Origin of the sequence: Haloarcula japonica DSM 6131, assembly GCF_000336635.1 — an archaeon.
In the GTDB taxonomy this organism is placed as follows: Archaea; Halobacteriota; Halobacteria; order Halobacteriales; family Haloarculaceae; genus Haloarcula; species Haloarcula japonica.
In genome coordinates, this window is sequence record NZ_AOLY01000048.1 from 1 (window position 1) to 57,671 (window position 57,671).

Genomic DNA, 57,671 nt, shown 5'->3' on the forward strand with positions numbered 1-57,671 from the left:
CAGCAACGCCGAAGCGGAAACAGCTGACGATTGGCTCAGGTCATTCAGCTTCGCATGGAATCAGCTAATCTGAACACGATGCAGTGACCCGACGAAAACACCTATGGGCTCCCGTTCTGTTATAAAGTAGCATGGTAACACACACTATCGACGGTGCTGACGGCGTCTCGTTGGCAGTTGAGGAGACTGGAAGCGGCCGGCCAGTCGTCCTGATCCACGGCTACTCTCAGAGTCGGCTCTCGTGGCGCAACCAGTTCGAGTCCAACCTGACGGAAGATTTCCGTCTGATCGCACCGGACAACCGTGGTCACGGGGAGTCAGACAAACCCCACGATGCCTACGCAGACTCGGATCTGTGGGCACGGGACCTCGACGCGGTGTTCGCGGAACTCGATGTCGATGACGCTGTCTTGGTGGGCTGGTCCTACGGCGGGCTGGAGGTTCTTGACTATCTCGATGCCTTTGGCACAGACCGGATCGCCGGGCTCAACCTCGTCGGTGGCGTCTCAGAGATCGGGACCGAGGCCGGCAACGCGCGCCTCGGACAGGCGTACCTCGATCTCATGGAGGGGTTCGTCTCGACCGACGTCATGGAGAGCGTCCGGACCTTACAGGAGTTCGTCGATCTCTGTGTCTACGACGACCTCTCGTCGGCCGACCGGGCCTACATGCTCGGATACAATGTCGTCGTGCCGCCTCGTGTCCGTGACAGTCTGCGGGACCGAACCGTGCGACACGATTCGTCGCTTGCCGCACTCGACATCCCAGTCCTGGTCACTCACGGTGAAGAGGACGCTGTCATGCTCCCCAAATCCGCACGAGAATACGAAGACCTCGCCGACGACGCGACACTCTCCATGTATCCGGAGACTGGCCATACGCCGTTCTGGGAATCGCCCGACCGGTATAATCGCGAGCTCCGGCAGTTCGCACGCGACCTGTAGGGCAGAATCTTTTTTTAATCTGGTCGGCGGGATGGTAGTGTATGCCATCGCTACCGATCACGAGAATCGAGACTGTCGGTGAGCGGACTGTCGCCATCGAAGTCGAGACACCGGCGGACTTCGAGGCCTATCCGGGGCAGTTCGTCCTCGTTCGGGCGACCGTCGACGGTGAGGAGGAGACAGGCTACTACACGATATCCTCGCCGGATGTCGCCGGGTCATTTGAAATGACCGTTGCGGTCGATCCCGACGGGACGCTCGGTCCCTGGCTCGTCGAGCGTACGCTCGGGGAGGAGATTACGGTCGAGGGGCCCTTCGGTGATATCCAGTATACCGGGGACAGCGACGCATTCGTGTTTGCACGCGGACCAGGTATTGGGCCAGCAGTCGGTATCGCTGAACGCGCCCGCCAGTTTGGCCACGACGTGACTATCGTCCACGGCGGACCCAACCCGCCCCACGGAAAACGGCTCGCTATGCTGGAAGACCGTGGCGCGACCGTCATTCGCTCAGAAGACCTCGGCTCGACTGTTGAGTCACTCGCTCTCGAATCGGCTATCACCTACGTGTTCGGCTTCCAGGAATTCGTCGACGAGACGAAGGAGGCACTGACCGCTGTCGGCGTCGACCTTGCCGCCGTCGAAATCGAGAGTTTCGGGCCAGCCTGACCACACCACACTTGCTCGTTCCCGACCTATCGTTTCGCTCGGAGTCCGCGGCAGAACGTGCCCCCACTGATGCAAACAACTTTACTCCCTGGGAGTAGATGTCAGTGCTATGCAAGACGTGTACGTCGTCGGAGCGGCGCAATCCGACTTCGGCGCATTCCCGGAGGAATCGTACCGCTCGCTGTTTGCGACAGCTCTCGAACACGCGCTCGACAGTGTGGACGGTCAGCTGGATCGAACTGATATCGATGAGGCGTTTCTCGGGACGCTCGGCGTCGGCGGCCGCCAATTAGGACTGAGTGCGCCCAGTGTCACCGAGTACGCAGGGCTCGACGGGACGTCCGCGACCCATATCGAGAACGCCTGTGCAGCTGGCGGCTCCGCCCTGCGCCAGGCGGTCCAGTCTATCCGTGCTGGCATGGCAGACGTCGCGCTCGCCGGCGGTGTCGAAATCATGACCGATATGAGCGGAGACCGGACCCGTTATTGGCTCGGCGTTTCCGGCGAAACCGAGTGGGAGCGAATGGCAGGGACGACTTTCGCGGGGGTTTACGCACAGATGGCCGACGCCCACATGGGGGAGTACGGGACGACGCGGGAGCAACTCTCCACCGTTGCGGTAAAGAACCACAGAAACGGTGCAAAAAACCCCCACGCGCACCTCCGATTCGAATGCTCACTTGAGGACGCCGTCAACGGGACCGTCGTTGCAGACCCCCTGAACCTCTATGACTGCTGCCCGACATCGGATGGCGCAGGTGCCGCCATACTCGCGAGCCGCGAGGTTGCCAAAGAGTTGACCGACGATCCGGTCCGAATCACCGGGAGTGGCCATGCCAGCAGCCGTGTCGGCCTGTTCCAGCGGCCGTCCTTGACAAGCATTCCGGCTTCGCAGGGGGCCGCCAAGGAGGCCTACGACGACGCTGGCATCAGCGCCGAAGACGTGGATTTCGCCGAGGTCCACGACTGTTTCTCTATCGCTGAGCTTCTCGCCTACGAGGACCTAGGTTTCTGTGCCCCCGGCGAGGCCGGTACGTACATCGAGAGCGGTGCGACAGAGCCCGACGGGGAGCGGCCGGTGAACCTCTCCGGCGGTCTCAAGTCCAAAGGCCACCCAATCGGTGCAACAGGCATCGGCCAGGCCGTCGAAGTTTTCAAACAGCTTCGGGGCGAGGCGGGGGATCGCCAGGCTGATGGGCTCGAACGCGGACTCACGCACAACGTGGGTGGTTCCGGTGGCGCTGTTGCCGTCCACGTCTACGAGGGGGGATGGGCATGACTGTTATCGAGGGTGTCGGCTCGTATCTGCCGACCTACCGCATCACGGCCCAGGAAATCGGCGAGGCTTGGGACGGTTTTCGAGCCCGTGGTATTCAGGAAAAACGTGTCCCCGGTGCCGACGAGGATGCGGTGACGATGGCTGTAGCGGCGTGTAAAGATGCGCTTGCCGACGCATCGGTCGGCCGTAACTCGCTGACGACGCTGAGCGTCGGAACGACGACGCCGCCCCGAGAAGAGGGTGACATCGGAACCACCATCGCCGAAATTCTCGGGCTGGAAAACGACATTGAGGTGTCGGTCCACACGCAGTCGACTCGCGCCGGAACGCGAGCACTACTGGCGGCGGTTCGGGCCGACGGACCGGCGTTAGCGGTGGCGGCAGACTGTCCACAGGGCGACCCAGACGACGCAATCGACCACGGGGCGGGCGCTGGCGCAGTCGCCGTAGTGACCGGGGACAGCGGTCCGACCGTCCGGCAGACAGCTACTTACACCCGTGAGTTCCCCGGGACCAGGTTCCGGCAACGGGGATCTGAGTCCGTCGAGACGTACGACGCGACTGCGTACGAACGCGAGGCGTACACGACGACCATTAACGGGGCACTGGAGTTACTCGACGACGTGCCCGCCGCGCTCGCACCGACCGCGCCGGACGGGAGTCTCCCAGGACGCGTCGGCAGATCGGCCGACGTCGATTCTGTCCATCATCTCGCTTCAGAGCTCGGGGACACCGGTGCAGCAAGCCCGCTGTTCGGCCTCCTGGCTGCGTGGGATGCAGGCGAGGAGACCGTGGCGGTGCTTGGCTACGGCGCAGGGTCGTCTGTCGACGCGATTGTGATCGAGGGAGCGCTCGATGTCGACTGGGCGCGCCCGGCGACGGATATCTCTTACCCGGAGTACCTCCGAAAACGTGGACACGTGCTGTCCAATGGAGGTGACCACTGATGGGGGCGTATCTGAGTGTCCCGGCGTGGTGGCGTAACCTCGACGGCCGGTACCGGCTAGTCGTCGGCGAATGTCAGGAGTGCGGTGGGTACACGTTCCCGGCTGAGGGGGCCTGCGTCGAGTGCAACGCCATCGACGCTCTGACTCCGACCGAACCTGAGGGCACCGGAACGGTGGTCGCACAGACAATCATTGAGAGCGGTGCGCCACCGGAGTTCACTACGCTCCTCGATGCCGAGGGTGCAATCGGGGTCGTTCTCGTGGAACTTGACGAGGGCGTCCGCGTCCCAGGTATGCTGACAGACTGTGATCCCCACGATATCGGACGCGGAGACCGTGTTACAGCGGTCGTGCGTCGTATCTACGAGCAGGAAGGCATCACCCGGTACGGCACGAAGTTCCGGCCAGATTGACGCATGATACCAGTCACCAAAAAGTATAAGAAACGCCTCGTCACACAACTGATTAGGATTCAATAGATCATGGTCGCCAATACACTCGTACGCATAGGTGCATTAGCAGTTGATGGGCTGAGCCTGGGCCTCCTGTACGCAATGCTCGGGCTTGGAATCACACTCGTCTTCGGCCTCGGTGGCATCCTGAATCTGGCGTTGGGCGTTTTCACCGTCATCGCCATCCTGCTTGTCGTGGAACTCACTGCAAGCGTTCCGGTCGTACTTGCGGCCGTGTTCGCGATTGCACTTACTGGTGGGTTGGGCATCGTTCTTGAACGGTCGGTCCTGCAACTGGTCTACCGTTCTGAGGGCGACGAACGTCTTCTGCTTGGTATCTTCACGACGCTTGGGCTCTCGATTGCCCTTCAAGGTGCGCTTTCGCTTCGCTACACTGGTGAGTTCGCTGTACCAGTCGAGATTCCCTCTGTCGAGGTCTTTGGCGCGTTTATCCGGGGGAGCTCACTCGTCATCATCGTTCTCTCGCTGGTCATTCTGCTCGCGATGTACCTCTTCTTCAGCAGAACCTACACCGGACTCGCCACACGAACCATCATGCAAGACGAGACGGGCGCGGTCTACTGCGGTATCGACACGAGCCGGATGCGGACGTTCGTCTTCGTGTTGAGCATCGTCATCGCCGCCTCCGCAGGCATTCTCTATGGGCTCTCCTTCGAGACGAACGTCGCCGGAGCATTCAACCTGACTATCACCGCAGTCATCGTTTCTATCGTCGGCGGCGTCACGAGTATACTCGGCGTCGTTGTTGCGGGGGTCGGTCTGGGTATTCTCACGACGTTCCTGAGTGCATATCTCGGTTCGTATATTTCGACGATTGCGCTGTTTGGGGCTGCGATTGTCACCCTGGTCCTCAAACCGGAGGGAATCCAATGAAGCGAGATCGGTATCACCTCCTGCTCGTCGCCGGAGTTCTCGCGGCTATTCCACCCGCTTTCTTCGCGCCAGGAGAGAGCTACCTCGCACGCGTTTTTATCCTGATGGTCCTCTATGCCATCCTCACCACGGCACTTAATCTCGTGTTCGGTCACACAGACCAGTTGCTTCTGTTCACTGGTGCCGTCGCGGCTATTGGGGCCTATACGACGGCATTGACGGCGCAGTGGCTCGGAATCTCACCGTGGTTTTCACTCCTCGCGGGTGGGCTGCTTGCGGGCGTCGTCGGCGTCACAGTGACCTACGTAGCAGCGATTCGAGAACTCACTGTTATTGTAATTTCTATTCTGACCCTTGCGCTGCAGTTCTCTATCATCGAACTGGTCAACAGCCTCCGAGACGTTACTGGCGGCGTCACGGGGCTGGCCTTCGACGGGCTCACGATTCCGCCGCTGGTGAACCTGCCGTGGTTCACCGAAGATATCGTCCTCTTTTATACGCTCGGTGTCGTGCTGCTCGGTATGCTGGCAGTTTACCAGTACTTGATGAACTCCCGTTATGGATTGGCCTTTGAGATGATTCGCCAGGACGAGACTGCAGCAAAATCGGTCGGACTGGACACGGTGAAGTACAAAGTCATCGCTGGCTTTGTCGCTACGTTCGCTATCGGGCTCGTTGGACCATTCTTTGCCCAGCTCTCAGGCTTCGTCTCTCCGGGCACGTACCAATTTAACAACATCGACGTTCTTATCCTCATCATGCTCATCGTCGGTGGCCTCCGGACAATGTACGGCCCGCTCGTCGGTTCAGCCATCATTATCCTGCTGAATGAGCAACTCCGAGCGTTTGCCGAGTTCCGCTCCATCTTGTTCGGCACCCTGCTGGTCGTCTTGTTCCTGTACTTCCGTGACGGGGTCGTCCCGTTTGTCGATGATTACCTCGACAAGTGGGATGTCAAACGACGCGCACAGGATCTCATGCCGGGATCGCGGGCTCCCGAGCGATAGCCCTCCACCTCCGGCAGACGCTCTTACGTGCCAATTTCATACTCCGGATACTATGGGAAACAACCGACTGGCTCCAGCGGATGGCAGCCAGGAGGCGTGTGGTGAGACGCCACGTACCATGTCTTGTGCGTTATTGATACGATAGATCTGGGCCACTTGTATGCGTTAGAGACACTGGCCGAATCCGTCTGATAAGGGATAGGCAGCTTGTTGCCGAGGACCTCCAGCGCATCGAATTCACCGATGTCGGAGAGTTTTCCCCGCTATCGCTGGCGCTGGACAGACTGACCGACTGGCACCTATTTTCTCGCCATCCCAGATTTCGAGGGTCGAAAATCCAACGTAGAACGCACGTATCTCTCCGGAGCTATCGCCGAAACTGTGCAGTTTCACCCGCTGAGGTAGCTTTCCTTGACGTGGTCGCTCTCGAGCAGGTCGGCCCCGCTGCCTTCGGTTGCGATGCGACCGTTCTCGAAGAGATAGGCTCGGTCCGAAAGATCCAATGCCCGGTCGACGTGTTGCTCGATCAGAATGACAGTTGTGTTCTCGCTGATCTCCTCGATCTTAGCGAACACGCGCTCGGCTAACTGTGGTGCAAGTGCTCCGGAAGGCTCGTCAAGCGCTAAAATATCCGGATGCGCCATAAGGCCGCGACCGATGGCAAGCATCTGCTGCTCGCCGCCGCTGAGGGTACCGGCCTTCTGATCCCGGCGCTCGTCGAGCACTGGGAACATGTCGATGACTTCCTCGAAGGTGGCCCGGAACTGATCGCGTTCGGTATAGGCTCCCATCTTGAGATTCTCGTAAACCGTGAGGTCATTGAAGAGGTTCCGCTTCTCGGAAACGTGGACGAACCCTTCCTCGACGATCTTGCTGGGGGACAGTGTTGTCGCGTCTCTCCCGAACAGTTCGATGCTGCCACTGGTTGGCCTGAGAACGCCCGACATCGACTTCAGAAGCGTCGTCTTGCCAGCGCCATTGGGCCCCACGATGGCGACGACAGAGTCGTTTTCCCGAATCTCAAGCGAGAGATCCCACAACACCTGCAGGTCGCCGTAGTGGACGCTGATGTCTTCTACTGTAATCATGTCAGGCCTCCGCCCCGCCGAGATACGCGTCCGCAACCTGGCGGTTCTGTTGGATCTGGCTCGGCGACCCCTCAGCGATCTTCTGCCCCTGGTTGAGAACGATTATCCGGTCAGTTGCGTTCATGATGGCGTCCATGACGTGTTCGATCCAAAACACAGAGATACCGAACTCGTCGCGCGTCCGCTGAAGATTCCGGGACAGTTCGTCGAGTTCCGTCGGCGTAAGTCCGCTCCCGATCTCGTCGACAAGGATTAGCTTCGGTTCTGATGCGAGCGCCCGGGCGAGTTCGAGTTGTTTCCGGTGGGCAATCGTGAGGCTGCTGGCGTCCTCGTTGCCCTTGTCCTCGAGCCCGAGGAACTCAAGGTATTCCCACACATTCTCGCGTTCTTCCTCCAGCGAACCCGAATTCTTCCTGCCGAACATCGCCCCTGCGAGAACGTTGTCCACCACAGTGGATTCATTGAACGTTCGCGCCGTCTGGAACGTCCGTGTGATCCCCTGGCGTGCGATTTCGTGGGGCGCCTTCCCGACGAGTTCCGTCCCATCGAACGTAATCGAGCCCTCCTCAGGTGTGTACACGCCGGCAATGGAGTTGAACAGGGTCGTCTTTCCGGCACCGTTGGGCCCGATAAGGCCGATTATCTCCCCGTCGTCTATACTGAGGTCTACCTTGTCGACAGCGGTGAGGCCGCCGAACCGTTTTGTCACTCCGCTAGCCGTTAACATAGGCTGCCATATCCTGCAGGCCAACATAAAACATAGGGTCTGTAGCTGGCTTTCTCGGGGAACGCTGGCTGTCGACGCACGACTCGCGGAGGTTCTGCTGTGCCGGGTAGGCCGTCCCGCACCCGTGAACCCGGAAGAATTAATTGGAAACCCGAAAATGGATACAGTGTGACATACGAGACCCCTCTCTCGCGAGAGACACGAACAGTCGTATCGCCGAGTAGCGTCGTCGTCGGTGCCGGTGCTGTCGAGCAAGTCGGTGAGTACGCTGCCCGTCACGGGACCACCGCGTTACTCGTTGCGACCGAACAGATATTCGAGTTCCACGGTGACAAGGTCATCGACGCACTCGACACCGCTGGCGTCGAGTCCGTTTCCTACACCGACGTCAGGCCAGACCCGACAGTTGAGAACATCGAGTCGGCCTACGAACTGTGGAAGCGCCACGACTGCGATGTTCTCGTCACGCTTGGTGGGGGATCATCCATTGACACAGGCAAGGGTGTCGGCATTCTCGCCAGCAACGACGGCGAGATTCGCGACTTCGGGGTTGACAGGGCAGGCTATGAGGGCGTGCCCGAGCCGACGCCACCGCTCATCGCCGTCAACACAACCGCTGGTACCGGAAGCGAGGCGACACGGTCGGTTGTCGTCAGCGACGAGTCCACGTCGACAAAGTTCCTAATCGTCTCGGAGAACGTCGTCCCCGACATCGCTATCGAGGATCCGGAGCTCACCGTCTCATTGCCCCGCAGCCACACCGCCTTCACCGGTATCGACGCCTTGACCCACGCCATCGAAGCCTACGTGTCGGTCAACGCCTACGACATCCCCGATAGCTCCGCTGAGGAGGCTATGGAACGCATCGCCCGCTCGCTGCCGGTCGCCTGGGCCAATGGCGACGACCTCGATGCCCGCGCCGATATGCTCGTCGGACAGCTCCAGGCTGGTCAGGCCTTCACTAACTCCTCTGTCGCACTCGTCCACGGGCTCGCGAGGCCGTTAGGCGCGCAACTTCACGTCCCACACGGCCTGGCGAACGCGCTCATCCTGCCCTACGTCGCCGAGTTCTCCGCGATGGCCGCGCCGGAGAAGTATGCCACGGTGGCTCGCATCCTCGGCGCTGCCGACGAGTCGGATACTACCCGTGAGGCTGCAGACAAAGCTGCTGAGGGGATTCTTCGGCTCTGTGACGACCTGGATCTCACCGGCTATCTTGACGATTTTGGTGAGGTCCCGTCCCGGGAGAGATACCTCTCGGTCGTTGACGAAATGACGCAGGATGCAATCGACTCCGGTTCGCCGGCCAACAACCCTCGAAAGCCTACCAGCGACGAGATTCGAGACCTTTACATCGATATCTACGACGACGCCCTCGCTCCCGACAGCCCTCGCCGCTCCTGAGATTCCAGGTCTAACTGGCTGATGGCTTCGACATGGAGCCTCGAAACCGTCGAATCCAAACTACTAATTGGAATGCTTTGGAACTGCAGGGTATGTCCGAACCACAGCAAAGTGGACAAAACCAGGTACAGAACTACATCGGCGGCCAATGGACGGACGCCACGGGAACGGACGGCATGGACGTCGTCAACCCTGCGACGGGTGAGACCCTCTCCTACGTCGGATTCAGTACTGACGGTGATGTCGACGAGGCAGTCCAGCACGGTCAGGCGGCCTTTAATACATGGAGCCAACGCCCCATCGAGGAACGCATCCAGCCACTGTTCGAACTGAAGCAACTGCTTGAGGAGCACCTCGACGCCCTTGCAGAGGTCCTCGTTGAGGAGCACGGGAAGACACTCGATGAAGCACGGGGGGAACTCCGCCGTGGCATCGAAAACGTCGAGACGGCCTGCGGGATGCCGACGCTGATGCAGGCTGGCCACGTTGAGAACGCTGCCCCAAACATCGACGAGACGGCCGTCCGGAAGCCCCTCGGCGTCTTTGCGGCCGTCACGCCGTTTAATTTCCCCGGGATGATTCCACTCTGGTTTCTGCCCTATGCTGTTGCCTCGGGTAACTCGTTTATCCTCAAGCCCAGCGAGCGGGACCCGCTCACGACGAAGTATATGTTCGAACTCATCGACGAGGCCGGATTTCCTGACGGCGTCGTCCAACTTGTCAACGGGAGCGTCGATACAGTCGACGCGCTCATCGAGCACGACGGCATCGAGGGCATCTCCTTCGTCGGAAGCACCCCCGTCGCGAAGACCATTTACCAGAAGGCCGCTGCGAACGGAAAGCGGGTCCAGGCACAGGGTGGGGCGAAAAACCACATCGTCGTCTCAGAGACTGCGGATCTGGAGTTTGCCGCCCGAAAGAGTGTTTCATCGGCACTCGCCTGTAGCGGTGAGCGGTGTCTTGCCAACGATGTCGTCTGCGTTGAGGAGAGTGTCTACGGGGAGTTCAGGGATCTCGTCGTCGACATCGCCGCCAGCCAAGTCGTCGGCTACGGCCTTGACGAGGAGACCGACGTAGGGGCGCTCATTACGCCCGAACACGAGGAGCGAGTCCGGAACTACGTAGAGACGGGCGTACAAGAGGGAGCAAACCTCGTCCTTGACGGCCGCGACGTGTCCGTCGAAGGGTCCGAGGACGGCAACTTCCTCGGGCCCTGTATCTTCACTGACGTCACACCAGACATGGTCATCGCGCAGGAGGAGATATTCGGACCGGTCCTCAGCCTCATGTCCGTCACCGACGTTGATCAAGGCATCGAGGTGCTGAACAGTTCAGACTTCGGCAACGCCGCAAGTCTGTTCACGGGTGAAGGTGCCGAGGCACGAGACTTCCGTCACAACGCGCAGGCGGGTAACCTGGCGATCAACGCGGGTACGGCGGCACCGATGGCCTTCTTCCACTTCGGTGGCCAGAAGGATTCCTTCTTCGGGGACCTCCATGCACAAGCCGAAGACGTCGTCCGCTTCTACACCGACGAAACGGTCTACATCGAGCGCTGGCCGGATGCTTGAGCGCCCCCGTGAAAAACGACCGTAGATCCCCTCGGGATCACGGCGGTATTTTTCGAGACTGTTCGGTCAAGCGGCTAACTCAGAGCCAGGGGTACTGGTCCGTGTCCTTCCCGGCGTAGTCGGGGTCCAGGTAAATGAACAGCCGCTGGATCTCGCCGTCGCGGACCTCGAAGACGTCACACCAGCGGCCGCCGCCAGGTGCGCCGTCCGGCTGCCATTCGATCCCCTCGGCTGTCTCACCAGTGCTCGTCCCCTCCACGACGACCGTGTCGCCGTCGATCACGTAATTGAACGTCTCGTAGTCATGGGACATCGACGATACGAGGGTGCCGACGTCACCGAACATCTCGCCTATTTCGTCATGCCCCGTCGCAATGCCCCATTTCGGATAGAACACACGCGCATCGTCGGCAAACAGTCCGAGAAAGTCCTCACCGCGATCAAGCCGCTGGAAGTATTCGAGAACGATACTCTTCCGTTCGATGGCTGGGTCTGGCATGTTACCCATACTCTATCTAGTACGGTTGTCTTTCTATAATACTTCCGCCGCGGCACTTCTGACGGCTGTGGAGGCCCCACGCGGGATGAGGAATGTTAACTTCTGGGGAAATATTAAGTAACTGGAATCTTCAATAGCCGGTATGGAACTGTTCGACTTCCATATTATGCCGTACCAGTGGGTAAACGACCATGCCTGGCCGTTCCCCAACGACAAATGGGACAAGGAGAAAGGATCCAAGCTGTACAAAGACTATCTCAATCAGTTGGAGTACAGTGACGAACTCGGTTTCGACGGTCTCGGTGTCAACGAACACCACTTCTCGGCCTATGGTCTGATGCCCTCGCCGAATATCATGGCCTCGAATCTCGCGGCTAGGACGGAGGATGCGACCATCGCCTTCTTCGCGAACGTCATCCCGACACGGGAGAACCCAGTACGACTTGCCGAGGAGATCGCGATGCTCGACAACATGACGGAGGGCCGCATCATCAGCGGGTTCGCTCGCGGTATCCCCACCGAATATGCCTCTTGGAGCGTCCCTATGGAGGAGTCGCGTGACCGCTTCGAGGAGGCCTGGAAGCTCATACTCAAGACGTGGACGGCGGACGAACCCTTCGACTGGGACGGTGAGTACTGGCAGTATGACAACGTCTACACGTGGCCCCGCCCGTACCAAGACCCGCATCCCGAACTCTGGATGCCCGCCGAAAGCGAGGAGTCGCTCCGCTGGGCCGCCGAGAAAGACGTCGGAATCGGTTCAGTCTTCAACTCTCCACAGGAGATGCGGGAAATCTTCGATGAGTACCGCGAGTACGCCAACGAGGAAGGCAACTCGGTCGGCGACGACAAGTTCACTGTCAGCCGGACGGTGTATGTCGCCGAGACCGACGAGAAGGCCACTGAAGAGGCGAGAGAAGCCCTGAAATACCACTACAAGAACATCACTGCGGGCGTTCACAAAGGCGCGACCGCATGGATGATGGGCGACGACGAGTACGACCCCGAAAAGGAGGAGACCTACATCGAGAACCTCCATCCCCACGGCGAACTTGCGTGGAACTTCGACTTCGACGAATTCTCGGACCGCGGCGAGGTCATCGTTGGAAGTCCCGAGACCGTCGCTGCCGAAATCGAACGGCAGTACGACGTCGTCGGTGGCTTTGGCCGATTTGCCGGCCAGTTCACCTTCGGCAACCTCAGCCACGAAAAGGCAATCAGGAACCGCGAACTCTTCGCGGACGAGGTCATGCCTGAACTCCGGCGCATGGGTCAGGTCACCGGCGGTACCGCCCAGACGGCCGGAGCAGACGACTAACTCTACCAACCGTCCTTAGATATTCGAGGCTTTGCTCCGCATTCTTTTTGAGATAGTATTAAACGATAGGCGCTCGGTCGTAATGACGTATGAGCCCAGCACTGCACCAGTCACTGCTAATGGTGACTGATCTCGACGCATCGAGTGAGTTCTACGAAACCGTTGTCGGAGTCGAACCAGACGAGATCAGCGACAGTAACATCGAATACGACACCGGCCAAGCCACGCTCGTCTTGGAGTCGGATTTCGATCCAGCAGTGCTAGACGCCTTTGGGCTTGAGGAGCCCGGTGACGACCGCGGTGACGGTGTGATCGTCGCAATCGAGGTCGATGGTCCTAACGAAGTTGATGCCGTCTGCCAGCGGGCGCACGACTCCGGGGAGACAGTCCGGATGGACCCGACCGACGTGGACTGGGGACGACGGATGGCGATTCTGGCTGATCCGGACGGGTACACAGTTGAGATTTCGGCTCCGCTCGATAACTGAGCGATACGACGACGCTGGTATCAAGTCATCTGCCCGAGACGCCACCGGTGCCAATACGTAGACGGTGGTGCGTGGGTAAGCTATATTATCGCCCGTTGAGATGAGAGAACAAGCGACATGATACAAGTAGACAAGCCTCTCCACACGCGAGTGTGGACAGCGCAGCATCCCCGGAGGTGCTGGTGATGAGCCTGACGGTTTCGGGCACGGTAACAAGTGGCTTCGGCCGGGGTAAGGAGTTCGTCACGATGGAGGGGTACGCGGATCAGTTTTCGGAGTTACTGGGATACGAGCCATATCCGGGCACACTGAATCTCGACCTCGATTCGGACATTGGTGACCAACTTACCACACTTGAATCCATTCGTGTGACCGAATGGGAGACCGATACCGGCACGTTTGGTGCAGTCGACTGCTATCCAGCCTCACTGGGCCCGGCTGATGACTCCCTTCGGTTACACGCCATCGTTCCCGACAAGACCGACCACGATACGTCCACAATCGAACTCATCTCACCGGTCCGATTACGCGACCGGTTGGACCTCGTAGATGACGAACCGCTCGAAGTCTCCATCTCTTCACCACGGTAAACGCAAGAGCTGGAAGCGACAGCGTTCAGTCGTGGTTAATTTTCACGGCTCCCTGCTCGTCCTCCGCTTGGACACTGTCGATGTCGAGTAACGCGTCTCGAAGACGGACATATGTCTCGTTGACCGCTTCTTCAACGATAGCGGTATTTGCCGTCAGCGGCATGAACGATGTATCGCTCTCCCAGCGCGGGATGATATGGAGGTGGAGGTGATCGTTTATCGATGCCCCACCCGCACTACCGATGTTACAACCAAGATTGAATCCGTCTGGCGAGAGTCCGTCAGTCACCGCCTGTACGGCCACCTGTGCCGTCTGCATACAATCGAGTACGGTGCGTTCGTCCAATGTCTGGAACTCACCAGTGTGTTCGTACGGAATCGTCATCACGTGTCCCGGATTGTAGGGTCTGTTGTTGAGCAACACGTACGACGAGTCACTCCGGGCGACGATGTTGTTCTCGCGGTCATCGTCTACCACCGGCAACCGGCAGAACGGACACTCCGGGCCATCGGGGTCGCCGGAGCGGTCTCTCGTGACCCATTCCATCCGCCATGGGGCGAATAAGGCGTCCATCGCTGTCATTTTTGGCTGAAACCATAATAAAACGTCTGGTGGTCGACCTGTTCTAAACGATCCTGCCTATTGCGAGAGCTGTTCATACGGCCTCTACTGGCCGATATCTATCGTGTTACAACGGAATCTAGGAGGAATATTTATTAGACATCCTACCGAACAGTTGCCTATGCAGAGCCGAAATGTGCTCTTTCGAGAGGAGAATATCTATGTGGAGTGACAGCATGCTCCCGGAGAGTCGAAGTTACAGGCAAAACAAGCCTGCCGGCGGGCTTGACAACGCGATAGCGGCGTTCCAGCAGGGTGAGCCGGTTCTCATTCACGATGCCTCCGACCGCGAGAACGAAGTTGATCTGGTCTACCCGGCCCACACCGTGACATCGTCCGACGTCGCTCGACTCCGGAACGACGCCGGTGGTCTCATCTGTGTCGCACTCTCGTACGATGTCGCAGAGGCGTTCGACCTCCCATTTGCGGCGGACGAACTGAGCCACCCGGCTGGATCCGAGACTGGTATCGAGTATGATGACAGGTCGTCGTTCTCGCTGACAGTTAATCACCGGGATACGTTCACCGGAATCGTCGACAACGACCGTGCACAGACAATTTCTGTGCTTGGTGAAGCAGCACGAAACCCTGATGATGTCGACTTCGCGTCCGAATTCGACATTCCAGGGCACGTCCATCTGCTCAAAGCCGCTCCGAATCTCCTTGACGACAGGCAGGGCCACACGGAACTAGGTATCGCCCTCGCCGAGATGGCGGACGTTCCCCCTGCTGCCGTCGTCTGTGAGATGCTTGACGACGAAACTGGTGGCGCGCTCTCCCGGACCAACGCCGCTGCATACGCCGGTGAGAACGACTTCGTCCTGCTTGACGAATCGACAATCATTGACGAAGTGATGAGAGAGTAACTCTCTCTTCTGGGGAGCGTGATACTCGACAATATGTTCAGGATATCTGGTCCGGACGCCACCGTTCACTGTACCGACATCTCAGGGCCAAGGATCCACTTCTCGAAAATGTGAGGGACGTCTGTGACGCAGTCACAGTTGACACACATCCAAATAGACAAGGACTGTGCTAGCCTTATTTACCGTTCTCATTTCCTTGGCTAACACTAGGTCACCTGCTGTGATCCCCTCAATTTGAATACCAGTGCGGGGTCAGAACTCCGGCGGTTCCTCGCCGGTTATCCGTTCGATAGCTGTGCGGAGTTTCTCGATATTTTCATCCGAGTCGGCCTCGAATGAGGCCCTATGCCTTGGAAGACTCGTCGCCCACCCGAGTTCTTGTTTCGTTTCGATATCGTACTGATTTTCTACGTACTGGTAGTATTCAAGTAGTTTCTCAGCCATTGTTATACATCAAGCAAGTCGCCATATGCCTCGCGGTACATGTCTGCCTCCTCCCCCCATTCGTCAGCAATTCGTGACTCCATTGTACAGTACTCATGACCCGCACCGATACATTGCTTTTCCACCGAAATAACGGGGGCATTCATCATCCCCGTCCCGTATCCTGCGGCGTATCCTATCTGTGACCAGCAGACTGGTTCAACGGACTCCTCGTAGAACATCCGGTGTTGGCTCCCCTCGTAGGAGTTGTACCAGTGTCCTTTCACGTGGAGTCGCCCGTCGTCGATATCAATCTCCACATGGGTTGTTTCAGCGCGACAGATGCCCTGATAGGTATGCAGGCGCGGTGCCATCTCGAGTAGATCGCGGTCAGTATCCCAGTCGTAGGCCACCTTCATCTCTAACGCATCGGAGAATCCCGCCCGGAATCCGAACCTGAGGAAAATCTCTCGCGCACGCTCAAATCCGATCTCTTCGATGATTTGATAGCGCAACAGCCCGAGGGCGTCCGCATGGAGGATAACCATGCGGTCACTCCCGTAGGTTGTTATCCCTCGCTCGAGGTCGAATTTGAGGTCGCGGACGAGGTCGAAGTCCGATGCTTTCATTCTTATACGGCAATACTTGCATTACGTATTAATGGTTTTTACCAGAGAAAGAACATGAACCTCGATCTCGTGTTGTCGTATACTTCTGGCTGACCCGGTTGCGGAGATACTATTATGTGGACACGTGCGTAATCCAAACTCGGTAGAATGGATGGTAACGCCTACAGCTTCGAGTATCAGCCGGGTGCGATCCATCATGGCCCGGGAGTAGTTGCAGAGTTCGGCTCCGAACTGGAGCGATATGGTGCCTCGCGTGCGCTCATTGTTACCGACGCGACGCTGGCTGACGTGCCTGCGATCATGGATCCGCTCCGTGATGGCATCGGTGATCGACTGCACGGGGTCTTCGATGACGTCACGCCTGAAAAGTACCTACGAGACGCTGCCGCCGGAGCCCGTCGCGTTCGTGAGGATGACATTGACGCACTGGTCCCGCTCGGCGGCGGCAGCAGCCTCGACATGGCCAAACAGATCAGCGTTCTCGCGGGACACGACCGACCGGTCGATGAGGTCACAGACGAAATTCTCGACCGCGGAGAGATGGTTCTCCCCGACGACGAGGTTGTTCTCACGGACATCTTCGCCGTTCCCACGACACTTCCGGGCGCTGACCTTTCTCAGGTTGCAGGCGTCAAACTCAGTCTGGATCCAGCAGGGAAATCTAAGGATGAGATTCCCAGTGCTGGTGTCTCCGATAGTAGGCTCATGCCGACTGCGGTCTTTCACGACCTCAACCTGTTTGCGACGACACCGAATCCGATCCTTGCACGGTCAGCGATGAACGGTTTCGATAAGGGCATCGAGATGATCTATACCCGACATCACAACCCCCTCACTGACGGTACTGCGATCCGCGGCGTCCGACTGCTCTATGAGAGCCTCCCCGCACTCGCTGACGATTCCACGAGTGAGGAGGACCTCTCACAGATCTTGCGGGGCATCGCAGCCGCTCAGTACGGCCTATCGACGCCAAACGCGTACCGGGCGTCTGTAATTCACTCGTTCGGCCACGCGATTGCCCGGAACTACAACGTTCAGCAGGGCGTAGCCCACGCTATCGCTGCACCCCACGTGCTTCGCTATCTATTCGAACAAGTGGACGGCCGACGTGACCTGCTCGCCGAGGCCTTCGACGTACGAGACGAGGCTGCGACCCCGGAGGAGACAGCTGATGCCATCGTCGACGCCGTTACCCAGACGCGTGATGCGCTTGATCTTCCGTCACAACTCCGCTCAATCGATGGAACCGAGAAGGCGCATTTCCCCTCCCTCGCAAAAGCGGTCATCGAAGATCCGTTCATGGATGCAGGGCCGGAACACCTTGACGCCGCACAGTCAGACCTCGAAGCCGTGTTTGAGCAGATGTGGTAAGGTAGCCCGACGACGCTGGACGTATATCTGACAGTTCGTTGTGCGGTGAGATCTTCCGGTGCCAACTTTCAAATCACTCTCGCCCTCATATCCGATATGACACAACAGCCCACCCGTCGACCAACTGACGAAGCTCACCTCACTGACGATGAATTCTCCCCGCCGCCGTCGCTTCTGAATCTCCCCTGGATAGACTGTCATAATCACGCACAGACGCTCTCGTGGGAGGACCGAGAGCGGTACTCGCTTACCGGCTGCCAGGGGATGGTCATGGTTGCGTCAGGATACCACTGGACGCCGTACAAACCCGTCGAAGCCGAGGACATCCGATTTCTCTGGGACGATGTAATCAACCGGCGACGGACGATAGAGCGGAATCACTTTTTCGAGGCCCGGCTCGCTTTCGGTGTCCACACCGGCGTTCCGATAGCCAACCCGGACGACCTCTTTGCGGCGATGGACGAATACTGTCGTACGGAGCCAGTGGTTGCTCTCGGCGAAACGGGTATTACTCCCGCACAGCACGTCCAGTCCTGGGGGCTTGATGAACAACGTACAGTCGTCGGGGCACAAATGGAACTGGCGGCCGACCACGACCTCCCTATTATCCTTCACACGCCGAACAAGCGCCCTGCCGACCAACCGACCTACCGGCCAGGCGTCGGTACTCCTGGCTATGAGAAGAACACAAACCTGACGCAAGACCCGGTACTCACGGGAGAGAATCCGTCACTCGAAGCGGTTCGCATGGATATCGATATTGCCGACCAGGTGGGCCTTCCCGAGGATCAAATCGTTGCCTCGCACGCCGACCCGAACAATGTCGACTTCCTATTGTCAGAGACGGAATGCTACGCCAGCTTCACGCTCGGATATCCGTGGTTGACTGGTGTCACTGCCGCCGATGTCGCCGATGCTATCGACCGATACGGACCCGACCGGATTCTCGTCGAGACTGATTGTGCGAATGTTCTCCGCACTGATGTCCGCTCGGTCAAACGGGCTATCCTCGAACTGTACCGCCTGGGCGTTGACGAGGACGATATCCGACAGGTTGTGTTAACGAACCCGTCCGCTGTGTTTGGATTTGATTACTGACGCTGCCCGCAATATTTTGTGTTGTCTCGAGGTTGGTTGCAACACCGGGACAGGTTATTATCTTGATTCGGTGCCAGAATTCTGCTGTTCACCGTTCTGATGATATCACTGGTTTCCCTCGCTCTTGCGTCCGGTCATCGTCTTGCTATCGAGTTCCAGTCGCTCAACGTCGTACACTGTCAGACTAACCGTCCCGTCCGCATCCGCGAAGTTGAGGTTCTCGCTGTCATCGCCAAACTGAATCAGAGAGACGAACAGGTAGCCGTACCAAACTCGCCCGTGATGAAACGGTTTCCTGGAACGCTACCCAGATCTTGCAAAGGTTTTACCCACTGGTAATGTGATAACCTATCACGGATGTGTACTAACCACACGCCCAACGTGAATGAGACACGAAAATCCACAATTTTTTCCGCTTCCGATGTTCAGACTATAAGATCACTGGATATGAACGCCGTACTGGGAGGACAAATATGAACCCAGACGGGAAAATTCTGGATGACATCAAGATTATCGACCTCTCGACGTTCGTCACTGGTGGGTTCTGTTCAGCGATGCTGGCTAATCAGGGGGCGGAGGTCCTCAAGGTTGAACAGCCTGGTTACGGCGATGCAGTCAGACATTCCGGTCCCCCGTTTATTAACGGCCAATCGCCGTACTACTGGACACTGAACTACGGGAAGAAGAGCCTCGAACTCGACCTAAAAAACCAGAAAGCGAAGGAGGCGCTGTATGACCTCATCGCAGAGGCCGATGTCTTTATTCAGAACTTCCGACCCGGGACTGCGGAGCGCCTTGATGTCGATTACGAGACTTTCTCCGAGTACAACGATGACCTCGTTTATCTCGCAATCTCCGCGTTTGGACAGACAGGACCCTGGAGTAAGCGGTCGGGATACGACCTGCTCATTCAGGGAATGGGTGGGATCATGGACGTGACTGGCGAAGAGGGCCGCCAGCCGGTCAAAGTCGGTTTACCGATGACGGACCTCATTACTGCCATGTGGGCTGCTTTCGGCACGATGACCGCACTCTACCGAAGGGAACAGACCGGCGAGGGCGAGTACATCGATCTCGGGATGCTCGAAGCGACACTCCCGTGGCTCACAAAACAGGCCGGCATGGTATTTGCCGGTGAGGAGACCCGGCGGATGGGAACTAAAGATCCAGTACTCGCTCCCTACCAGACATTCGAGACGAAGGACGGGTACCTCAACATCTGTATCCTCAATGAGAAGCTCTGGGGCGAGCTCTGCGAGGCACTCGACCGACCTGATCTCCCTGCCGACGACCGCTTCGAGATGAACAAAGACCGCGTCGAGCACGTCGACGAGTTAGAGGCGGAAATCGAGGACACTCTCGCCGAGAAGACTACGGATGAGTGGATCGAGATCATTGCGGAGGACGCTGGTGTCCCGGCTGGACCGGTTTACGATGTCGAAGAAGCTCTGGACAATCCACAGATAGATGCAAGGGGAACGATCACCGAAATTGAACATCCGGAACTCGGGGAAGTCCCAGTTATCGAACACCCGATCCAGTACCACAACGCAGATAGCGGGTTCGACTCCGCGCCGCCGCTGCTCGGTGAGCACAATCGTGAGGTCTTCCGCGAGCTCGGATATTCTGAGGCGGAGGTTGAAGCGCTCGCAAACGCCGGTGTTTTCGGCTCTGCGGACGACGAGGAGTAGATACCGCCTGTTTCTCTGGGATTAGGCCGACGATCTTCCGACAGGCGTAACGATTCTCGTTGATCGCCTGCAAACATCTGTCGAAACACGGACGGGCGATAATAAACGAACACATTCCTTCATATAAATATAAGGCCAACTATAACGAAGATACTTCTCGCACATCTTCCACTGATAGCCCCTAAGATATTACTAAAAGTAAGCAAATTATGTATGTCTATCTGTATATACAAAGATATAGAGATAATATGCTGTTGATTTGGGTTTATACAAACACAAGCGCGAGGATATAAGCTCCCTAAGCTGTTCCAGCACCGCCAAAGCAGAAATAGACAATGATTGGTTCAAGCCGTTCAGTTTTACATGGAATCAGTCCAGCTGAATGCGAGCCAAATGATAGTACGCACGTTTAATAGTCGCCAACCCTTTAATTCGGGTAGAAACAGTATGGGATGCAAGGTCGAGACACTGGCTGACCGGTATGACCTCACGGCCCCTGGATCAGGGAACCACTCTCTCGACGAGTATCTCGTGGCTCGCTGGACCGGCCGTGACGGACGATCAGCGGTCGGGTACAAATCGCTCACGGAGTGGTTCAACAAACGGGTTCTCAAAGAGCTATACGCCGAAGTAGATCGGGAAACACTGGGTGTCCATCTGGACCGTGAGTACGAACTCATAACCGGTGATGACGACGTAGCGTACGACGAGCTGGCAGCCGCGCTTGCTGCTGATGGACTCGACATCGAGCGCATCGAGAGCGAACTCATCTCTTGGAGCACGATGCGCCATCATCTCAAGGGGTGTCTCGAAGCGGACAAAGACACTAACGAGGCGAAGACCGACTGGGAGTCAAACACCGTCGAGGTTGCCCGACAGCGGACCGAAGAAAAGGCCCAGTCAGTTCTTTCTTCGCTGGCATCGAAGGAGCGACTCGCAGATGCTGAGTCCGCCGAAGTAGATGTTCAGGTAAAACTCGGCTGTTCGGATTGTTCCGTTCGGGTCCCGTTTGACGAGGCGGTCGAGCGTGGTTACGTCTGTGAACAGCACGTCTCAGATGAGGACGAGAAAGAGACCACCGTGGATAGCTGGAAGAACACTCTCTCATCAGTGATTACACCCTATGGTGCGGTCGAAGCGGTCCAGTGTCTGTTGCTCGAAGAACCATCCCTCCTAGAGACACTCCTGCTCCCAGTACTCTGAACATGACATGGGAACTCACAGTTGAGAATATCGCCGGGATTCGTAGCGCAAACGAGGCAATCGAACCTGGTGTGAACGCCGTCCGTGCGAGCAACTGGCAAGGGAAATCGAGCTTTCTACAGAGTATCCAGACAGTGTTCGGGACTGAGACGCCGCTCACTGAGGGTACTGACCAGGGCCGGGTCGAGCTCAACGCGGACGGCGAGGCGTTCGAAGTTCGACTCGAACGGGACGGCGTGGCGGTCAGTCGCCGCGGTACCCCGTACCTTTCGTCCGAGTATGATCAAATCTGTGCCGATCTATTCGCATTTCTCGACGAGAATAACGCTGTTCGAAAGGCAGTCCGAGACGGCGACCCGCTTGAGCCGGTCCTTACGAGGCCGCTCGATTTCGAGGACATCGACGGCCAACTGGCCGAACTGCGGTCCGAACGAGACCAGGTCGAACGCGAACTCGAACGGGCTAATGATGCGGCAGAGCGGCTCCCCAAACTGCAGGAGCAAGAGACCAAGTTTGAGGCTGAGCTTGAGGAACTACGCAGCGAACGGGAGGCGCTCGACGCCGACGGCGACAACACCGAGGCCAGAGCAGAACTCAGCGACCTCCGTGCAGAGCGAGAACGCGTGCAGCGACGTGTCGACCGGCTTGAGCAGACTGTCGAGCGAGTGGAAACCCGGCTTGCCGAGAACCGCACTGAACTCTCTGAGCTGACTGTCCCGGAGGAGAGCGATATAGAGATGGAGTTAGAACAGGTTCGCGAGCGTCTCCGATCACTCGAACGGGACCGAGAGCTGTTACAGGGGGTTTTCGAGGCTAACAAGCGGGTACTCGACTCGGACCGAACTGAGTTGCTGACTGACGTCTCTCGGGATGTACTCGGGGACACAGTCGAATGTTGGCTCTGTGGGACGGAAACGACGAGCGACGAAATGGCTGACAAGCTCGACGCACTGGACGAGCAAATTACCGAGCTACGTCGGGAGGAATCAGAGTACCGGACACGAGTCGAAGAGCTTGAGGCCCGCCGAGACGAGGTCAAAACCGCCCGCCGGCAGGAAGCGGACTTGACGGACCGAATCGGCGAGCTGGAAACTTCTCTCGACGAAAAAACCGAGGAACTCTCTTCAGCCCGCGACCGACTGGCTGATCTGGAGGCCCGCGTCGATGAGGTGACAGAGTCCGTCGAGACAGAATCGGAACGGCTCACCGACATAGAGAGTGAGATCAAATACACAGAAGCCGAACTCGAAGACGCTCGGGCGGAACTGGCCGACGCCGAATCCCGTGCCGAGCAGCGTGAGATGCTGAGCGCAGAGTATGACGATCTCACAGCGGAAATCGCTTCGCTTCGGAACCGTAAAGATGAGATCAAGCAGGACCTCCGTGAGTCGTTTTCGACAGCGCTAGCGGAGCTGTTCGAACGCTTCGATACGGGCTTCGAGATGGCTCGCCTGACCAGTACGTTCGACCTCGTCATCGCCCGTGATGGGCGCGAGACGACACTCGATGCCCTTAGCGAGGGTGAGCGGGAGCTACTCGGCTTCGTCGTTGCACTCGCTGGTCACGAGGCGTACAACGTGGGTGAGCGTGTCCCGGTGTTGCTCCTCGACGGGCTGGGAAGCCTCGCAAGTGACAACATCGCCACCTTCGTCGAGTACACTGTGGACCGGGTTGACTATCTTGTCTTGACGGCGTATCCTGAACACGACGGATTCGAAGCAAACGAACTTTCCCCGTCTGACTGGGATGTCATCTCTCATCAGGCCGAAACCAAATCGTAACGATAACCGAAGCGGCGACCTGTTTGGCTCGTGGTAACGTGTAATACCTTCTCGCCAGACTTATGTTTTCGATTACGCTACCTGTTGCTGTGATGAGCGAGTTTACCGAGGCCCACGAGCGTGGAGTCCAAGCATTCACTCAGAGCTTATTGCACAGGGAATAGACGTGTAGCAACTGTGATTTCCAGGATACAGTCCTCCACGGCGACTGGCAGACCCACGCCGAGACGGACCACCAGTCGGGCCACATACGGTATCGGCTCACGTGTCCGGACTGTCAGTCAGAGGAAGTGCTCGATATCGATATTTGAGTCCGACGGAGCGGTTGGAGTCGACCCCGATGACCCCGTAGTAACAACCACTCAGTCATTATTAGAACTGGTCTGTCTAGAGGGAGGATACTGTCTCGGTGTATCACTCCTGAGGCACCGCGGAGGCACCGAGGATGAAAACCAGCGCGGCGAACATCGCCAGTACGAGCAGGTCGGACCAGGCCGGTTGGCCGAGATAGGTGACCTTTCTGACCCCGCGAGAGAAGTACGTGAGTGGTGAAAGACCGATCACCGGACGGAACCACGTTGGAAGCCGCTCCGGCATCACGAATGTCTCGGAGAGGAACACGAGCGGCAGCGCGATGGCGTTACTGGCGGCGACGACACCATCCTGTGAATCGGTAATCCGTCCCAGTATGGCTCCGAGGCCGCAAAAGACCACCACTGCGAGAATGATAAACAGGAGTAACAACGGTGAGAGTCCGATAGTCCCGTCCACGAGCAGTTCCAGAACCCCCAGTACGACGGTACTCGCAAGAATGATGATAGCGATGTTGACGAGTGTGTGTGCAGCCAACCACTCGCGAGAGGTCGCAGGTGTGGTCGACAGCTTCTGAAACCGGTTCCCATCCCGGTATCGAGCGAACGCACTCCCGATTCTGGACAGCGGGGTGAACAGGACGATAACAGCCAGATAGCCCGGCACGTAGAAACTGGTCGGGTGTCCGAACAGACCGCCACCCGCCGGGTTCGCCTGAACGATGATGCCGAATATCGCGACGAGGATGAGCGGGAATCCGAAGGTGAAAAAGACCGCTGTCCGCCGCCGAAGGAATGTTCGCCACGCCGCGCCGGCCTCGGCAGTGACACGGCTCGTCCGACTCACCGGGACCGACCCCCGGCAGTCATGGGCTCTCGCGAGGGTCTGTTTTCGTCGATACGCTCATCGGTGAGGCTCAAGTAGACATCTTCGAGGGAAGGGTCGGCCCATGTGAGCGTCTCGTACGTGACTCCCTGCGTGTCCAGCTGTCCGACGATCCGCCCGATATCAGCCGTCGCAACATCCAGAATTCGTATGCCGTCTTCTGTCGGCTCCACATCAGCCTCAAGTACCGACAGTTGCTCCGGGGATGTTTCTGTCTCAACGAGGAGATGCGTACCACCGCCGTAGGATTCGATAAGGTCGGTCGGCGGGCCGACTTCGACGATTGTCCCGTCATCGAGCAAGGCGACTCGGTCTGCGAGCTGCTGGGCTTCTTTCATGTAGTGGGTCGTGAGAAATATCGTCGTCCCCCCGGCCGACAAGTCGTCGATGAGTGACCAGAGCGACTGACGGCCAGCCGGATCGATTCCCGTCGTTGGCTCGTCGAGAAAGAGGAGATCAGGGTCGTTAACGAGAGTAATGCCGACGCAAATACGCCGCTGTTGTCCACCCGACAGGTTTGTGTACCACGTATCGTCCTCTGTTTCCATGCCAACAGCGGCGAGTACGTCATCGCCGCGTTGTTGGTCGTCATAGAGTCCCTGATAGTACGTTACTAGTTCACGTGCTGTTAGCCGTTCCGGCGGTGTAAACGACTGAGGAAGCAGTCCGACACGTCCGTCCTCGACACTGGTCGGTGACTCGCCGAAGATGCTAACTGAGCCCGAATCAGGCGTTGTTGTTCCGGTAAGGGCTTCGACGAGGGTTGTCTTTCCAGACCCATTCGGGCCAACTAACGCGAAAATCTCCCCGCCGTCGACATCAATCGACACGTCGTCGAGTGCGACTGTGTCGTCGTACCGTTTGCTGATACTCTCAGCTAGAACTGCTGGGGGCATAGCTGAACGTGTGATGTCTTCGGACCTAAGCTATTCGCTTCGCAGCGATGGGAGTACGAAAACGGCAGGACGGAAGCATTGATAACGATTCAGTCTGAGATTCACTTGTTGGAATGCCAGATAAACCGGTACCATCGGTTATAGAAGAACCAGCGATGCGTGATGCTCTCGCTACGGTGGTTGAGCACAGTGACAAGGGAAACGAACCGCTCCAGTGGAACGACGTGAGCGAGTCGCTGTCCAATGAAGAGTGGGGACGACTCATACGGGAGGGGGTGCTTGTCAGTGATGGCACCGGATTCACCGTGGCGAATCCAGAGCGGGTGCGAGAGGCACTGCAACCGGACGAACCGATGGATACAACGACGGACACAGACGGAATCGAAGCTGAATCGTGGGCCTGGTATGACAAAGCAGCAGGGCTGGCGGCCCTCTCACTTTTTGCGGGGTACTGGAGCACCGGTATCAGGGATACCATCGCATCGTACGACGACCTCCTTCTTGCCCCCGTCACGGATGCGTTCCCGTTTTTCGCCGTCATCATACTACTCGCAATCGTCACCGGACTGTATTCGACCGTACTGCAGTCACGGCTGAGAGACACCGAGAAGATACAGGCATATCAGAAGCGGGTAAACGAGCTGAAAGAGCGCAAGGAGGCGGCAAAAGAGCGCGGTGACGACGAAGCTCTTGCGGAGCTACAGGAGGAACAAATGGAAGTCGCCAGCGACCAGCTCGGGATGTTCAAACTGCAGTTCCGGCCGATGGTGTGGATCATGCTTTTGACCATTCCAGTGTTCCTCTGGCTTCGGTGGAAAGTTCGCGGTGGTCACCTCGGCGCGAGTGAGTTCGGCTTGATCGTGCCGCTGGCTGGCGCCGTCGGCTGGCAAGAGCCGTTGTTCGGACCCATGAAAACATGGATTGTCTGGTACTTTCTCTGTTCGATGGTGTCGCGGCAACTCATCCAGAAGACGTTCGATATTCAGCCGACCGCCTCGCAATCAGATTGACAGGAGCTAAGTGGTTGTTACACGATTCCGGGAGAGCAAAGGCGAAACTGATTAGCAACACGACGACAGGATGTCGAGTGATGCCGTCGTCACGCTCGCATCTCCAATCACCGGTATCGATAGTTGTCTTCAGCATCGGTGTCTGTTTCCTCGTATTGGGAGCATTTGGGGTACTGGCCGACACTCACCCGGCGATAAGTGTCTCAGGGTGGGGACTGTATGCCGACAGGAATCTGGAGGTCATCGGAGTGCTTACCGGCGGTGTTGCACTCCTGGGGGAGTCGGTTCTCATACCGGCGGGCTGTGATACACCGCCAACGCTCGATTGCCAGACAGTGTACATGGCCGAGCCACTGCAGGAGATGCTCCTTTCGCTTGCCGCCGAGGCAGAGCCGGACACGGTGTCGTTCGGCCTCGCGGTCACGCCAGCGGGCAACCTCGCATCCGGTACCAACGTACCCGATCAGACTCCGGTCTTTTCAGACGTCTATCTACCCGAAGAGCCGAACTCAGTCAGTTCCGTATTCGGCATCGACTTGTCGACCCCACCACAGCGGACGCAGGGTCGGTTCATTTCTCACCCACGCTCCGGACTGGAGGTGACCAAGCGCGATGACCTGCACGAAGTCGTCTTTGTGGCTGTGCCACCCTGGCACGATGCATCTATCGCGGCGTTTGATCGGGCAGGCCGGCGCCACCGTCTCGAAACGGTGGACGCTACGGCGGTCCCGGACGTTCCCGAACCAGTAAACATTTGAAAGGCCACACAAGAAATAGCGACAACCACCGCGTCAGCAGTATCATCGGCAGCGCTACGTAGAGTAGCAGCGGTAGAGCTGTCTGTGACCTGTTCTGGCGTGGGGGTCCCACAAGCATGACGCATATGATTCGTTGTCGGTATAGCTGTCAGTATGGTATCGTCACTTGGCCGTGCGCTGGAGGACAGCGATGAGCTGGAAAGACACGGCAGAACCCGTGCTGGTCCGGATGCCAGCCGTCCGCAAGCCGGACCGACACATCCCGTTCAAACGGAAACTGGCGTGGACGGCAGGCGTGCTCGTCCTCTATTTCTTCCTGACGAACGTGATGTTGTTCGGGCTTGATATCACCCGTGACCAGGCCGTGTTCGGTCGCTTCAGCTCGATACTTGCGTCCGGCCAGGGATCAGTGCTACAGCTCGGTATCGGGCCCATCGTCACGGCGAGTATCGTCTTGCAGCTGCTGGGTGGGGCCAATCTCCTTGGACTCGATACACAGAACGACCCACGCGACCAGATACTCTATCAGGGGCTTCAGAAGTTGCTGGTGCTGGTGATGATTTGCCTGACCGGTCTACCGATGGTGTTTGCAGGGAATTTCCTCCCCGTGGACACCCAGGTGGCCCAGTCACTGGGTGTTGGAATTGCCGGTGTCCAGTGGCTCATTTTCGCACAGATGTTCCTCGGCGGTGTGCTTATTCTGTTCATGGACGAAGTGATCTCCAAGTGGGGGGTCGGCTCCGGTATCGGCCTGTTTATCGTCGCTGGCATCAGTCAGCGACTCGTCGGTGGGTTGCTTACACATCCGGCTATCGGCGGTCAACAGTACGGTATCATTTTGACCTGGATACGGATGGCGACCGGTGCCGTTCCTATCGGTCCCGTCTTTAGTTCCGACGGCCTACAGGCACTCCTATTCACACAAGGCCATTTGCTTCAACTTTTCACGACACTCCTCATCTTCGCTATCGTTGTCTACGCCGAATCCGTGCGTGTGGAGATCCCACTCTCGAATGCGAGAGTAAAGGGTGCGCGAGGTCGGTTCCCGGTGAAACTCATTTACGCTAGCGTCCTCCCGATGATATTCGTCCGCGCGATACAGGCGAACATTCAGTTCCTGGGCCGTATTTTGCGGGCACAACTGCAGAGTCTGCCAGCGTGGCTCGGTGTCTACGCGAACGGGCGTCCCGTCGGAGGGCTGTTTTATTATCTTGCACCGATCCACTCTCCGCGTGACTGGATGTGGTTCCTCGGCGGGGCTACCCAACCTGTCTGGAAAGTACTGCTGCGGATGGGCATTGACCTCACGTTTATGATCAGCGGTGGTGCCATCTTCGCCGTCTTTTGGGTCGAGACTGCCGATATGGGGCCTGAGTCGACGGCACAACAGATTCATAGTTCCGGGATGCAGATACCTGGCTTCCGCCAGAACGTCGGCGTCATTGAGAAGGTTCTAGAGCGGTATATTCCACAGGTCACGGTCTTGGGAGGCGCGCTTGTCGGTCTGCTGGCGGTCATGGCGAACATGCTTGGTACCATCGGCGGTGTCGGGGGGACGAGCTTACTGCTCACTGTCTCGATCACGTATAAACTGTACGAGGAGATCGCTGAAGAGCAACTCATGGAGATGCATCCCATGATGCGCCAACTGTTCGGGTGATTCTGCGAGGCAAGTGATCGTTTTCTACGTTTTTTCGAAATGCACATGATACCAACGTTGCCCGAAAAACAACCACTTAGTCCCTGTTAATATGTTACTTTTCCGGGAGCTATAGAAGCATGAGTGTGTTTTCGCCCCCATGGACGAAGAGACCAATCCTCCGAAACCACCAGTTGACTTGCCCGATGACATCGCATCTGTGTTACAAGATGCCACTGTACATGACCTCCGGGAGGGTTTGATATATGCTCAGGAGCCACTCCAGCATAATCATGAACCGACCGAGCAGATCGAGCCATTACCAGGTGAAGAGATCGTCGAAATAAAAGGTGAAGGCAAGCGGTTCACGGTACTGAAACGCCAGCCGTGTGCGGATAATTGTCCCGACTGCCCACACGGGCCGTATGTTTACGAAGTTACACAAGAAAAACAACTGAACGGCGAGACACACTTTCACTGGGCGTTCATCGGCCCATATATTGTAAACGAATAGCTCAGTCGTTGCCGCCGCTGGTATGCGGTGATTCGGCGTACTTGAGCTGGAAGAAGGCGAATATCATTGGGAGAATCACGGCGAAACCTGCACCGAAGCCAATGAAGTGTGGTTGCAACGGGACTCCCGCTTGGTGGGGGTCTACTTCGACGGGACCACCGCCACCAACAGTCGTTGTCGGATACTCTTCGCCCACGACCACAGCGCCCTTCATCCCGAGGCCCTTGTGTGGGTCACAGTAATACTTGTAGAGACCAGCCTCCTCGAACGTGTATTCGTAGTTGACTCCAGCACTCCCTGTTGCTGAGCCTGAGTCAAGTGGACCATCGCCGTCTGAGACCACGTTGTGGCCACCACCTTCGCCCGTCCATTCGAACTGAACTGTCGTGCCCGTGTCGACGTGAATTGCGGGCGGGCCGAAGCCGAACGCGCCGCCGTTCGCCTGCACACCGACTTCGACAGTTTCCGACTCCTGTCCTGTCGCGTCGACGGTGCTCGTCGGGTCACTGAAGTTACCGACGTCACTAAACCACCCGCCGTAGTCCGGGACTGTGGTCGCTTCACTCCCACCACTCTCACCGCCGCCGTCTTCCTGTGCGGCTGCGGTTCCAGATACGCTGAGCGTGCTCAGAGCGGTCGCTGTACCTCCGGCTGTCTTGACGAACTGCCGTCTGTCCATCTCGTTTCTACCGTCATGTACACATCTGCATAAATCTACGGAAAGAGAAATCGCCGACTCGCTACCGGTGGTACCCGCGGAGCCACCGGATCGCGAACGATGTGATACCGAGACCGCGTTTGGCCATGATGACCGTACTCTGTGCGCGCCGTCCGACGGCTTCGGGAACGGCCCCGACGACTAATTGCTGGAGCATACTCTCACACGATGCACTGATAACGGTCATATCAACGTCGGCAGTTGCCTCGACGATGGTGCCGGCGATGTCGTCACTCTCGATACGCCTCCGGGTCGCGTCTCAACGTCGTTCAGATTCTCGTTCCAAGTCGGGGTGAGAACGCCACCTCGCTGGCGCTTCTCGCCGGCCGAATAGCCGCGGTGCATGATGCTGGGAAGGTCGTCCCCATGGGTTCCATCACGACCGAAACTATCGACCAACTCGAAGCAGACCTCGCAACCAGCGAGTCCGAGACAGACCCGACCAAGGAAAGAGACCGACTCGAAGAGGGTATGATCACTGAATAATCCTTGTCCAGACTTAAACGGATACAGGATTCGCTTACGTCGGTCGTCGACATCATCTGTGAGTTCGTCGTAGCCGTCGAATCCGGCGGGCCCGGTGAAACTGTTCACCGGACCACAGCCGACGAGAACTGTGATCCGGTCGGGCACCAGACGAAGTCAACGAAGGGCAACCGACGAAATACATTAAATAGCATCTGGGCGGACCGACCGATGTAATCACATTCCGGTCGGCTACTGGGATGACTGAGTGGCATCACGTTCTCGTCATGGTGGGGAATGTAGGGTCGGTTACGAACGCAGTGTTCGAGTCCGCCCAGCGACTTTGTCCGAAGCATGGGGTAGTTAGTGTCTGTACTTGCACAAGCAACGTGCCAGTCGAAGAAACGCCGAGATAATGCTCGAAAGCCTCGAACAGCCATTCTACAGGCCGGTCGAAACGAGAGTCCCGCACGACTCCATCGAGCACTGACCGGAGTACGTTTTCGCGCTTGTTTTCTGAACCGACGCACGAATCACTTCGTGACCTCAACTGTGACTTGGCCGTCGTCCACCAGAGTTGATTGTCCGCCGTGAAAGGAAAGAGCGGACGAGAACCGTACTACCAAAGGACACGAGCCATACGACTCTCGTCGTTCAGAACCGCTCTCACGGTCGGCGGCGTATCGAGTTGCCGCTTTGGTAAATCGGTATGACAATCACTCAGTGATTGTTACTAGATCAGCGGTATACTGATTTTTGAAGTGAGGAGCGTAAACAGGCCCGGGCTACTTCCACGGATCGCATATCGATAAACAGTGATTTGATCTATGCCCTGCGTGTGCCAAGCAGTTCAATCCTGGGGTGGAGTCACTTTTCGCGAGACCCGGATAATCCATCTGTACGGTTGGGTTCATAAGGCAGTTGATGACTACAACGGTGGGCAAGCGATTGGTATCAACCCGCGGAGCCGAGTGTACAGGTGAATCAATCCCGTCGGTCGGGCACCCGCTCGTAAACGACGTATCCGTTGTGTTCTGCGACCGGTTCGTAGTTGGTCTCGATGTACATGACCACCGGTTCCCGTGCGTCGGGGTAGTAACCGTGGGTCGGGTCGATATGGCCATCCACGACCTGCTGACGCCTGACGAGCACGTAGGGGACCTCGTCACGCTCGAGGTCCGTCACTACCCGGTCGGCAAGTGGCTCCCCGTAGGGGGGTGTGATGAACGTCCGTGCTGGGCGGGCCTCGCCGAAGTACGCTAGCTCGTATCTCGTGGGTGGGCCGAGCGAGTAGAAACGCCCGTCGACGACCTCGTTGAGTTCCTCGGTGGAAGCCGATTGCGTCTCGATGTGGTCGCCGCTGAGCCTGATCTCTCTCACCCCATCAACTGCCACTGTCCCGCCGAGTGCAGAAAGCACGAGGAAGACCCCGGCAACCAGTGCGACCCACTGACGGGTGTCCAGCTGACCGGTGCTCCCGGCCCACCGGACCATGACGTAACTGAGGACGATAGCACCGACGACCATCAGAGCGAAGCCAAATTCTAAGAGGAACAGGTACTGGTACCCACTGTTCGCTGCGACGAGTGTGAGTATTGCCTCGGAAACGGCGACAGCAAACGCTAAACCAGCCCACTCCAACCGCGAGAATGGCCTCGGCCTGTCGGCGAGAAAGTGAAAAAGCCGACGCAACCCGACGCCGGCGAGCACGGCGGCCGCCGGCATGGCGAAGATATACCGGTGGCCGCCATGGAACGCCTGCAACCCCGGAATCGACATAATGACGAGCCACAGCGAGAGGAACGCGAGCCGGGTGTCGAACGACCGCGAGGGTATCGACCGGAATACGTAAAGTGCGGTCCCGCCTGCGAGCAGCCACACCGGCAGGTAGGAGGCCGCGCTCAGCAACTGCCCGTCAAGGAAGTACGGCGGGTTGTATTGGTTCAAGGGCAGGAGGAAGGTGTACCAGAGCGTCTCCTCGAGAGTTCCTTGACTTGCCGCGAACAGCGCCACGGCCCCGAGCGGCGTGAGGAAGGTCGTCCCGATTCGGCCGTAGCGGACCGCGATGGTCGGGAGGTCAGTCTCGGCGGCGTAGAGGCGTGCGAGCGACCAGCCAATGATGACTAGCCCAAACAGGAGGACAGTTTGGTTGAATAGCACTCCGAACGCGAGCGACAGCCCAGCGAGGAGATCGGTCACGCGCCGTTCGGCGAACAGCCACAGCACTGCCGCAGTCAGGAACAGTGCGGCGAAGGGCTCGGTCATGAGGTTGAATCCGTCGAAAACCGGTGCGTACACCCCGAAGAGGTACGCGAGGGAGCCGACGGCCGCAACCGGGCATCCCCACAGCGAGCCGAGGCGATAGACGAGCAATGCCGTCACTGCGTGGATTGCGTAGATGAGTATCCGTCCAGCGAGGTACGGTTCAGGAACCGTCTCCCAGAGCAGTGCAGTCAGGTAATACACGGCGGGGGTTTTGTGATCCGCGATGCCAGCGTAGAGCGTCCCTCCGGAGGCTATTTCACGGCCGATGACGAGGTAGGTCATCTCGTCGTGCACCAGCGGTTGTCGGAGGTAGAACAGCGGTGGGATGACCGCCAGCGCTATGAACACAGTGTAGAACGCTGGCATACCCCATGACTCAAGAACGCTCCAAAAAATGAACGCGGGGCTACGTTCGTTCTCGAGTATCGGCATGTTTATCCACCGTACTGTCAGCTATCTGTTTAGTTACTCGGCGATTACTTCCACTTGAGCCGATCGAGACGCTTACTACGGTGATTCAGAATATCGAAGAAACGGCAATCGTGGTGTGCCATCCATTCAGTGACAGATTTGGAGTGTTAGATGTGTTCGTCTGGATACGCTACCGTCTTTGTGGCTTCGAGCCGCGGCCCGAACATGTGGTGAGAGGCAGTCGCCGCTTAAGTCACCCGCTTCGAGTGATTCTCTGTCATCGAGAGCATTTACACTTGTGCGACCAGACTATCTTATGGCGGAATAACTGGGTCTCCGAGAGATCGTCGCCATGAGCATTGGCGGGCTCATCGGTGGTGGCATCTTTTCGGTACTCGGAGTCGCTACCAAGATTTCCGGTAATGCTGCGTTCCTTGTGTACTTGATTGGTGGAGGCGTCGGGCTACTCCTATGCACGGCTCACAGCCCACCGCAACGAAGAGGGGGGCTTGGTTACCTTCATCGAACACTATACCGGCAACGAAAACGTCGCGGGGCTGGTCGGATGGACATTGATCGTGGGCTACGTTGGAATCATGGCGATGTACGCGTCGGCGTTCGGATAGTTCGCGGCCGATTTTTTCGTGGGTACGTCTGGCACATGGCTGCGGAGAGCGCTATCCGTTGGTATCATGATTCACCAGCATCAATCCCATCGGCCCGCGTAAGAGCGGCGAATCTCAGGACCTCCTCGTCTACGTGAAGATAGCTATCTTCTTGGCGTTCGGACTCGACGGTCTCTGGACGATTTTCGTCGACCACCGCGCCCAGCGGTTCGTCGGTGGCGTCTTCTCCACGGGGCTACTCGCATCGATTGTTGGAACCGGAGCCATTTTCGTCTCTTTCGAGAGTTTTCTAGTTACTTTCCTACGAAGACATCGACATTGAAGAGGAAATCAATGCTATAGGGGCGGAATTTGTATTTTGATTGCTATATCTGCAATTATATACCCTCGTAGAGTTCATGACGACGACGGTTTTATCTCCCGAACAGATACTCCAGTCAAAGGAGACCGTACTCGCTGTTTCGGCAAGCAGGCTCTCTCCCGGAGTAGACTATTTTGAGGGCCTCATCCTCCACCGAATCAAGTACACGATTGTCGATATCCAGAATGCAGCAAGGAAGACATACATCGCATCACCTTGGGGAGATATCGACTGTGTGAATCGCGACGAAGCCGCGTAGCCGATAGCAGCGACAAGAATAGGGACGCCGACGTGTACAACAACGTATGGCTTTTGGGCGTCGCCCTGCAACCAATCTCCTTTGCTGTGAAGATACATTGCAACCCCTGCCAGCGGGGTCAAGACCAGTATTAGGCCGATCAGACCGAAAGCCGAAAGAATCGACACGATATCGTTTGTTGAAGCAAAGAAAACGGCCCAGATGAGGAGTGGTGACAGGACGACGTATCCGAGTATAACGAGTGGCCATCCACCGGGGAGATTAATATGGGACTCAAACCGCTCGACGAGAGCTAATGAGAATGGATACCGCCATGCCGTCCCAAATATGGCTTTCACCATCGCGATGAGTCCGACAGCAAATGTCCACAGTGTGGTAGCGAACCAAAGCGTGAACAGTGCGGAAATACCGACACTGGCGGCCGTCGACACGGATGAGGGAAGAACCGAAACATCGGCGATGCCCTGTCCAGTAAGCTCGGCATAAGTGAACAGAGAGCCGAAGGTGATGGCTGTTATCAGCAACACGGTAAGGTGCCAGTCAAGCGCATTGCGGGCGTTTCGCTTTGTGAACTCGTCAGTGGCGAGGAGATACAGGAGTCCAGCTCCAACGACACTAGTTGGAATCGCGAGGAAATGGATAAGGATTCCACTGAGTGAGCGTTCATCAAGCAGTTTGGGTCCGGGCGTAGGTGTTGTGGAGGACATGGGTTGTATGGGAGGTTTCGAAGTCGTGTTATTGGTTTCTGATACGTTTTGATCACGTCGACGGCAGGAGGTTCAGCGGGCCATATTTGTCACGAACCCACCGAGCGGTTCGTTCGGTGACGAGCAACAGTATGCTCACGAATACCAGGTCGAACGCGGTGTCCCAGAGTACAATGTCGCTTTGGGTACCGCTTACGTCAGCACCAATGACTGTGAGGACGCCACCAAGTGCGAGCAGGACGAGGCTCAACTGGAATCCAGCGAGCACAAGCGTGCGGATTCCAGCCGTGTCCGAGAGGGTAAGGAATCCGCGAGTGGAGAGCCGATCCAGCGGGGAGTTTGCGTTTAGCGCACGTCTGCCCTCGGGCGATACCGGCCAGTCCGACTCCGGATGGTTGATGTAGTACAGACTGATCGAGTCAGGATACGTTTCAGTTGCAACGACATCGATCTCCTGAAGTTCCTGAAGTCGGTTCCGAACCGTGGCCCGACTGACATCGGGCTTGATGCGCGCATGCAGTTGGCGGATCGAGAAGAACGGTCGATCGGACTCAAGCATCGTCTCGACAACGTGTTCTTGCGTGAGCGTGTTGTCGAGGTTACGGTCAACCCGTTCGTCGATCCAAGTTGGAATCACGGACACGGTATCAGTGGATAATTGACGGGGGTAATTAAAATCGGACGAGGATTTCAGCCCCTTGAACTGCAATTTGATGGCCGCGAAACGGAGTTAGTCCATCTTCAAGACCTGAAAAATCACCGTACTGCGACGGTTTTGAATACAGCTTTTGAAAACGGAAACCGAAGGGAGTTCATAGCCATGTATTAGCCATTTTTGTCGTTGACACTGACCGTCGGTTGCCTATACATACTGACAAGTGCGCCATTGACCAGTACGGAAACTATCTGATACTAAAGCTCCCGACTAGTTCGGTCGTTGTCAGTAGCAGCAACGCCCCCTATCAATTCCGGTAGATGGCCCGCAAACGTACGTATCGACACAGGTTGTGGTTCTATCCATGGCTCAAATCTTCTTCACAGCGGAAAAGGCTGCAAAGAGAGCGAATACTCCACCGATTCCAATAGCTATGATTGGTGCATTCGATGTTTTGTTCTTCAGAAACGCATCTCCTGGCTCGTCTGGCGACACGTATGCAGTTGTCTGTGTCCCCTGCTCGTAATCTTCAATTGCTGATTCGGCTGCTGACCGTGTCTCATAATTGCGCTCAATATTTGCTGGATAGAGTTTTGTCCCGGTGTATCTTGTCCCATTGTACGTGTACTCAAATTCGACGGTAGGTTCGTACTCTACGCCGGGGTTCGATGACGTGCCACTGTCTGTCTCGATACTGAGTTCTGTGACAGTTGCGTCCACCTCGACTGAATTTCGAACCGCTTCGGTCTGCTGGACATAATCGTACCCCCCGTAGCTGGCGATAGCAACACCGGCAAGAATGTATAGCACTGCGCCACCCAAGCTATCAGGACCGTTCACACTGAAGTCTGAATCCTTAGCCATCTACCAAGCTCCGTCAGATTCATTGGACGTTCTCGGAATCCAATTTTCACCACAGTCTTCGATTAATTGAGGGGTAACTCGTTTCTGCAGATGAACGTGACAGGGCAAGCAGGTCATACTTACAGTTCGGATACCATACCGTGGGAGTGGTCGGTAGTACCTCTGGAGGGCAGAATTCACAACGGAGAGTCCTGTTCTCCAGTCACTAAAAGGATGTTACAGAAATGTTCGCATGTCCTCGTTAAAGCCTCCTGACAACCGGTTAGGACAGTGGCCGATATATTATTGTGATAGGAGCCTGACCTGTCAAGTACAAATGCCAAGTAGGATGAAGGAAGCAATAAAACAGATTCGGATTGTCAAGGAAGATATAGACGACCCTGAAGTAACTCAGGAGTTGGAACAAGCTCTGGAATCGCTTGAAAACGCGGTGGAAATGCTCGAAAACGATGACTGATTCATATTGTTAGAGGATTCTCTGTGGAACGGTTTGTTTAATAAGCCGTCCTACTGAGCAGACATTTCGTATCCTTTGACCAATAAGAACCCGTATCACAGCGACTGTTACTCCGGCAATAGTCGATCCAAAACAACACTCGTCCCATCTTCAGTCAGGAACTGTATCCTCCATTAGATGCTGATTCCTCTCCTCGACGTCGAGGACACCGGTTTCGATAATGCGGGGACCGTCCTCTCGCTCGCCGATGAGGATCAGGCACAGCTGACCGTCGACTTTGCCGCCGCCGACCGAGACCGAGTCGACTGCGTCGGGAAACGAAACGGTTGTCCAGCCATCGGTTTCCGGACCCGAAACTCGGTCATTAGCTCTTTTTATTTCGGCGAGCGGTATCAGCGCTCTGTCTGGCCTACGAGTGATTTTGTGTCTCCCTGTGGCGGAGGAGATGATGAACACCACAGAGCCATCGTTCGAAGCGTATGATTTCGGTCACGGTGACCACGTCCGGGTCGACTGGACAGACGGCAACGGCCCACTTGATGCGGTCGTTGAACCGTGTCAGGTATCTCGCGCTCCGGCAGCAACGTGATCGTTACTGTCGAGGCTGACGACGACCGGTATCCCAAGAAATCGGTCTACAGCGGTACTCACGACGCTGCTACCGAATGGATCGAACCAATAGAGCAATCTCAGTCCGACAGCAAGGATACTCTCCCCTCGTTTTATGAGCTCTTGGGGATAGACTGGCTTGTTGAGCGCTGCAGTACACGACGAAATCATCGTACTATCGCAGAAGTATCTTTTTCGTCGAACGTCAGTACATGACACTATTACTGGGTGCAGTTAGCGGACAGATCTACGAGCGAACTCGTGAGTGTCTGGCCAAGTGACAGCGAGAATTTGAGCGGTCGTGCGAAACCGCTGTGTCGGCGTCCGCTGTGGTTGTTGGTGAGGCCAGCCGATATATGGCTGTCTGGGAGAGCCTGTGAGCGCACCTACAAGGCGACTGACTTAGCTCGCTAGCGCTTACTCGCTTACTCTCGACCACTTCATCCGAGAGTTCTTAAGCGGATTCCAAGGCATCAAAACAGGCGATACTCCACAACCGGATGAATAGCCACACGGCTAGCAGCACCCACACAAGTACAGCGTCCGAGACATTCCATCGACGGACAGAATCGCAGTTGTTATGCAAAGTCAAACAGGTCTCCACTAGAGCGAAAGAGTAGTCTTCCCTGCACGCTCGCATTCAAGTCGTCGAATAGCGTTGCTGGTCACATATGATGACCTCGTAACCCTGCACAGCAAGCGCCTGCTTGCACGCCCGTCGCTTGCCGTCGTCAGTGATCGTATAGGTGACCCGTGGCTGCGTCAAGTCTTCCGACCACATTAGCCCACCGTTACGGGCATACCGAAGACGTGCAATAGACTTCCCCGGAGTCCAGTCTGACGGCGGCCCGGTCATTCATGTCCAGTACCGGCCGAGGGCTGGGTGTAAAAGTGTCCGAGGCCGGAAAGCATCAGAAAGACACCCCACATAGGGAGCAGTATCGAGGTCTGTATAGCGTTCATAGCAATCCAATTTAGTATTGCCCGGAACAGCCGTGTATGCAAGACGCAACATGCCCCCAACTGTGGGCCGCCGTCCGGGCCGCACGGAAAGCCGGACGCACGCTTGAGTCCGTCAAACCGGCCGCCGATCAGTTTCAGGTGAAACATAACGGCGATATCGTCACCGAGGCTGACCGCACAGTCGAGGAGACGATACTAGCGGAGCTAAGTGGGAAGTTCCCCGACCACACCGTTGTCTCCGAGGAGAGTGCCCCGGAGTTCACGACAAAACCGCGCTGGATCATCGACCCAATCGATGGCACGACGAACTTCCTCAACGGCATCCCGCATTATTCCGTCTCTATTGCCTTTGAGGGCGCTGGTGAACCCGATGTCGGGATTGTCTATCACGTCCCCTCAGAGACGATGTACACTGCCATTGAGGGTGGCGGCGCATACGCCAATGGCCAGCCGTTATCACTGTCGGAAACAACTGAAGTTTCCGAAGCTCTCATGGTAACGGGGTTCGACGCGGCGTCAATGCAGGCACAAGAGTATGACCACTTCCGTGCCATCCTCAATGTGACACAGGGCGTCAGGAGGTTTGGATCGGCGGCCGGCGAATTAGCGATGGTTGCTGCCGGCCAGTTTGATGCGTTCTTTGAGCGGCAACTCTCTGTCTGGGATACCGCGGCGGGGGTCAAAATCGTAGAGGAGGCCGGCGGCGAGGTGACCCGCATCAAAGCCCTTGACGGAAAGAACAGCGAGATGGTCCTGGCCTCGAACCAGGCCATCCATCAGGACCTCGTTGCACTGGTGTCGGCTGGGACTGTCCCCGAAATGGGCGGCCAGTAGATGCGAGATGGGGTAATTAGTGACTCGACACGATCACATTCGTTTAAATACCCACCTTTGTAGATATATAGCTACGTATAGCATAATATTATAAGATCTTTTTTATATACTTCTACTCCATTCGGGTGATGACACGGAACAGTACCACAGCGCAGGGTGAGGGCCGACAGACGCGGCGGCGGTTCATCACCGCTGCAGGTACAGCGGGGGCGACGGCACTCGCCGGGTGTATCGGCGATTCGAGTGGCGGGTCCGGAACACAGACGGTCACACTCGCTGTGTCCAGCGGTGATGGGGAACTGATCAAGCGGTTGCTTAAGAACCACGTTGAATCAGAGGTTGGCGTGACGACTGAGACGACGATTCTCCCGAACGCGAACCTCTTTGAAAAACTCTCGACGATGTTTCAAAGCGAGAAGTCGACGTATGATATCGTCGCCATGGACGACCCGTGGATGCCACAGTTCGCACGGCATCTCGCGCCGATCCGGGACCACGTCGACTCGCTGCCAACCGATCAGATTATTCAGCAGACTCTCGATATTGGAACCTGGCCGACACCTGGTGAGGCTGTCCCACCAAACGCACAGGATGCCGAACCGGAACTGAAGGCGCTGTGTGCAGTCGGGAACTCACACATCTTCGTCGTTAACGAGCGGTTGTATTCAGAGGTTGGCGAGGACTTGCCTGAGACGTGGGAGGATGTCTACCGCGCTGGACAGAAGATTTCTGAGCAGGTCGACAGTGCAGACGGGTATGCCATGCGTGGCAAGAGCGGGAACCCCATCATGTCCTCGTATTTCAGCGTCGGCATGAGCATGGCTGGGAATATGTTTGACGAAAACTGGGGCTACGATTGGGCCGATCAGAACGGTATCGAGGCAGCCTCCTTCTTCATCAACGATCTTGGCTCCATCAGCCCCGACGGGGTTGCCTCCTTCGACAACAGTCAAGTGCTCTCAGGATTGGCTGACGGGAGTATTGCCGCGGCCCCACAGTGGCCCTCTGGTACTTCGCTCCTATTAAACGAGGACAAGGCGACCGAGTACGACAACATCACGTTCCTGCCGGTCCCTGAAGGCAGGGAGCGAGCGGCCCCCGTCCAAGGGAACTGGCTGCTGGGCATCAATAATTACGCCGATTCAGAGACAAAGAGTGCTGCTGGGGACGTGCTCCAGTCGTTCGTCTCGAAGCAGGCCCAGGAGCAGTACGTCGACCTCGGTGGCGTGCCGTTCCGCCATGACACATTTGAGGAGAACATGGACGCCCAGCCGTGGTTCGAGGCCCTGTATGGCAGCCTCCAGAACGCAAAACCACGGCCACGGACGCCACTGTGGAGCGAGATCGAGACCGCGCAGGGGCAGCCACTGAACGCTGCGCTCGTCGACGATATGTCTGTCGAGGAGGCGATGGCCGAATCCGAATCACAGATCGAATCGATTCTCGATGAGAACGGCTACTGAATCGGATCGGGACACCCAATAGCCATGTCGCTTCAATCAGACACAGCCATCGGCAGCCGCTACGAGAGCGCGCTGCTGTGGGTTGAGGACCATCTCCGATGGCTACTGACACTTCCGGCGCTTGCCGTGCTTGCAGCGTTTTTCGTTTATCCGGTCGGTCGCGCGGGGGTGCTGTCGCTGTACCGGTTCGACGTGGCCGGGCGGCAGTTCGTCGGCCTCGGGAACTACGTGGCGATACTGACGGCAGGCGCATTCTGGCAGTCGCTGTGGATCACAGCGAAGTTCATGTTCTTCGCCGTCTCGCTCGAGGTCGGCCTGGGTATCGCCATCGCATTCGTCCTCAACAGCCAGGTACGGTTCCGGGGGCTGGTCCAGACCATCGGCCTCGTCCCACTCGTCATCTCACCGACCGTCGTCGCGCTCCTGTGGCAGTTGCTGTATCAGAACGGCGGCGTCCTCGATTCGCTGGTCGCCCCGCTGACGAACGGTCCGGTCCCGTGGCTGAGCGACCCCTCAATCGCGCTGTACGCGCTCGTCCTCCCTGATGTCTGGCAGATGACACCGCTGGTGACGCTCATCGTACTGGCCGGCCTCCAGTCGGTTCCCGACCACGTCCAAGAGGCAGCGATGATGGACGGTGCCGGACGAATGCGGCGGCTAGTCGACGTGACGCTGCCGTACATTAAGGAACTGGTCGTGCTGGTCCTGATCCTCCGGATCATCGGGACGATGCGCGTGTTCGCGAAAGTGTTCGTCCTCACCCGGGGCGGCCCGGCCCGCTCCACGGAGGTCATCAGCATGGCCATGTACCGGGAGGCGTTCAGTTACGGGAACTACGGCCGGGCGTCGACGATGGCGCTGCTCCTATTGCTCATCGCCGTGGCGATCACCTACGCCTTCGCGACGGTATCGGAGGTGGAGTTCTGAGATGGCGACCGACACACAACCGAACCGGGACGTCAGCAGAACACTGCTTGCTGGTGTCGAGCGTATCCACGAAACCCTCGACAGCTATGGGCTTGTCCCGACCGTAACAAACGGTATCGCCCTGTTGTTCGTCGTCTGGACACTGTTCCCGGTGTACTGGATGGTATCTGGATCGCTCCGGACCCGAAGCGACCTGCTCGCGACGCCGCCAAAGCTGGTCTCGACCGCGCTCACAGTCGGGAACTACCCCGAACTGTTCGCCCAGCGCCCGGCGTTTTACGAGTTCCTGTTCAACAGCGTCGTCGTGACGGTCGGCTCGACAGCCCTCGCAGTGTTGCTCGGTACCGCAGCGACCTACGGGTTCGTGAACTACGAGTTCCCGTACAACCTAGGGCGGTTTCACCTGCCCTTCCTCGTGTTGACGACACGCTTTCTGCCGCCCATCGTGACGGTCATCCCGCTGTACGTCATCTTCGATACCGCGGGCCTGCTCAACACGCGGCTGGGCCTCGTGCTCGCCTACGCCGCCTTCAACATCCCCTTCGTCGTCTGGATGCTGAAGGGCTTTTTCGCCGAGCTACCGGACAGCATTGTTGAGGCCGCTGTTCTCGATGGGCATACGGAACTCGGCGCGTTCTTCAAGATCGTGTTACCGATGGTGCGCCCGGGGCTGATAGCGGCGACCATCTTCACCGTCATCAACGCCTGGAACGAGCTGCTGTTTGCGGTCATCCTCACGAGCAACACCGAGGCACAGACGCTCCCGGTCGCGCTCGCGACGTTCAAGACGGCCTACGCAATCCAGTGGGAGCTACTGACGGTAGCGGGGACAATCGCGATGGCTCCCGTTCTGTTGTTCGCGTTCCTCGTGCGGGAGAAGTTGCTGCGGGGCTTCACCATGGGGGCGGTCCGATGATGGTGGCGATACGGCCCCAAGTACAGACAATAACCAGCGATAATCGGAACAAATACTGATGGTACGCGTACGCTACGACGACGTGACGAAACGGTACGGTAACGAGATTGGTGCGAAAGACATCGACATCACCATCGATGACGGTGAGTTCGCCGTGTTGCTCGGCCCGAGCGGCTGTGGGAAGACGACGACACTGCGCTGCCTTGCGGGACTTACCGACCCCACCGAGGGCGGGATACGCATTGATGGGACAGACATCACCAACAGACATCCCAAAAACCGTGACATCGCGATGGTGTTCCAGGAACTCGCCCTGTACCCGCATATGGGCGTCGCGGCGAACATCGGCTACCCGCTCAAAGTCGAAGGCATCGACAAGGCAACCCGACGGGAGCGAGTCGAAGAGGTCGCTGAGACACTCGACATCAGCGAGCTACTCGACCGCGAGACAGACGAACTTAGCGGCGGTCAACGCCAGCGGGTCGCCATCGGACGGGCGATCATCCGTCGTCCAAGCGTATTCCTGATGGATGAACCGCTGGCGAGCCTTGACGCGAAACTGAAAGTCGAGATGCGAAACGAGATCAAGAAGCTCCAACGGGAACTGGGTATCACGACACTGTACGTCACCCACGATCAAGAGGAGGCGATGACGCTGGGAGACACGCTCATCGTGATGAACGACGGGACCGTCCAGCAGGTCGGGACGCCAACCGAGGTGTACCACGACCCAGCAAACCAGTTCGTTGCCGGCTTCATCGGCAGCCCGAGCATGAATTTCTTGCAGGTCCGCCGCGAGGCGGTCGGCTCACAGCGAGTCGTGGCTGCCAACGACGCTACGTTTTCCTTCAGCGTCAAGGGACTACCCACCGCTCTTGACGATACCGAACCATTCGTTCTTGGTGTCCGGCCCCAGTACTTCTCGGTTCACCAGTCCCCCGTTGACGGCGCGGCGAAAGCCGAGGTCACAGTAACGGAACCGATGGGTGATGAACAACTGCTTACCGTCCAGCTCGACGATGACAATAGAGAACTCGCAGTTCGGGCTCCGTTCGATGTGGCCGTTTCGCGGAGCGACACCATCTGGCTGGGCATCTCTGCTGACAGTGCCTACGTGTTTGACGCTGAGACAGGGGAACGAATTCGACAGGCTGAGGCGTCTCCGGATACCGTGGTCCCCACCGGTAGCCGGCCGTAGGATGAATAGTCATATAAGTGACAGAACTCGGCCTACTGATGACAGCACCACACAAACGGATGAGTGGTTCCAGACACCACAATGGTCGATAACACAGAGAACAGGCACCATATGATGGATGGACAGGCCTTGAATGACGACTACCCGGCGAGTCAGCGTGTGGTGCTACGAACAGCTGGTCTCGTGGTGGTAGTACGGCACTCGGAGAGATAGCGATGACTCACACAGCAACAGCAGAAAGTTCGTTCGAGACGAAGACGTGGCAGACTGACACTGTCCCGGAAACGCCGGTCCGGGAACTGTGTTTCCCCGGGACTCATCATGCTGCAATGGTGACCAACCAGCCAGACTCGCCAGAGTACTACGACTGCCAAACCAGGGATGTCTACACGCAGCTCTCGGACGGGATCCGGTTTCTGGATGTGCGCGTCGAGTCACAGGGCGACGGCGACGAAACCGAATTCTACGGTCATCACGCCGATGAGACCGGACAGTCCCTCAACGAGACGGTGTTCCCACAGATTTCTCAGTACCTTTCGGAGGCCGACGATACCGGGGCCTCGGAGCTGGTCTTGCTCAAGCTCTCGCATTTCTATGATTCCGGGCCGTGTAGCAACGATGTATTCGAGGCCGACGACTGGGAGGCGCTATCGTCACTTCTGGCCGACACGTTCGGGGAATACGTGTTCGACCTCGGCGCGGCGAGCAGCTCCGATTCTCTCCTCGATGCGACGCTCTCGGAGTTCGACGGACCGAAGATAGCAGTCCTCTATCGGACGGTCACGGACCACGACAGCCCGGTGTCGCTGCCCCGTTTCACCGCGCAGTGGGCCGATTGGGTGGCGAGTTCCTATCCAGATACAGCTACACCGGGGAACGTGCTGGCAAACGGCATCAGGACCGACCACACCGAGACGGAGCGCCTCGGTGAAACCCAGTGGATCATCCGCGCGCCGACGGACCTCTACAGCGGTGCACAGCAGACGAACGCGATGTTGCCCCTGTACGAGCAAGTTGTCAGTACCGCTCCCGAACTGAATCCGAACTTCATCCGTGTCGACTACTACGAAACGTCCGACATCGTCCCGCTATGCCGCCGACTGAGTGTCGCCGAGCTGGACGGAACAGCAAGTGATACCCTCCCGATTTCAGAAGGTGTCTATTCGATCCAATCGGTAGAGACGGGCGACGTCATCGAAATCACGGATGGAGATACCACCGACGGCGCGAGCGTAGTTGCGGCCGACTGGACCGGGAGCGACCACCAACGGGTCAGCGTCGAGCAGACTGACGACGGCACGTACCGACTCGAAGCAGTACACAGCGGCAAGGTGCTCGATGTCAAAAGCGACGGGACCGAAGACGCGGTCGATATCATTCAGTGGTCTTGGACCGGGAATACGAACCAGCGGTGGTACGCCGTGTCAGTCGAAGACGAGCGCTATGCGTTCATTAACAAACATAGCGGTCGCGTACTCGACGGCGAACAACCCGGCGTGAACGTCCACCAGTGGCACTGGGAGGGGGACCCGAACCAGAAGTGGACGCTGCATAGTCCGTGAGCATGACTATACCAATCTCTACATAGGGCCCTCATCGGGTTCGTATACACTTCCATGGCTGGCTACCGTCAGTGAGAGACAAGTCGTGTATCACCAAGGTTCAGAGTGAGCGCGACTCGAACGTTGGTCTACCAACTCTGGCTCAATCCGAAGTCATCATCGGCGTAGCACTGAACATCGATGAATCGGTCACTCGAGTGACTCAGTGAGGTCGGACGACCTCATGTGAGGGTTGTCTGACTGTGTCCAAGTTACGATGTGGGCCACAGTTCGTGAAGCCAAATATATTTTCCCCAACAGGTTCTCTTGTGGGGGTGAGTATGCCAGTCTCCGCTCTGGGTGGATTCTGCAATCAACCGCCTACGCCTATGGTCTATATTTTATGAATGCTTACTTATACTTCTCGCGCTTCCGGATAGACATGCGCGGCAAGGTAAAGAGTGTAGTCTGTAACGGATTTTGCATGGTTTATACCCGCGCAGTCCTGTGATTCTCCGATTATTCACTGTATAGTTTGAGTGATTCACCGTGATTCAGATTAGTGAATTACCGCTGCAGTCTGGCGGTTTCACATATAGAAAGGTGCGAAGAATATAATTTCAATTTCTCTAATACAATGGGATGGCGCAGTCTCGACAGTACCCAGTTACCAACTTGAAGAGTTGTATCACAACGTCACAGATATGAGGTGTTTAAGATATCTTATGTTTAGAGGGCGGGCTAATTGATATGGGTTACATGAACTCAGATGGTTTATGTCGCTCCTTTCTTGACTCAGTCTCGTCCCGATCTTCACTCTCGTCAGTATCACCCTCCGTCTCTGAGTCATCGGGTGATTCACTCTCTTCTTTCTCAGCAGGTTCTGACCCAGATTGCTCTCCAAACGCCAATCCTGTTGAATCATCAACCATACATGCGAATTTAGACGGGTTTCGGCAGCGTAGCCACTCAAAGTCACTCAATTATGGGGAGAATCCCACTCTCCTCACCCGATTCCAGCTTCCGTCTTCAACAGCGTTAGTATATGTCTGCTGTCACGATTGGGGGAGTGTTCATACTCACCGGTCAACTCTACCTGCACGAGTAGATCCACCGCTCGCCAATCGCACAGAAAAAGTGGTAGTATAATAAAAGAAAAGAATTATTTACGATTGTTTGATCGTATTCAATCCTATAAGTGATAAATATGGATGAAAAAATAGAAATTGAGTCATTGATACGTTTTGACGAAGATAAACGGTATGAGGGCGCTCGTGTGATATCGGTCCTGTGCCATGATAGAGACGCTACTGGCTCGCCACTCATCGCCGGCCATTGTTTAACAATGTTGACCGCAAGCTGCCATGTCTCGGAAGTTCCGGACCCGCTTCAAGGACCATTCGAATTCGGTATCTCTCGCGTTCATCGCTCGACTCTACGGATTGCTCGCCGTACCGTTTCGAATGAAATCCCGCCTTTGTTATAATACTCGTACACCTGTTATTTCCATAGGGCATCCATGTCATAACCACCCACAAACCCCGTCCAACAGTGTTGGATGGTGAGAGCGAACAATCGCCGCCGTCGACGGGCGATCAATAGTGGGAAAATCCGAGTTCGATGACGTTTGCGCTCTTCTTGACGGCGGCGACCAATTCTTCGAACCGCTCGGTCTCCTCGATCCGACTCTTTGGTCCCGAGACCGACACGGATCCGACGACTTCGTCGTTGCTCCGACTGTGTATCGGTGCACCGATTGTGAGGACTCCCTGTCGCCTGTCCTGGTCCTCGATGGAGTAGCCGCGGTCGCGAGTTCGCTCAAGTTCTTCAAATAGTTCGTCCCGTTCAGTGATGGTGTATTTGTTCGCGCGCGGGAGCCCGTGTCTATCGATGATGGAATCGACGCGATCTCTCGGGTAGTGTGCGAGGATCGCCTTACCGAGGGCCGTCCAGTGCATATGAGTGTACTCCCCCACGGGTGCATTGTCGTGAATCGCGTCCGGGCCTTCGGACTTGTAGATGAGGACGCGAAGCCCGTTCTCCTCGATGCCGAGGCTCGCGACCTCGCCCGTATCGGCTTCGAGCTTGTCCACTTCCGCCCTCGCCGTTCGAAACAGCTTCGAACGATTTCGGAAGCTCCCGCCGTACTCGAGGAAGCGATAACTCAGGGTGTACTCCTCATCGATCTGGACGATGAACCCCTCGCTCTGGAGCGTCTGAAGGTAGATGTGGACGGTGCTCTTGGGGATGTCTAGCTGCCCCGCGAGGTCCGAGAGGCCGATCTGGCCCTCGGATTTGATCTGGTCAAGAATGTTGAATGCTTTCTCGACCGAACCGAGCGTCTTCCGCTCGTCCGCCGGTGAGTTGCTGGCCATACAGACATTGACTCGCTTCGCGGATTTAATTGTATCCGTCGGTCCGCATGGTCCCTCAAGCGTCGACTCGAATAAATCCGACCGGTCACGCCGGAAAAGCCGATACGGTCTGAAGTCTCTCGTGCTAGGACTGCACGAGGTTCCGCAGGGACGCTTCGTCGCCGGTTTCCGAAAGCGTCGTCACGTTCCCCGCGACGATATCGGCCAGCCGCTCCCAGTGCTTCGGACTGTGGCCCGCGTTGTGGGGCGTGATGAGTACGTTTTCGAAGTCCCACAGTGGATGGTCAGCCGGCAGTGGCTCGGGATCGGTCACGTCGAGGGCGGCCCCCTCAATTTGGTTTTGTTGCAGCGCGGCTACGAGTGCGTCGGTGTCGATAATCTGCCCGCGACCGACGTTGATCACTCTGGCGTTCGGTGGGAGCGTCTGGAACTCCGCTGTTCCGAGGAGCCTGCGCGTCGTGTCCGTCAGCGGGGCCGCGACGACGAGATAGTCCGTCCGGGCGAGAGCGGCCTCGAAGCCAGGTCCATCGAAGCCGATGACCTCGTCAGTCGGCCCTCCCTTTTCGGGTGTATACCGGACGCCGATCGTCTCCACGTCGAACCCGGACAGCCGCTCCGTGACCGCTGTTCCGATTGCGCCGAGGCCGACGATCGTGACCGTGCTCCCCATCAGTTCCTCTGCCTGATAGTGCCGCCACTCGTTTCGCTGCTGTCGGTGCAGTCCCTCACGAAGCTGACGGGAGAAGGTCAAGATGTAGCCGGCGACCTGCTCCGCGATGTTGGGTGCGTGGATGCCCGACGCATTCGTCACCGCGACATCCATCTCGGCGAACTGCTCTAGTGGCAGATGGTTGTACCCCGCTGCGACACCGGCGAACAACCGGAGATTCTCCGCGCGTTCTAAAAGCGCCGCATCGATGTCGACGCCGCTGACGACGGTGGCGCGTTCGACGAGTTCACGTTCCTCTGTCGGCGTGGGTGCGAACCGTACGTCGTGATCCGGGAGTCTGTCAGCGAGCAAATCGGCGTAATCGCGTGCGTGTAGTCCGTGCGTGTCTGCGCGCAGGACAAGCACGTCGGGTGCGTTGTCATTCATGGCTATCGCTGCCAGCAGGAGACCGCGCTCTCCGTTTGGCTGTGTGTGCAACCAACCAAACGGACATATATTAATGTTTCCCAAGTCGCGTCGAGATCGGACTACAAGACTCTCCACGTACCCCAAACTATTATGTATGTTTGGAGTATCGGTGAGAGTGCAGAGATTACAATGAACAGGCGTCAATTTATCCAAGCGGCGGCTTTCAGTGGTACAGCCGGCCTCGCCGGATGTATCGGCGGGTCGAGCGATTCGAACGGTTCGGACAGTTCTGAGGATACCACCTTGGAGTACTGGGAGTACTTCCATTCACAGTCAGAGGTCGCGAAGACTCTGATGGAGTCTTCGGTCGAGGAGTTCCAGTCCGAGACCGACACTCAGATGCAGATGAACTGGGCGAGCTGGAACGACATCAACGGCGGCAAGTGGAAAAACAACATCCAGAACGGGAACCGCCCGGTTATCTACGACTCGACGAACTCCCTCGACGGGCAGTTCATCGATCCGGGATGGGTCAAGCCGGTCAGCGAGTACAAGGACCGCTTGGACGACGAGGCGGTCGCACAGCTCGAATGGGCCTTCGAGATGTCACAGAGCTGTTACCGTGGCTTCGACGAGGAGCTCTACGAAATCCCCATCGGACTGGAGGTTGGCGCTCCGTTCATTGCGCGGACAGATCACTTCGAAGCGGCGGGACTCTCCATTGAAGACGACTTCCCGCCCGAGAACTACGAGCACTTGGTACAGATCGCGACCCAGCTGCAGGAACAGGGACCAGCGGACTACGGCTTCCAGATCTACGGAGCGCAGGGCGACGTGACCGACGAGGCCCTCGTGACCTGGACCGCTTCGGAAGGCGGCTACGACGGGATGTACCTCAACGAGGACTGGTCGGACGTTAACTACGATAACGACGTGTGGAAGGAGATGACGAAGAAGTACGTCGACCTCTACCAGGAACACGGACTGTCCTCCGAAAAGGCCCCGACGGCGTCAAACGAGGGCGCAGCCCAGATGCTTATCCAGGGCACTGTGAGCATGGTCCAAGGAAGCACGAAGGACTTCGGGCTGCTCCGGAGCCGTGCGGAGGACATGCTCGCCGACGGGACTATTATGTTCGGGCCGCCCTGGGAGGGGGCCGCTGGCAACCGCGGCGACTTCTTCACCCAGTGTATCGCGCTGATGCGAAAGCCCGACGGTGTCGATGCGGACACCTGGCAACGGCAAGAGGACGCGGCCATCGCCTGGATCAACAAGGTCCTCTCGAAGGAGTTCCAGCAGGAGGTCCCCCGGTCGCTGGCCACGCTCCCCGCTCGCAAGGACGTCTGGCCGGCGCTCAAGGAGGACGAACTGCTCAGCCAGAGCAACTTCATCTCAACGCTGGAGACGACCGTCGACGGGATGGAGCACGGCTGGTCTAGCCACCCCGGCATGAACGCAATCCAGTACAACATCGCCGGGCCGCTGTTCCAGGAGGCAGTCCGTGGCGAGATTTCGGCGGAGGAGGCCTGTGATCGCGCTGCCAGCGAGATACGGAACCAGGTCACCTTCTAAAATGTCTTCACAAACGAGTCATGCGCTGATTCGCAAGACCGAACGCTACAGGGATGTTCTCTCTGAGAACTGGTTCGCGTACCTGTTGATCCTCCCGGTGTTGCTGTTTCTGGTGTTGCTGATGTGGATCCCGTTCGTACAAGGGATCTTCATGAGCCTCCACAACTGGCCCTTCGGTGGCGACCCCTCCTGGGTCGGGCTCGGTAACTACGAGTACCTGTTCGGCTGGCAGCCCTTCGTCACGTCGCTGAAGGCGACGCTGATCTTCTCGCTGACCACGCTGTTCCAGCTTGGCGTCGCACTGGCGGCGGCACTCGCCGTCCGCGAGATCCGACGCGGGAAGAGCCTGGTCACGGGATCGTTCCTCCTCTCGTACACGCTCCCGCCGCTCGTGACCGGTACGATTTGGGCGTACATGCTCGAACCGGATCTCGGCCCGATCTTCGGGTACCTCACGCAGTGGGAACTCCTCGAAGAGACGATCTACTGGGGGAGCCACGGCGACTCCGCTCTCGCTGTTATCCTGTTCGTGACAACGTGGACGTTCTGGCCGTTCATGTTCCTCATCATCTCGGCCAGCCTCGAGAGCATCCCCGAAGAGATGTACGAGACGGCACGGATGTACGGGGCGAACCGCGTACAGACGTTCCTGCGCGTGACGCTCCCGCAACTCAAGAGCGCCATCCTCATCGCGCTCAGCATCCGCATCATCTGGAACATGACGAAGATATCGCAGGTGCTCCAGCTCACCAACGGCGGACCGGGGTACGAGACTTCGATCCTCGCAGTGTTGCTCTACCGGTTCAGCTACGAGCAGGGACAGATGGGAATCTCCTACGCCGTCGGCGTCGTCCTGCTCACGATGACTATCGGCTTCGTCTTCGTGTTCATCCGCGAGTTCGAGCGGGCCAGCGGCGGTGATGCGGCGTGAGCCTCGCCGACTACGATGCCGTCGGCGTCACGCTGAAAGCGTCGACCTACGGCGTCGTCTGGTTCCTGGTGCTGTTGAACCTCGTCCCGCTCCTGTTCATCTTCTCGGTGTCGTTCATGCCACCGACGGAGTTTTTCGGCGCACCTCACATCATCCCGTACGAACCGACGCTCGAAGCGTGGACGAGTGGGTTCGCCGAACTGAAAGACAACCTCATCAACAGCTTCCTCATCGGCAGCGGCACGGCGCTGCTCGCGCTCGCCATCACGATCCCTGGCGCGTACGCGTTCGCCCGCAAGGAGTTCTACGGGAAGAAGCTCGGCTTCTACGCGATCATCCTGGCGATGATGTTCCCGTACATCCTGCTAGTCATCCCGATCATGGGACTATGGAACGACCTCGGGCTTTACAACACCATTCCCGGGATGATACTGGCGTACCAGGTGTTCGTCGCACCGTTCGCCATCTGGATCCTGCGAGACTTCTTCGAGACCCTTCCGAAGGACATCGAAGAGGCGGCACAGGTGTACGGCTGCACGCAGTTCTCGGCGTTCGTCCGTGTCATCCTGCCGCTCGCCGCCCCCGGTATCGTCGCCGTCGGGTTCCTCGCCTTTCTCACCGGCTGGAACGACTTCCTGTTCGCGAACCTGCTCACGACCGGAACGGGACCGGTGCCGGCCGTGCCAGTACTGTACGGGACGATAGGCGGCGGGTCCGGTGAACGGGTGTACTGGGGGAAGCTCATGGCGGAAACGCTCATCATCGGAACGCCGCCTACGGTACTGTACCTCGTGGCGAGAAACTACCTCGAAAGCGCATTCACTGTATGAGTCGAAACACCACCACACAACGAGAGACGGAGCGGACCGAGACTGACCCACCGGAAGAGAGTATGAACACGACCACTGACCAGACCCAGGCGGAGACGAACAGCGACGGCGACCACATTCGGATCGAGAGCCTCCGAAAGACCTTCGATGACGGCGCGATCGTCGCCTGTGACGACGTAAACATCGACATTGACGAGGGGGAGTTCGTGATCCTTGTCGGTCCATCGGGGTGTGGCAAGACGACGACGCTGCGATGTATCGCGGGGCTCGAGGAGCCAGATCAGGGGCAGATCCTCATTGACGGCGAGGACATCACCGGCCGCAAGTCGAAAGACCGGAACCTCGCCTTCGTGTTCCAGAGCATCGCGCTGTTCCCGCACATGAGCGTCCGGAAGAACATCCGGTTCGGACTAGACATGAACACCGACCTCGGCTCGGACGAGAAGAGCCAGCGTGTCGAAGACGTCGCCGAAACCCTCGGGCTGGCGGAGATGCTGGACCGGAAACCGAGCGCGCTCTCGGGCGGCCAGCAACAGCGCGTTTCCCTCGGCCGCGCGATGGTGATGGAACCGAAAGCGTTCCTGCTGGACGAACCGTTTTCGGCCCTCGACGCGAACCTCAGAGACGAGATGCGCGTCGAGGTCAAGAAGATCCAGCGCGACCTGAACACCGCGATGGTGTTCGTCACCCACGACCAGGAGGAGGCGATGACGCTCGGCGACAAGATCGTCGTGATGAATGACGGGCACGTCCAGCAGATCGGGACGCCATACGAGATCTACAACGACCCGAAGAATCGGTTCGTCGCCGATTTCATCGGCTCTCCGTCACCGAACCTCGTCGAGTGCACCGTCGAGCGTACCGAAGACGGACTCGCGTTCGTCTCGGAGTTCTGTTCGATTCCGGCGACGGAGGAACAGATCGAACACGTCGAACACCGCGTCGGCGAGACGCTCGTCTACGGGATCCGACCGGAGTACCTCGACATCGTTCCCGACGGCGGCGCGTTCGTTGCGGACCTTGACGTCGTCGAACCGCTCGGCGACCGGGACGCCATCCACCTCTCGGCGAACGGAACGTCGCTCTCGGCAGTCGCCCCACAGGGGGAGGTCGCGCGCGGCACCGACCGCGTCAACATCGACATCCAGACCGAGGAGTCCTGGCTGTTCGAACAGGACGGCACTCGGATCGTCTGAACGAACCGAGATCGCCCAGTACCCCGTCACACGAAGATTTAAGCGATACCGCAAAGCAATAAACACTACTTGAAGTTATGTCACGACACGAGACCGCCTATCACGCCGCCCTCGAAGGCTCGGAGGTCGCACATCGCCTCTACCGAACAGAACTGTCCGTCACGACGAAAGACTCGGCCATGGACTACGTGACGAGAGCGGACACGGAGACACAGCGCCGAATCATCGACCGTATCGTCGAGGACTACCCCGACGCGACAATCGTCGGTGAGGAAGGGGACGAACTGAAGTCCGTCCCCGCGGACGGGAGCGCTTGGGTCATCGACCCGATCGACGGGACGTCGAACTTCGTCCATGACATCCCGTTCTGGGCAACTACCGTCGCGGCGGTCCACGACGGCGACACCGTCGGTGCCACAACGATCATGCCCGCGCTCGGAAACACGTACACCGCTGGTCCCGACAGGGTGACGCTCAATGGGTACCGGATGACCGTGAGCGAGAAGACGGCGGTCGAGGAGTTCAAAGTCGCCGCCATCCTTCGTTACGGGCCCGAGCGAGACGACGTGTTCGGCAATCTCCTGTCTACCCTCATCCGGGAATTCGGGGACCTCCGCCGGCTCGGGTGCGCCCAGGGAACGCTTGGCATGGTCGCTTCGGGATCGCTCGACGCAGCCGTCTCGACGCAGTCGAACCCGAATCCCTGGGACACGATTGCCGGCGTGTATCTCGTCGAACGCGCCGGCGGCACGGTGACCGACATCGCTGGGGACCCGTGGACCCCCGACGCTGATGGATTCGTCGCGTCGAACGGGCAGGCACACGACGCCGTCATCGAGCGCGTCAGTGACGTATCGAACCGGAAAAAGTAATACTATCTGTAATTCGGAACACTCACTTCGACGTATAGTTGTCTGTAATATTGCTATTATTCGAAAATTAAGTATTATATACTCGCATAGCTAATGTATCTGGTATTATATATCGTACATTTATTTTTATAACTCGGAAATTGTCACACGTAATTCCCCCAATACATGAACAGCCTGACCATCCCTCGGAACGAATCGAATACTGTGTGCCACTATGGATAGCTGTCATCAACCTACTCTGTGTAAAGCGGAAACTCGCGATTATAGAAACAGAGTCTCTATTTTTAGTCCCAAATGGGCTAAAAGACGAATACCTATGGACGGCACTACACGCACATCTGTCTTGATTATCTCGATACCGTTCCGCACTCTGGATGCTTCCCTCGTTTCCGCTCAGATCACCACCAGTTGATATGGGTCCTGCCTGTTTCAGTATCTTTGTAAGGGTGGTCCCCGTTTCGGAGTGGTAGTCTTCTGGTGAGCGGTATTTATACCGCCCCACCAATCTGACCTTGTTTGAGGCGGCCGACGCATGCGGACAAGAACATAACCGCGAAAACCCGACAAGACTGCACACACTGACCTAGAGTCCACATTTACTGATGAAACAGCAACAGTCGAGGGTTCCGTTCGGTGACTGGCCTCTCTCCCGCAACTGAAAATCAGAGTCCCAGTCTCGTACTTGGTGTTTCGGACTGCTGCCGCGTGCGGACCTGTCCCACTGTTCTTTAGCCATGTCTGATTAAAACAACGTGTCCCGGTATTTGGCCTCATTCCGGAAGTAGGCTTCTGCTGTTTCGTTATCTGGAACGCACCATACAAGTACAGTTTGATACGACACAACGCCTGTAGGACAGAGGAGTCCGTATCTCCCCGGTATGGGTCGCTAAAACCGATATGAGTGAAAGTATCCGAGCTATCTGCAAAACTAACAGGTGTACCCCTGTTATTATCTGCGTTCCACATTTATGAACAGACTTTTGGGCAATAGGAACAGGCGTATAAAGCCAACGACGGGACCAAGCACACAGCGTGTGTTGGCCGGCGTTCGACAGTCGATACGCCGGATCTGGTATGTCTCGGCCGACAGGGACTGCCGACTGGCCACTCGCTGCTTGAATGAATCGAAAGCAACGGTCGGCTCAGAGACTGTTCTGCAAAGGCCCGCTGGTCGAGAGTCGACAACCGACCTCGACGGCTGTCAGTCCTACGAGCGAAGCGCCTCAACGCAGGCCACTGCTTCCCAGGCCACGATTCAGATGCCTCTACTAGGCCTACTCGGCTGGTGGGATTTCAGCCGAAGGTCCCTCTCCGGCGAGAATGTTGATGCCGTCGGACTGCCGGAACAAGTGGAGATGATCCTCGTCGAACGCGAGCGACAGTTCCTGGTTCGTCTCGGGCTTGACTTCGCCGGGCACGCGGACCCAACATTCCTGCCCGTCGATATCCATGTGGAGATAGTTATCAGAGCCGATCGGCTCCCGGACGTCAAGGTGTGCACGGATCGTGTTCGGTGCCCCGTCGTCGGCGATGGTGATGTTCTCCGGACGGATACCGAGGACGAACTCGTCGACCCCCTGTGCGTACTGGTCGAGGCGTTCCTGAGTCGAGTCCGAAACCTCGTAGGTGAAACCGTTGCCGACGAGGGTTGATCCGTCGAGGCGAACGTCGAACTGGTTCATCGGTGGACTGCCGACGAAATCACCCACGAACAGGTTCCGGGGCTCGTCGTAAATCTCCTCGGGGGTTCCGATCTGCTGGAGTTCGCCAGCGTTAACGACGGCGATGCGGTCGCTCATCGTCATCGCTTCCTCTTGGTCATGTGTAACATAGACGGTCGTGGTACCGAGTTTGTCCTGCAACTGCTGGAGTTCCGTTCGCATGTGGAGCCGGAGCTTCGCGTCCAAGTTGCTGAGCGGTTCGTCGAACAGGAACACGGACGGTTCGCGGACGATGGCGCGTCCAGTCGCGATTCGCTGCTGTTGGCCGCCCGAGAGATTCCCCGGTCGTTTGTCGAGTTGCTCCGTAACGCCCATCATCTCGGCCGCCTCCTCGACGCGCTGCTGGATTTCTTCGTCGGAGAGGTCGGTGGTCAGTTCCAGCCCGTAACTCATGTTCTTCCGCGCGGTCATGTGCGGGTATAGCGCGTAGTTCTGGAACACCATCGCTACGTCGCGGTCCTGTGGCTGGACGCCGTTGACGACTCGGTCTCCGATTCGGATCGTCCCGTCGGAAATATCTTCGAGCCCCGCTATCATCCGTAGCAGTGTTGACTTCCCCGAACCCGATGGGCCGACAATCGTGAGGAACTCTCCGTCCGCAATATCAAAGCTCACGTCTTCGACCGCCACAACCTCTGGGTCACCGTCGTAGACTTTCCGCACATTTTCGATGTTAACCGTACCCATAGTGCAGTAATTGCCAAGTGGTATTATAATAGTTGTGACTGGAAATCGGCTGAACACCCGGACTGCTCTCATATCGGGTCTGCTGTTTTGCCGGGACCGCTCCACTACACGGCCTCAGGGAGTCATGCCCTGTTGCCTCTCTGCGTACGTTCCACACGGTTACCGTCCTGATTCGAAGGCACAGGTCAACAAACACTATAAACCCCACTAAATATAAAATTATAAATAACCTACGTTGTAGTATGCGAACATGGTTCGGAAACCCTCGAGTAGCGAAACCCGTCGAACGTTCGTTAAATCACTCGGTGTCGCCGGTACGGTGGCGCTCGCTGGCTGTGGAGGTACTGGCGGCGATGGGGGCGACGGTGGGAGCACGGGTGACGCTGGGAGCGAGTCCTACGAGATCACCTTCTGGGAGCTCTTCAGCGGCGGTGAGGGTCCGATCATGGAGAGCATCGTCAACAAGTTCAACGAGGAACAGCCCCTCGATACCAGCGCAGAGGTGACCATCAACCGACAGCGTACACCGTGGAACGAGTACTACAACAAACTGTTCACCGCCCTCTCCGGCGACCAGGCGCCTGACATGGCTGTGA

Annotated in this window: 55 protein-coding genes and 2 pseudogenes (1 of these 57 running past the window's edge); 38 read left to right on the forward strand and 19 right to left on the reverse strand. The window is 57.5% G+C overall.

Annotated elements, in window-relative coordinates; translation table 11 throughout:
• From C444_RS21960 to C444_RS20645, 8 genes and pseudogenes are all read left to right on the forward strand, one after another.
• Positions 1–73 (forward strand): annotated as a pseudogene (locus C444_RS21960) (IS6 family transposase); the annotation flags it as partial.
• A gap of 58 nt (positions 74–131) precedes the next feature.
• Entirely contained in the window at positions 132–944 is an 813-nt protein-coding gene (locus C444_RS20620; protein ID WP_004595066.1) for an alpha/beta fold hydrolase, read from the forward strand.
• A 41-nt stretch (positions 945–985) separates the two neighbouring features.
• Positions 986–1,612: an FAD-dependent oxidoreductase gene (locus C444_RS20625; protein ID WP_004595067.1), complete on the forward strand. Its 627-nt coding sequence runs from the start codon at positions 986–988 to the stop codon at positions 1,610–1,612.
• A gap of 109 nt (positions 1,613–1,721) precedes the next feature.
• Positions 1,722–2,891: a thiolase domain-containing protein gene (locus tag C444_RS20630; protein WP_004595068.1), complete on the forward strand. Its 1,170-nt coding sequence runs from the start codon at positions 1,722–1,724 to the stop codon at positions 2,889–2,891.
• Entirely contained in the window at positions 2,888–3,838 is a 951-nt protein-coding gene (locus C444_RS20635) for a hydroxymethylglutaryl-CoA synthase family protein (RefSeq protein WP_152420849.1), read from the forward strand. Before C444_RS20630 ends, C444_RS20635 begins: the two co-directional genes overlap by 4 nt.
• A complete protein-coding gene (locus C444_RS21580) occupies positions 3,838–4,251 on the forward strand; it encodes a Zn-ribbon domain-containing OB-fold protein (protein ID WP_080509748.1) in 414 nt (137 codons plus the stop codon). The genes C444_RS20635 and C444_RS21580 overlap by 1 nt, the downstream gene beginning before the upstream one ends.
• Positions 4,252–4,320: 69 nt before the next feature.
• A complete protein-coding gene (locus tag C444_RS20640; protein ID WP_049909704.1) occupies positions 4,321–5,184 on the forward strand; it encodes a branched-chain amino acid ABC transporter permease in 864 nt (287 codons plus the stop codon).
• Complete coding sequence (locus tag C444_RS20645; protein WP_004595070.1) at positions 5,181–6,191, forward strand: branched-chain amino acid ABC transporter permease; 1,011 nt, start codon at positions 5,181–5,183, stop codon at positions 6,189–6,191. The genes C444_RS20640 and C444_RS20645 overlap by 4 nt, the downstream gene beginning before the upstream one ends.
• A 389-nt stretch (positions 6,192–6,580) precedes the next feature.
• Here C444_RS20645 and C444_RS20650 read toward each other — a convergent pair whose 3' ends face one another.
• Positions 6,581–7,279 (reverse strand): ABC transporter ATP-binding protein, encoded by a 699-nt coding sequence (locus tag C444_RS20650; protein ID WP_004595071.1) that lies wholly within the window; start codon positions 7,277–7,279, stop codon positions 6,581–6,583.
• A 1-nt stretch (position 7,280) separates the two neighbouring features.
• The gene (locus C444_RS20655) at positions 7,281–8,006 is read right to left on the reverse strand and encodes an ABC transporter ATP-binding protein (RefSeq protein WP_049909705.1); all 726 of its coding nucleotides are present in this window, start codon (positions 8,004–8,006) and stop codon (positions 7,281–7,283) included.
• Positions 8,007–8,174: 168 nt separating this feature from the next.
• Here C444_RS20655 and C444_RS20660 point away from each other — a divergent pair, with 168 nt between their 5' ends.
• Entirely contained in the window at positions 8,175–9,410 is a 1,236-nt protein-coding gene (locus tag C444_RS20660) for an iron-containing alcohol dehydrogenase (RefSeq protein WP_004595073.1), read from the forward strand.
• A 92-nt stretch (positions 9,411–9,502) separates the two neighbouring features.
• Positions 9,503–10,981 (forward strand): CoA-acylating methylmalonate-semialdehyde dehydrogenase, encoded by a 1,479-nt coding sequence (locus C444_RS20665; protein ID WP_004595074.1) that lies wholly within the window; start codon positions 9,503–9,505, stop codon positions 10,979–10,981.
• A gap of 79 nt (positions 10,982–11,060) precedes the next feature.
• Here C444_RS20665 and C444_RS20670 read toward each other — a convergent pair whose 3' ends face one another.
• Positions 11,061–11,489: a nuclear transport factor 2 family protein gene (locus tag C444_RS20670; RefSeq protein WP_049909706.1), complete on the reverse strand. Its 429-nt coding sequence runs from the start codon at positions 11,487–11,489 to the stop codon at positions 11,061–11,063.
• A 133-nt stretch (positions 11,490–11,622) separates the two neighbouring features.
• On the opposite strand from C444_RS20670, the gene C444_RS20675 reads away from it, so the two are divergent.
• From C444_RS20675 to C444_RS20685, 3 genes are all read left to right on the forward strand, one after another.
• On the forward strand, positions 11,623–12,798 hold the full coding sequence (locus tag C444_RS20675) for an LLM class flavin-dependent oxidoreductase (protein WP_004595076.1): 1,176 nt from the start codon (positions 11,623–11,625) through the stop codon (positions 12,796–12,798).
• An 89-nt stretch (positions 12,799–12,887) separates the two neighbouring features.
• Positions 12,888–13,286 carry a VOC family protein gene (locus C444_RS20680; protein WP_080509749.1) on the forward strand — a complete coding sequence of 133 codons (399 nt, stop codon included), beginning with the start codon at positions 12,888–12,890 and terminating at the stop codon, positions 13,284–13,286.
• A 185-nt stretch (positions 13,287–13,471) separates the two neighbouring features.
• Complete coding sequence (locus C444_RS20685; protein ID WP_004595078.1) at positions 13,472–13,876, forward strand: DUF120 domain-containing protein; 405 nt, start codon at positions 13,472–13,474, stop codon at positions 13,874–13,876.
• Positions 13,877–13,901: 25 nt separating this feature from the next.
• Here C444_RS20685 and C444_RS20690 read toward each other — a convergent pair whose 3' ends face one another.
• Positions 13,902–14,450 (reverse strand): HIT family protein, encoded by a 549-nt coding sequence (locus tag C444_RS20690; RefSeq protein ID WP_004595079.1) that lies wholly within the window; start codon positions 14,448–14,450, stop codon positions 13,902–13,904.
• A 209-nt stretch (positions 14,451–14,659) separates the two neighbouring features.
• Between C444_RS20690 and ribB the strand changes: the two genes are divergently transcribed.
• Positions 14,660–15,364, forward strand: coding sequence for a 3,4-dihydroxy-2-butanone-4-phosphate synthase (gene ribB, locus C444_RS20695; RefSeq protein WP_004595081.1), 705 nt, complete (start codon positions 14,660–14,662; stop codon positions 15,362–15,364).
• 252 nt (positions 15,365–15,616) lie between these two features.
• Here ribB and C444_RS20700 read toward each other — a convergent pair whose 3' ends face one another.
• Complete coding sequence (locus C444_RS20700) at positions 15,617–15,808, reverse strand: hypothetical protein (protein ID WP_004595083.1); 192 nt, start codon at positions 15,806–15,808, stop codon at positions 15,617–15,619.
• 2 nt (positions 15,809–15,810) lie between these two features.
• Positions 15,811–16,416 (reverse strand): XylR N-terminal domain-containing protein, encoded by a 606-nt coding sequence (locus C444_RS20705; RefSeq protein ID WP_004595084.1) that lies wholly within the window; start codon positions 16,414–16,416, stop codon positions 15,811–15,813.
• Between the two features lie 147 nt (positions 16,417–16,563).
• On the opposite strand from C444_RS20705, the gene C444_RS20710 reads away from it, so the two are divergent.
• The 5 genes from C444_RS20710 (at position 16,564) to C444_RS20730 (ending at position 23,560) form a co-directional block, all read left to right on the forward strand.
• Positions 16,564–17,787, forward strand: a complete 1,224-nt coding sequence (locus C444_RS20710) for an iron-containing alcohol dehydrogenase family protein (RefSeq protein WP_004595085.1) — start codon at positions 16,564–16,566, stop codon at positions 17,785–17,787.
• Positions 17,788–17,883: 96 nt separating this feature from the next.
• Positions 17,884–18,885 carry a TatD family hydrolase gene (locus C444_RS20715; RefSeq protein WP_049909708.1) on the forward strand — a complete coding sequence of 334 codons (1,002 nt, stop codon included), beginning with the start codon at positions 17,884–17,886 and terminating at the stop codon, positions 18,883–18,885.
• Positions 18,886–19,358: 473 nt separating this feature from the next.
• Entirely contained in the window at positions 19,359–20,576 is a 1,218-nt protein-coding gene (locus C444_RS20720; protein ID WP_004595087.1) for a CaiB/BaiF CoA transferase family protein, read from the forward strand.
• Between the two features lie 447 nt (positions 20,577–21,023).
• On the forward strand, positions 21,024–21,779 hold the full coding sequence (gene rdfA / locus C444_RS20725) for a rod-determining factor RdfA (protein WP_004595088.1): 756 nt from the start codon (positions 21,024–21,026) through the stop codon (positions 21,777–21,779).
• 2 nt (positions 21,780–21,781) lie between these two features.
• Positions 21,782–23,560 (forward strand): archaea-specific SMC-related protein, encoded by a 1,779-nt coding sequence (locus C444_RS20730; protein ID WP_004595089.1) that lies wholly within the window; start codon positions 21,782–21,784, stop codon positions 23,558–23,560.
• Positions 23,561–23,974: 414 nt separating this feature from the next.
• Here C444_RS20730 and C444_RS20735 read toward each other — a convergent pair whose 3' ends face one another.
• The gene (locus tag C444_RS20735) at positions 23,975–24,718 is read right to left on the reverse strand and encodes an ABC transporter permease (RefSeq protein WP_004595090.1); all 744 of its coding nucleotides are present in this window, start codon (positions 24,716–24,718) and stop codon (positions 23,975–23,977) included.
• Entirely contained in the window at positions 24,715–25,653 is a 939-nt protein-coding gene (locus tag C444_RS20740; RefSeq protein ID WP_004595091.1) for an ABC transporter ATP-binding protein, read from the reverse strand. The genes C444_RS20735 and C444_RS20740 overlap by 4 nt, the downstream gene beginning before the upstream one ends.
• Positions 25,654–25,766: 113 nt before the next feature.
• On the opposite strand from C444_RS20740, the gene C444_RS20745 reads away from it, so the two are divergent.
• The 4 genes from C444_RS20745 (at position 25,767) to C444_RS20760 (ending at position 29,574) form a co-directional block, all read left to right on the forward strand.
• Positions 25,767–26,663: an EMC3/TMCO1 family protein gene (locus C444_RS20745; RefSeq protein ID WP_049909709.1), complete on the forward strand. Its 897-nt coding sequence runs from the start codon at positions 25,767–25,769 to the stop codon at positions 26,661–26,663.
• Between the two features lie 80 nt (positions 26,664–26,743).
• Entirely contained in the window at positions 26,744–27,421 is a 678-nt protein-coding gene (locus C444_RS23075; protein ID WP_338036207.1) for a hypothetical protein, read from the forward strand.
• Between the two features lie 190 nt (positions 27,422–27,611).
• Entirely contained in the window at positions 27,612–29,081 is a 1,470-nt protein-coding gene (gene secY, locus C444_RS20755) for a preprotein translocase subunit SecY (protein ID WP_004595094.1), read from the forward strand.
• 139 nt (positions 29,082–29,220) lie between these two features.
• Positions 29,221–29,574: a hypothetical protein gene (locus C444_RS20760; RefSeq protein WP_049909710.1), complete on the forward strand. Its 354-nt coding sequence runs from the start codon at positions 29,221–29,223 to the stop codon at positions 29,572–29,574.
• A gap of 1 nt (position 29,575) precedes the next feature.
• Here C444_RS20760 and C444_RS20765 read toward each other — a convergent pair whose 3' ends face one another.
• The 3 genes from C444_RS20765 to C444_RS20775 form a co-directional block, all read right to left on the reverse strand.
• Complete coding sequence (locus C444_RS20765) at positions 29,576–30,253, reverse strand: halocyanin domain-containing protein (RefSeq protein ID WP_004595095.1); 678 nt, start codon at positions 30,251–30,253, stop codon at positions 29,576–29,578.
• Between the two features lie 61 nt (positions 30,254–30,314).
• Positions 30,315–30,479, reverse strand: coding sequence for a hypothetical protein (locus C444_RS22085; protein WP_004595096.1), 165 nt, complete (start codon positions 30,477–30,479; stop codon positions 30,315–30,317).
• A gap of 1,262 nt (positions 30,480–31,741) precedes the next feature.
• The gene (locus C444_RS20775; RefSeq protein WP_049909711.1) at positions 31,742–33,388 is read right to left on the reverse strand and encodes an ArnT family glycosyltransferase; all 1,647 of its coding nucleotides are present in this window, start codon (positions 33,386–33,388) and stop codon (positions 31,742–31,744) included.
• Between the two features lie 494 nt (positions 33,389–33,882).
• On the opposite strand from C444_RS20775, the gene C444_RS22090 reads away from it, so the two are divergent.
• Positions 33,883–34,059 (forward strand): hypothetical protein, encoded by a 177-nt coding sequence (locus C444_RS22090; RefSeq protein ID WP_004595099.1) that lies wholly within the window; start codon positions 33,883–33,885, stop codon positions 34,057–34,059.
• A 490-nt stretch (positions 34,060–34,549) separates the two neighbouring features.
• On the opposite strand, the gene C444_RS20780 is transcribed toward C444_RS22090, so the two are convergent.
• From C444_RS20780 to C444_RS20790, 3 genes are all read right to left on the reverse strand, one after another.
• Positions 34,550–35,386, reverse strand: a complete 837-nt coding sequence (locus tag C444_RS20780) for a DUF4870 domain-containing protein (protein ID WP_004595101.1) — start codon at positions 35,384–35,386, stop codon at positions 34,550–34,552.
• 52 nt (positions 35,387–35,438) lie between these two features.
• Entirely contained in the window at positions 35,439–36,029 is a 591-nt protein-coding gene (locus tag C444_RS20785; RefSeq protein ID WP_049909712.1) for a helix-turn-helix domain-containing protein, read from the reverse strand.
• A gap of 381 nt (positions 36,030–36,410) precedes the next feature.
• Entirely contained in the window at positions 36,411–36,905 is a 495-nt protein-coding gene (locus tag C444_RS20790; RefSeq protein ID WP_004595103.1) for a DUF3592 domain-containing protein, read from the reverse strand.
• 328 nt (positions 36,906–37,233) lie between these two features.
• Between C444_RS20790 and C444_RS23020 the strand changes: the two genes are divergently transcribed.
• Positions 37,234–37,362 (forward strand): hypothetical protein, encoded by a 129-nt coding sequence (locus C444_RS23020; RefSeq protein ID WP_275039454.1) that lies wholly within the window; start codon positions 37,234–37,236, stop codon positions 37,360–37,362.
• A gap of 150 nt (positions 37,363–37,512) precedes the next feature.
• Here C444_RS23020 and C444_RS21590 read toward each other — a convergent pair whose 3' ends face one another.
• Complete coding sequence (locus C444_RS21590) at positions 37,513–37,821, reverse strand: hypothetical protein (RefSeq protein ID WP_239641359.1); 309 nt, start codon at positions 37,819–37,821, stop codon at positions 37,513–37,515.
• On the opposite strand from C444_RS21590, the pseudogene C444_RS21595 reads away from it, so the two are divergent.
• From C444_RS21595 to C444_RS20830, 7 genes and pseudogenes are all read left to right on the forward strand, one after another.
• Positions 37,811–38,052: pseudogene (locus C444_RS21595) on the forward strand (hypothetical protein); the annotation flags it as partial. The gene C444_RS21590 and the pseudogene C444_RS21595 sit on opposite strands and share 11 nt — an antisense overlap.
• A 918-nt stretch (positions 38,053–38,970) precedes the next feature.
• Positions 38,971–39,768: an inositol monophosphatase family protein gene (locus tag C444_RS20805; RefSeq protein ID WP_004595105.1), complete on the forward strand. Its 798-nt coding sequence runs from the start codon at positions 38,971–38,973 to the stop codon at positions 39,766–39,768.
• Between the two features lie 128 nt (positions 39,769–39,896).
• Entirely contained in the window at positions 39,897–41,231 is a 1,335-nt protein-coding gene (locus C444_RS20810; RefSeq protein ID WP_004595106.1) for an extracellular solute-binding protein, read from the forward strand.
• Between the two features lie 24 nt (positions 41,232–41,255).
• A complete protein-coding gene (locus tag C444_RS20815) occupies positions 41,256–42,158 on the forward strand; it encodes a carbohydrate ABC transporter permease (protein ID WP_004595107.1) in 903 nt (300 codons plus the stop codon).
• Position 42,159: 1 nt separating this feature from the next.
• Positions 42,160–43,074, forward strand: coding sequence for a carbohydrate ABC transporter permease (locus C444_RS20820; protein WP_004595108.1), 915 nt, complete (start codon positions 42,160–42,162; stop codon positions 43,072–43,074).
• Between the two features lie 58 nt (positions 43,075–43,132).
• Positions 43,133–44,272, forward strand: a complete 1,140-nt coding sequence (locus C444_RS20825; RefSeq protein WP_004595109.1) for an ABC transporter ATP-binding protein — start codon at positions 43,133–43,135, stop codon at positions 44,270–44,272.
• A gap of 215 nt (positions 44,273–44,487) precedes the next feature.
• Entirely contained in the window at positions 44,488–45,834 is a 1,347-nt protein-coding gene (locus tag C444_RS20830; protein ID WP_004595110.1) for an RICIN domain-containing protein, read from the forward strand.
• A gap of 734 nt (positions 45,835–46,568) precedes the next feature.
• On the opposite strand, the gene C444_RS22495 is transcribed toward C444_RS20830, so the two are convergent.
• The 3 genes from C444_RS22495 to C444_RS20840 all read right to left on the reverse strand — a co-directional run bounded on the left by C444_RS22495 (position 46,569) and on the right by C444_RS20840 (position 49,284).
• Positions 46,569–46,745, reverse strand: coding sequence for a hypothetical protein (locus C444_RS22495; protein ID WP_167320818.1), 177 nt, complete (start codon positions 46,743–46,745; stop codon positions 46,569–46,571).
• Positions 46,746–47,408: 663 nt separating this feature from the next.
• Positions 47,409–48,188, reverse strand: a complete 780-nt coding sequence (locus tag C444_RS20835; protein WP_004595111.1) for an IclR family transcriptional regulator — start codon at positions 48,186–48,188, stop codon at positions 47,409–47,411.
• A gap of 124 nt (positions 48,189–48,312) precedes the next feature.
• Positions 48,313–49,284 (reverse strand): D-2-hydroxyacid dehydrogenase, encoded by a 972-nt coding sequence (locus C444_RS20840; RefSeq protein WP_004595112.1) that lies wholly within the window; start codon positions 49,282–49,284, stop codon positions 48,313–48,315.
• Between the two features lie 336 nt (positions 49,285–49,620).
• On the opposite strand from C444_RS20840, the gene C444_RS20845 reads away from it, so the two are divergent.
• The 5 genes from C444_RS20845 to C444_RS20865 all read left to right on the forward strand — a co-directional run bounded on the left by C444_RS20845 (position 49,621) and on the right by C444_RS20865 (position 54,667).
• Positions 49,621–50,838, forward strand: a complete 1,218-nt coding sequence (locus C444_RS20845) for an ABC transporter substrate-binding protein (protein WP_204365974.1) — start codon at positions 49,621–49,623, stop codon at positions 50,836–50,838.
• Position 50,839: 1 nt separating this feature from the next.
• Positions 50,840–51,769, forward strand: coding sequence for a carbohydrate ABC transporter permease (locus tag C444_RS20850; RefSeq protein WP_004595114.1), 930 nt, complete (start codon positions 50,840–50,842; stop codon positions 51,767–51,769).
• Positions 51,766–52,599, forward strand: coding sequence for a carbohydrate ABC transporter permease (locus C444_RS20855; protein ID WP_004595115.1), 834 nt, complete (start codon positions 51,766–51,768; stop codon positions 52,597–52,599). The genes C444_RS20850 and C444_RS20855 overlap by 4 nt, the downstream gene beginning before the upstream one ends.
• Positions 52,596–53,795 carry an ABC transporter ATP-binding protein gene (locus tag C444_RS20860; RefSeq protein ID WP_004595116.1) on the forward strand — a complete coding sequence of 400 codons (1,200 nt, stop codon included), beginning with the start codon at positions 52,596–52,598 and terminating at the stop codon, positions 53,793–53,795. The genes C444_RS20855 and C444_RS20860 overlap by 4 nt, the downstream gene beginning before the upstream one ends.
• Positions 53,796–53,872: 77 nt before the next feature.
• Positions 53,873–54,667, forward strand: coding sequence for an inositol monophosphatase family protein (locus C444_RS20865; protein ID WP_004595117.1), 795 nt, complete (start codon positions 53,873–53,875; stop codon positions 54,665–54,667).
• A 1,274-nt stretch (positions 54,668–55,941) separates the two neighbouring features.
• Here C444_RS20865 and C444_RS20870 read toward each other — a convergent pair.
• Positions 55,942–57,075 carry an ABC transporter ATP-binding protein gene (locus C444_RS20870; RefSeq protein WP_004595118.1) on the reverse strand — a complete coding sequence of 378 codons (1,134 nt, stop codon included), beginning with the start codon at positions 57,073–57,075 and terminating at the stop codon, positions 55,942–55,944.
• A gap of 250 nt (positions 57,076–57,325) precedes the next feature.
• Between C444_RS20870 and C444_RS20875 the strand changes: the two genes are divergently transcribed.
• Positions 57,326–57,671: the start of an ABC transporter substrate-binding protein gene (locus C444_RS20875; protein ID WP_004595119.1), read on the forward strand. The gene runs 998 nt beyond the window's last position; the window shows 346 of its 1,344 coding nt (coding positions 1–346); it begins with the start codon at positions 57,326–57,328; its stop codon lies off the right edge, out of view.

Excerpts from the sequence above, each read along its gene's own strand:
- C444_RS20620 (WP_004595066.1), top strand. The coding sequence starts at position 132 with ATGGTAACACACACTATCGACGGTGCTGACGGCGTCTCGTTGGCAGTT.
- C444_RS20625 (WP_004595067.1), top strand. The coding sequence starts at position 986 with ATGCCATCGCTACCGATCACGAGAATCGAGACTGTCGGTGAGCGGACT.
- C444_RS20630 (WP_004595068.1), top strand. The coding sequence starts at position 1,722 with ATGCAAGACGTGTACGTCGTCGGAGCGGCGCAATCCGACTTCGGCGCA.
- C444_RS20635 (WP_152420849.1), top strand. The coding sequence starts at position 2,888 with ATGACTGTTATCGAGGGTGTCGGCTCGTATCTGCCGACCTACCGCATC.
- C444_RS21580 (WP_080509748.1), top strand. The coding sequence starts at position 3,838 with ATGGGGGCGTATCTGAGTGTCCCGGCGTGGTGGCGTAACCTCGACGGC.
- C444_RS20640 (WP_049909704.1), top strand. The coding sequence starts at position 4,321 with ATGGTCGCCAATACACTCGTACGCATAGGTGCATTAGCAGTTGATGGG.
- C444_RS20645 (WP_004595070.1), top strand. The coding sequence starts at position 5,181 with ATGAAGCGAGATCGGTATCACCTCCTGCTCGTCGCCGGAGTTCTCGCG.
- C444_RS20650 (WP_004595071.1), bottom strand. The coding sequence starts at position 7,279 with ATGATTACAGTAGAAGACATCAGCGTCCACTACGGCGACCTGCAGGTG.
- C444_RS20655 (WP_049909705.1), bottom strand. The coding sequence starts at position 8,006 with ATGTTAACGGCTAGCGGAGTGACAAAACGGTTCGGCGGCCTCACCGCT.
- C444_RS20665 (WP_004595074.1), top strand. The coding sequence starts at position 9,503 with ATGTCCGAACCACAGCAAAGTGGACAAAACCAGGTACAGAACTACATC.
- C444_RS20670 (WP_049909706.1), bottom strand. The coding sequence starts at position 11,489 with ATGGGTAACATGCCAGACCCAGCCATCGAACGGAAGAGTATCGTTCTC.
- C444_RS20675 (WP_004595076.1), top strand. The coding sequence starts at position 11,623 with ATGGAACTGTTCGACTTCCATATTATGCCGTACCAGTGGGTAAACGAC.
- C444_RS20680 (WP_080509749.1), top strand. The coding sequence starts at position 12,888 with ATGAGCCCAGCACTGCACCAGTCACTGCTAATGGTGACTGATCTCGAC.
- C444_RS20685 (WP_004595078.1), top strand. The coding sequence starts at position 13,472 with ATGAGCCTGACGGTTTCGGGCACGGTAACAAGTGGCTTCGGCCGGGGT.
- C444_RS20690 (WP_004595079.1), bottom strand. The coding sequence starts at position 14,450 with ATGGACGCCTTATTCGCCCCATGGCGGATGGAATGGGTCACGAGAGAC.
- ribB (WP_004595081.1), top strand. The coding sequence starts at position 14,660 with ATGTGGAGTGACAGCATGCTCCCGGAGAGTCGAAGTTACAGGCAAAAC.
- C444_RS20700 (WP_004595083.1), bottom strand. The coding sequence starts at position 15,808 with ATGGCTGAGAAACTACTTGAATACTACCAGTACGTAGAAAATCAGTAC.
- C444_RS20705 (WP_004595084.1), bottom strand. The coding sequence starts at position 16,416 with ATGAAAGCATCGGACTTCGACCTCGTCCGCGACCTCAAATTCGACCTC.
- C444_RS20710 (WP_004595085.1), top strand. The coding sequence starts at position 16,564 with ATGGATGGTAACGCCTACAGCTTCGAGTATCAGCCGGGTGCGATCCAT.
- C444_RS20715 (WP_049909708.1), top strand. The coding sequence starts at position 17,884 with ATGACACAACAGCCCACCCGTCGACCAACTGACGAAGCTCACCTCACT.
- C444_RS20720 (WP_004595087.1), top strand. The coding sequence starts at position 19,359 with ATGAACCCAGACGGGAAAATTCTGGATGACATCAAGATTATCGACCTC.
- rdfA (WP_004595088.1), top strand. The coding sequence starts at position 21,024 with ATGGGATGCAAGGTCGAGACACTGGCTGACCGGTATGACCTCACGGCC.
- C444_RS20730 (WP_004595089.1), top strand. The coding sequence starts at position 21,782 with ATGACATGGGAACTCACAGTTGAGAATATCGCCGGGATTCGTAGCGCA.
- C444_RS20740 (WP_004595091.1), bottom strand. The coding sequence starts at position 25,653 with ATGCCCCCAGCAGTTCTAGCTGAGAGTATCAGCAAACGGTACGACGAC.
- C444_RS20745 (WP_049909709.1), top strand. The coding sequence starts at position 25,767 with ATGCCAGATAAACCGGTACCATCGGTTATAGAAGAACCAGCGATGCGT.
- C444_RS23075 (WP_338036207.1), top strand. The coding sequence starts at position 26,744 with ATGCCGTCGTCACGCTCGCATCTCCAATCACCGGTATCGATAGTTGTC.
- secY (WP_004595094.1), top strand. The coding sequence starts at position 27,612 with ATGAGCTGGAAAGACACGGCAGAACCCGTGCTGGTCCGGATGCCAGCC.
- C444_RS20760 (WP_049909710.1), top strand. The coding sequence starts at position 29,221 with ATGGACGAAGAGACCAATCCTCCGAAACCACCAGTTGACTTGCCCGAT.
- C444_RS20765 (WP_004595095.1), bottom strand. The coding sequence starts at position 30,253 with ATGGACAGACGGCAGTTCGTCAAGACAGCCGGAGGTACAGCGACCGCT.
- C444_RS22085 (WP_004595096.1), bottom strand. The coding sequence starts at position 30,479 with ATGACCGTTATCAGTGCATCGTGTGAGAGTATGCTCCAGCAATTAGTC.
- C444_RS20775 (WP_049909711.1), bottom strand. The coding sequence starts at position 33,388 with ATGCCAGCGTTCTACACTGTGTTCATAGCGCTGGCGGTCATCCCACCG.
- C444_RS20780 (WP_004595101.1), bottom strand. The coding sequence starts at position 35,386 with ATGTCCTCCACAACACCTACGCCCGGACCCAAACTGCTTGATGAACGC.
- C444_RS20790 (WP_004595103.1), bottom strand. The coding sequence starts at position 36,905 with ATGGCTAAGGATTCAGACTTCAGTGTGAACGGTCCTGATAGCTTGGGT.
- C444_RS23020 (WP_275039454.1), top strand. The coding sequence starts at position 37,234 with ATGAAGGAAGCAATAAAACAGATTCGGATTGTCAAGGAAGATATAGAC.
- C444_RS20805 (WP_004595105.1), top strand. The coding sequence starts at position 38,971 with ATGCAAGACGCAACATGCCCCCAACTGTGGGCCGCCGTCCGGGCCGCA.
- C444_RS20810 (WP_004595106.1), top strand. The coding sequence starts at position 39,897 with ATGACACGGAACAGTACCACAGCGCAGGGTGAGGGCCGACAGACGCGG.
- C444_RS20815 (WP_004595107.1), top strand. The coding sequence starts at position 41,256 with ATGTCGCTTCAATCAGACACAGCCATCGGCAGCCGCTACGAGAGCGCG.
- C444_RS20820 (WP_004595108.1), top strand. The coding sequence starts at position 42,160 with ATGGCGACCGACACACAACCGAACCGGGACGTCAGCAGAACACTGCTT.
- C444_RS20825 (WP_004595109.1), top strand. The coding sequence starts at position 43,133 with ATGGTACGCGTACGCTACGACGACGTGACGAAACGGTACGGTAACGAG.
- C444_RS20830 (WP_004595110.1), top strand. The coding sequence starts at position 44,488 with ATGACTCACACAGCAACAGCAGAAAGTTCGTTCGAGACGAAGACGTGG.
- C444_RS22495 (WP_167320818.1), bottom strand. The coding sequence starts at position 46,745 with ATGGTTGATGATTCAACAGGATTGGCGTTTGGAGAGCAATCTGGGTCA.
- C444_RS20835 (WP_004595111.1), bottom strand. The coding sequence starts at position 48,188 with ATGGCCAGCAACTCACCGGCGGACGAGCGGAAGACGCTCGGTTCGGTC.
- C444_RS20840 (WP_004595112.1), bottom strand. The coding sequence starts at position 49,284 with ATGAATGACAACGCACCCGACGTGCTTGTCCTGCGCGCAGACACGCAC.
- C444_RS20845 (WP_204365974.1), top strand. The coding sequence starts at position 49,621 with ATGGAGTCTTCGGTCGAGGAGTTCCAGTCCGAGACCGACACTCAGATG.
- C444_RS20850 (WP_004595114.1), top strand. The coding sequence starts at position 50,840 with ATGTCTTCACAAACGAGTCATGCGCTGATTCGCAAGACCGAACGCTAC.
- C444_RS20860 (WP_004595116.1), top strand. The coding sequence starts at position 52,596 with ATGAGTCGAAACACCACCACACAACGAGAGACGGAGCGGACCGAGACT.
- C444_RS20865 (WP_004595117.1), top strand. The coding sequence starts at position 53,873 with ATGTCACGACACGAGACCGCCTATCACGCCGCCCTCGAAGGCTCGGAG.
- C444_RS20870 (WP_004595118.1), bottom strand. The coding sequence starts at position 57,075 with ATGGGTACGGTTAACATCGAAAATGTGCGGAAAGTCTACGACGGTGAC.